Origin of the sequence: Clostridioides sp. ZZV14-6153, from assembly GCF_020657855.1 — a bacterium.
GTDB lineage: Bacteria > Bacillota > Clostridia > Peptostreptococcales > Peptostreptococcaceae > Clostridioides.
Genome location: NZ_JAGWCZ010000017.1, coordinates 1 through 57,671, shown reverse-complemented (window position 1 = coordinate 57,671; position 57,671 = coordinate 1). Strand labels below are relative to the sequence as shown.

Below are 57,671 nucleotides of genomic sequence, written 5' to 3'. Positions count from 1 at the left end.
CATTATTTACCAAAAGAATAAATTCGGATATTGTAATTAAATAATCTTCATATCTAAATGGTGGTATGTAATCATTTCTATATTCTTGTTTTATTGATATTAAATACCATTCAATAATAACTTTAATTTTATCAAAATAACTTTTTTTCAATTCAATATTACTTTTCATAGAGATCATAATTTATGCTCCTTTTTTTGGCAGCAAATTCTTGGAAAGAATCAGTATTTTTTATCCAATTTTGAGACCAAAATTTTAACTCATTTTGATGAGACACATTTTCAAAATTCACAGCATCCTTTGGTAATGTTTCAAATTTATACATTCTAAATAAATACTCTAAATAATAGTTTGAATATCCATAGTTTCCTTGTATCTTTCTAAGCATATCTTTAGCTATTAAAGTTGGCTTTTCATACATTGAATCATTAATATAAATAAAACTATAGTTAGATAAATTTTTAATTCCTAAATGAATAGATAAATGATCAAGATATTCAATAACTTTTTCTGACCCGCTGTGATCAGCAACAGTTAAAGTAAATCCTAATTTACCTGAAAAACTTAATAGATGAAATTGATAAGATATCCTATCTATAAATGTCTTCATTATCCCAGATACATCATTGGCATATACTGGCGATGCCAAAAGTATAATATCTGCTTTTTCCATATATTCACGAATTAAGACCATATCATCTAATTTATCTAATTCGCAAAAACCATCATTAAAACATTTTTGACATCCTATACAATACTTAAGATTTAATTCTCCTAGAAAAATACCTTTGTAACTATAAGCTTGATCTAGTTTTGTCAACTCATTAAGTATATTCTCTGTAATTGCTTTTGTTTGTGATCTATTATTATTAGAACCTATGATAGCTACAATATTTTTTTTAATAATACCCCCCCCTTAATTATATATCTACTTATTAAGCATAAGGTAACCAGTATAATTTTTTAATTAAAACTTATGATTTATCAATTCATTTCTTATATTAATAACAAATGCTTTATAAAATTTATTTAATTAACTACTTCTTTTTACCACATATACTAATTTTCGTCATATTGCAATTGCATGAATCACTTCCTCCACAATAAATATTTGTACAAACTTGTATTGATATTTGTACTGTAGTAATAACACATCCCCAAGTAGATGGAGGTACTGCTTTTGAATCAACTAAAGCATCATTTTTATTCTCTCTTAAATCAATATTAAAATCATCAAATTTTCCCATAACTAACCATCCTTTCAATTTTTTATGTAACCATTTTATTATAAAGCATTTGCTACTTACCAAGTTATTGTTTATATTTGCTCTGATTAATAATTGTTTTGACTGATAAATGAGCTAAGGATAATATTCTTTCTTCATAGTTTCTATCACCATGTAAACGATTACAGAACATGTGTGATATTGATAAAAATAAATTTTTATTATCTTCAGTATTGTTGCATGACTTCTCATTATTAGTTAATACTTTAAATTCAGTTAATTTATTTTTTCTAGATAAATAGTTTTCTAAAACAGTTTTATCTTTTACAAAGGCTTCAAAGTTGTCTTTTAAAACATTCTCTACAAAGCTAACATATTTGTTATTTGATTTATGAAATTCCTTCCTATATTCTAACTTATCAAAATCCATTAATATTTCATTTAATTCATCTAAATCTTTAGTTAAAGTTTTTAAAATGGAAATAACTCCAAATAAATATATCTCATCCAACACTTCTTTATTTTCGATATTATAAGAATTTAACAGTGATATGACAAACTCACTATCAGATTCAAATAATTCTTCAGCTTTACTTATAAGATTTAGACCTCCATATCTATTTGTTTCTCTTTCATAAACATCAAAAATCACTTTATTAACCATTCTACTATTTTCTATTTTTTCTAACCACTCACTAATTTTTCCTATATTTTTTATTGAACTTTCTTTACTCTCAAATTTAAATCTTATTCTCAAATGATATCCTGTATGGTCTAAATATCTAATGAAAAAAAATAAATGTTTATCTAGATTAAACCTTAACTCATTTTCTATAGAGTTTAATACATCTAAATTTCTATCTCCCACACCATAAACTTTTATATATACCCAACCATCTGAAAATAAATTAAAGCATCTATTTTCACTTATTATTTTTCTACCTTTGTTTATTTGTATAGCTTTTTTATAGTTTTCTATAATAAAAGTAAAAACAAATTCTGATATATATTTATTATTACATTCATCTACCACCATACTTCCATCAATTAAATTAGTTTCAACTTCAGAAAGCTCTACAAACCTAGATTTCTTTAATGAGGCTAATATCAAATTACTATACACATCTTTTTCCAAATTAATTAACAATCTATTATCAGCACTCTTTAAGTAAACATATTTATCAATGGAAAATTTATTAATATAATTTTTTAATTCTAAAATAAATTTTGAGCTATCATTAACTGTAAAATCGTCAGAATCTAATATCCAAGTTTTTGGAAAAGCCGTAACCTTTCCAATTTTTACTCTTGGGATATAAACACTACTTATATCATTAAACATAAATATTCTATGTATCAAGCATTTATTGTAATTACTAGAAATACGATACAAAATATATGCTACATCATTTATTACGCTAGGATTCAACATATTATCCAGTACAAATTTTATCTTTTTATTATTTTTATATTTAATATAAAATTGAGCGTTGTCATCTAAGCCTATTGATAAGTCTTCCACATTAATTTCTCCAACACTATCATTAGAAGGAAATCCAAAATTAATATAATTATTATAGTTTGTTGTTTTATTAAATATATTAGTAATTCTACCATTTGAGCTTATCTCTCTTATTTCTGATACTATATAGTCATCATCTATTAATTTATTTTTTTTGTCATAGATGTCTAAATACTCTTGGAAAAGCTTCTTATCTAATACCTCTTCAAATCTTTGGAATGTAGTTCCACCATCGTCACTTCCTACATTAGGTCCAACGAAATAATTATAGTTATTCATTTCATCTTTAGTTATAAAAACATTTAAATCAAAAGATATTGGCAGTTCAGTTTTAGGCTTAATTTCATCTTTTATATCTTTTTCCTCTATTATTATTTCGTCACTATGATTAATCTGAGATAAGGTTAACTTTTTCTCTAATAGTCGTTTGATCATATCCTCTCTTTCATATATTAATTTATTATGCTCATTCACATGTTTAAATCTTTTAATTGCATCAAAACCATTAGGATCAATAAAGTCAACAAATGGTACTTCTATATTCAGTCCATATTTTTCTATAAAATCATCTTCCACAGATTCATTATCATATTTTTTCTCAATAAATAAATTTTTAAAAATATTTGCAAATTCTTCTAAGTCTTTTTTTATATTAATATCAATTGAATTATTATTAAATTTTATACCAGTGTTTAACATTAAATATGTATTTGACTTATGGATACTCTCCATAATAGAAGAGATTTTCTTAATATTATTAACATCATAATTATAATTATTATAAAAAAATATTAAAGAATCTAACTCTTTTAATTTTGATAAGATTTCTTTGTTTTTTTCATCTAATTCTAGAAATTCAAGCTTTGATATTAGCTTTTTTAATGGTTCATGAGTTAATAAATTTATTCTTAAATCAGTTAATATAAACTCACTTTTTATTAACTTAAGTATAGTGTCATTAACAATATTTATATTAATTCCTTCATACATAGATACAATTGCTAAACATAATTTTTCGTAACTTTTAAACGTTTTTAATTCTTCTTTAATTAACTGTATCAAGTTTGAATATTTAATATTATTTTTATTTGAAGAAATTTTTTCATTACCTAAATTAGAACAAAAAGGATTTTTAAATCTATCTCCATATTTATAACATAAGGGATTAATTTTTAAGTTTAATTGCTTTAAAATTATTATATTATTTTCAAAAGAATTTATTATAAAATGAAGCCAAGAATTGTCAACATTAACTTTTTTAGTTACTAAATCCTTAGAAATATTTATTCCAATATCACTATTCCTAAATTGTGCTAGTCCTACTTTACTAAAACCACCAAATGGTGTTGGTCTTGATGATGATCTTATTATATATTTCAAAAGACTTTCTTTGTAGTTCTTTATTTTTTTTATTTTGCCTTCTTCTTTTTTTATAGTATACTTTTCAAAAGAGTCATATAAATTTCTACTTGATACAAGTAAATTTTCTTCAAAAAAATTATATAAATTGTATTCTTGAATTAAATTTTCAACATTTTCATTATAGTATCCATCTAATGCTGTATATATATTTATGGGTAAAGATGGTGTTCTTACCATAAAAATATCATGACATTTATATCTGTTCACATTCTCCATCAATAAACTCCCCTTCTAGTTGTATTTTATAAAGTTTTGAATATAATTTTCCTTGTTCAAATAAGTATTCATGTGTTCCTTTCTCTACAATACTTCCTTTCTCTATAACAATTACTTCGTCAACTTTTTTTACAATATTTATAAATCTATGGGTTATTATTATACCTATCTTATTTTCGAAAACCTTTGTATATAAGTTTGATAAGTTGTTTTCTGTAAATGGATCTAGGCTTGAATTAGGTTCATCTAAAAGGTATACATCTGCATTTTTGACAAAAGTTCTTGCTAAGGCAACTCTGTGCCACTGTCCCATTGAAATTTGTTTTCCAGAGTCAAACCAATATCCCAATTGTATATCATATTTATTAATTTCACCTTCTATAATTTTATTTAAATCAAACTTATTTATTATTTTTTCTAATTTCATATCATCATTAATTAAAGTAAGGTTACCATAATAAATATTTTCTCTAAGTGTTGCTTCAAACCTTAAAAAATCTTGAAATAAAAATCCTAACTTTTCTCTATATGAATCCATATCTATATTTTTGATATCAACTCCATTGATTAAAATATCTCCTTCATAATCAAAATAGTAACCCATTATTAATTTACCTAAAGTAGTTTTTCCACTACCATTTAAACCTACAATAGCAAAAGAAGTACCCTTTTTCATAACTAAATTTATATTTTTAAGTATATAATCTTGACTACTTTTATACTTAAAAAATACATTTCTAAATTCAATCTTTTCAATAGAATCTACCTTTATTAATGTCTTTTTTGTTTGAAGTTCAACTTCATTTGTCATATCTAAAAGTTCAAATAACATGTTGATATATAAACTGTTTTGCTTTAAAATTGAAAATAAATTCAAAATATTTTTAATATTATCTTTTATATTCATTATCAGTTTTGTATATGTAATAACATCACCTATTAATATAACTTGAACTATACCAAAATATATTATTATTCCAAATAATATGCCATCAATAAATTCTTCTAAAAAATCTAATAGTGATATTTTAGTCAGTCTTTCTTTCTCTAATGTTAAGTCTTGTTTATTAAATTTATTTATGTATATATTATATTTTTTTATAAAATATGAAAATAAATTGTTAATTTTTAATTCTTTGAAAGCATCTCCATTAGTAATTAAATAACTGTAATACCATGATTTTCTAGTCTCACTTGTCCTATTTCTAATGATGTTATATTTCTTGATATTGAGTTTATTTATAACGAAAAATTTTATTATAGGTATAATTATAATAAAAGGTATAATCCAAATATTAAAACCTATAAATTTTATAATGTATAAAATAGTGGTTATTAGTAAAGTCATTATTTGAATAATTGTGCTTATCATTAATATAATTTTATTATTGATATCTCCTTGTGCTCTATTAAATCTATCATACACATCACTATCCTCAAAATCTTTTAAAGAAAGATTAGATGCCTTCTCTAAAATTAAGTTATCTAAACATAAATTGAACTCTAATTCAAATTTGTTTTTATAATAACCTATAAATGTTTCTATTATTAAGAGTAAAAAGTTTACAAATAAATATAAAAATACAATAACAAATATTTTTTCAATATTTTTATTACTTATTTGCAAAGAATTTATAATTTCTTGCATTAAATTAAGAGATAACAATGGTAGAATTGATAGTATTATTGAAGAAATCAAGCTGATAAAAATAAATTTTTTATCAGTATCTAATATTAATTTTATTATTCGCTTCATTTTTAAGATTTTATTATTTTTAATAATTATCACTTCCATTTTAATTAATAATTGCAGTTACATAAAGTTGAATTATAATTGAGATAAATCATACATGTAGATTACTTTTTAAAAAGTATTAATGATTTTTTGACATTTGCAAATGTGATATGGGATTAATTTATGTTTATGAATAATATATATTTTATTAATTTTCTATTTATTATTAGTATATTAGGTGTTTTTCCTAATTTCAACACTTATTTTTATACATAATAGTACACAAACTTTACAATAAAATTTATAATAAAATTTATTATTTTATGTTATTAATATATATTTCAAAAAATTATTGCTATTAAATTTATAATTTTGTTATTTAAAATAGCAAAATTATAATATTTTTTTAATATAATTTATTTTATCATTTAACATAAATTAGTAAAATACTATAATTTTTATACCTTCTGATTAAATTGTACTAGTAAATAGATGTCTATCTACTAATTCCTTTCTTCTTCAAACACTTAATGTCTTAATCTATATTTTAATTTATTTTCAGTCTTGACAATAAAACTTGTCATGCTATAATAATATTAATACCAAGTAAACTTGGCATATATAAAAGGAGGTTTATTAAATGAATAAAGAGGAAATTTTAAAAAAGAGCCGCCAATCAAATAATGATGAAGGTATAAAATATATACAAAATAAAGGAAGATCTGTAGGATATTTTGTATTCTGTTGTATATACGTTTTTATCATTCTATTTAATGCTTATGTAGGACAAGAAAGTTATGCTGCATCTTCATTATTTTGGGCATTTTTAGCTGCTGAGACTATTTCAAAATATCCATTTACACATAAAAAATCTTATATTATTGTTGGAATTATAGGTACAATCGGTACTATTTTTTCATTAATTAATTTTGTACTATTATCATTGAGGTAGTCAAATGAAAAAAGAATTAGTATTAAAAAATAACTTAAAAGCAGCTAGAGAAGAAATAAATTTATCTCAGAGCCAATTAGCTGAATTAGTTGGTGTGTCAAGGAACACTATTAGTTCAATAGAAACAGGAAAGTTCAATCCAACAGCAAGACTAGCACTTATTTTGTGTATAGCTTTAGATAAAAAATTTGAAAAATTATTCTATTTTTAATTATAGTAAAGTTATATTATTACCAAAAATTCTATGTAATATGTGTAATTTAAATAAAAAGGTTATATAGTTGTATATATAAGGAATAATAAAAAATAGGCTGTGAAGAATGATTATGAGATATTTGAGAATAATATATTCCATAAAGAATTTGAAAAAATTGCTTAAGCTTGTTATATGGAACAAATGAAATCTTTCTCTAAATTATTTAAGAATAAAAACTTCTATAATCTATAATGTAAAACTTAGCCAAAGAATTGTATAAAGATTTAAAGAAGTAAAAAAGATTAAAGTAAAAAGCAACTATAGCATCTAATTACCTATACTCCATTTTTACACATATGCACTCTATCTTATATATGGTTAAACACTGTTTTCTCCGAACTGTAATATTATTAAATTTCAATCTGTTCATTTTGTATTTTGTAAATTAAGCGTTCACAGGATTATGGTAAAATAAACTATTTTTATTTTGCAAGTGTGATAAACTACCAAAAATAATAATCTGTATCTTTAATAGGGAGATTTCTTGACTATTCTTGAAAAAATATAACAAATGAGGAATTTTGTATGGAAAAATGTGAGATTGACTTTGTAGAATATAAATCATCAGATACTATTACGAAACAGTGTAAGCGTTCAGATATTCGAAAATACACTGATATTGGATACTATGTAGATATGCATAAAAATGGAAATTGGTTTTTAAAAAAGATGCAAAGGTTAGTTTTACAATAAAAAATTCCTCACATACTGAAACTCTTGACAAGAAATATGATATAGTAAGATTTTATTCTAGAGATCGAATTTTCAAAGCTTTAGTTTACAATTTTAAACAAGACATAAAGAGTGGGATAGTAAGCATTTATATGGATAAAAACGAAAATATGAAATAAAGTCTAATTAGTATTAACACTAAAATAGTAGTTATTTTATATATCTAAATATTTTTTTATACAGATTAAGAAAGTAGATACTGTATACTCTCTTAATCTGTGCCTATTTATTTTATAAGAAAATTGACTATCTTTCAAGTTCATTATTTTTTTGAATAATATTTTCGTCATTTTTAAATATAAATGTAAGATCTTTTGAATAATCACTGATTTTAAACGAAATTGTAAATTAATTTGTGCTTCTAAAGATAATTTTCGCTTTATAGCACAATTGTTTATTTACTATTAATGTTTCCCAATATATGAATTTTATTTTAATAAATTGTAAAATATATATATTTGGATATTCCTAAATATTTTTGGAAACCATATCTATTATGGCAAATTTTTAGAATATGATTTTTAAAAATTATATTCTATTATCAAAAAATATGGATAACTGATTGTATATACCATCCCAGTTATTTCTCCAAATTTTAATTGCTTAAGGATACTGCTTACCACCTTTTTCATCTATTTTATCTAAAGTTGACGAAGCTTCTTGTTCATTAACTGCCTTATATACAGATTTAAAATCACTTATTAATTATTTTGAATCTTTGTATGAAATATATTTAAAAGTGTTTCTTATCTGATGGATTATACATTTTTGTATTACAGAATTAGGATAACTTGCAACTATCGCCTCTTTAAAGCCATTTAATCCATCAAAACTGAAAATCAGTACATCTTTAACTTCTCTATTTTTTGAATCCGTTAAAACACTATACCAAAACTTTGATTTTTCGTTTTCACCTATCCATATTCCTAAAATATCTTTGAAACCATCCTTATTTACTCCTAAAATCACATATGCAGCTTTATTTTTTATTTTTCCATCATATCTTACTTTATAATGAATTGCATCCATAAATACAAAAGGATAAACTTGTTTAAGGGGTCTATTTTGCCATTCTTTAGTTCTTGAATTACAACATTTGTTGTATTATCAGTTGAAATTTCTATACCACATAAATCTAATATTTAGTCATGTATATCTCTTGTTGACATACCTCTTGCATAAAGTGATATTATTTTTCCTTCGATTCCTGAGGTATCTCTAATGTTTTTAGGAACGACTATTAGATTAAAGTCATTATCTCTGCCTCTTGGAACATCTAGTTGTAAATCTCCAAATTGTGACTTTATAGTTTTTTGCTATATCCATTTCTTCTGTTACTTGTATTCTTATTATGGTTGTCACCATTTTCATAACCTAGTTCTAATGCCATTTCTTGCTCTAACATCTCTTGTAATATATCTCTAGATTTTATAAATTCTCCATCTGGTATAATTTATTTGACTAATTGTTTTCTAAAGTATTCATAAAAAAGCTTCTTTATGACATTTGATTATATTTAAATCATTGCCATAAAGAAGCTTTTTATTAATCTTGAAGCACAAATTATTCTACATTACACCGATTTCAATAAGTAAAATCTATCCTAACTTTTCAACAACAGTCTTTAACATTTCTCTTATTGGAAGTTCATATGGACATCGACTCTCACAAAGCCCGCAGTCAATACATTCAGTAGGTTTAACATCCATAACTTCGTATTTTTCCTTAGCCCACTCTTCTAATCCATATCTAGTGTAATAACCTTCGCATAAGAAGCTTAAAGGTATATTTATTCCAACAGCACAAGGCATACAATATTCACATCTTCTACAGAATTTTTTACCTAGAGAATTTCTTATTTCTTCAATTGCTTTCTCATCATTCTCATCTAATACAAGATTTTCAAGCACAGCGACATTTTGTCTAACTTGCTCAACACTATCCATTCCTGGTATAACCACATCTATATAGTCCTTAGACAATATATATTTAATAGCCAATGTAGCATTATCTAAAGCTCCACCAGCTAAAGGTTTCATTACTATTATACCAATTCCTTTTTCATGAGCTTTTTTAAATACCTCGTCTGCTTGTCCTTCAACTATATTGTAAGGAAATTGTATAGTATCAAATTTGCCACTTTCTAAAGCTTTTTCTATAGTATTTAAGTTATGACTAGTTATACCAATATGTTTTATCTTACCTTGTTCTTTTGCTTCTAAAAGAGCATTATAAGCTGTTTTACCTTTAAAAAGATTGTCATACTCTTCTTCTTTAACATTGTGGAATTGATATAAATCTATAAAATCAGTTTTAAAGTTATTTAAACTTATTTCCACATCTCTCTTCATTGAATCATAATCTCTAGACATACTTTTAGTAGCTAGAAAAAATTTATTTCTTTTTCCTTCTATAGCAATTCCAATCGCTTCTTCACTTATTGTATATCCCCTCGCGCTATCAATAAAGTTTATGCCTTGTTTTTCTAGCTCATTTATAACTAAATTAGTATCTTCTTGTGTAATTCTTTGTATTGGAATTCCCCCAAAACCGACTCTTTTTATCTTCATACTAGTTTTGCCTAAATTTCTCATAACCTTCCCCACCTAACTTTTAATTAATTTTACACATTATCAATATGTTACTTTTAATTATACAACAAATTATGAGAATTTTTGCAATCTATTTATATACTATTCACAATATATACACATATTATCAAGTTCATTTATATAGTTTATAATATACTCTTTTATATTAAATCAAGATTTCATTTAATATGCTTCATAATATACCAATCTATATTTCACTAACTTCTAATCTAAATTTAATCTACATAGCATCAAAATATTATTTATATCAAATCAAAATACTATCTACATCACATTAAAATATTATTTACTAGATAAAATTTCTTTAATCATCTTAATCTCTATCTTATGACCTTCATCATCAAAAGGTGTTTCTAAGAAAAATGGCAAATCTTTAATGCTTGGATGTTCCATAAAATCAGTTAAAGCTTTTAGTCCTATCTTACCTTCACCTATTGCAGCATGTCTATCTTTTTTATCTCCAAATGGCATCATACTATCATTTAGATGTATAGTTTTTAATCTATCTATACCTATAACCTTGTCGAATTCCTCTAAAACTCCATCCAAATCATTAACTATATCATAACCAGCTGAAAAAATATGACATGTATCAAGACACACACCTATTCTTTCTTTATGTTCGATATTATCTATTATGCTCTTTAACTGCTCAAAACTAAATCCTATTTCAGTTCCCTTTCCTGACATTGTTTCAAGGAGTATCGTTATATTTTCATCTCCTTTAATAGCATTGTTTAGCCCTTTTACTATTCTATCTATACCAAAGTCTACTCCACCGCCTACATGACTTCCAGGGTGAAAACACATGTATTCTATACCTAGTGAGTCCATTCTTCTTATGTCTTCATCTATTACTCGTGTTGCGAATTCATAAACATCATCCTTCACTCCACCTAGATTCATAGTATATGGAGCATGTGCAAGTAATGGTGCAAAATTGTTTGCTTTTCTAATCTCTTGAAATTTAGTTATATCTTTTTCATCAAATGCTTTAGCATTTCCTCCTCTTGGGTTTCTACTAAAAAATTGAAATGTATTTGCACCAATATACACAGCTGTTTCAGCTGCCTTTGCAAATCCTTTTGCTATTGAAATATGTGTTCCTAATTTAATCATATTAATCTCCTTTTATTTATATATAATTTTAATTTTTAAACTTTTAATAAGTAAGTATTGATTTTAGTATAACTATAATTAATTTCGTATAGATTAATTATAAATTTTAATATTTATAGTTTAATTATACCCATTTTGATAAATTTCAAAGAGCATATTTATTCACTCTAATAGCATAAAAAAATAGAGACTAAAAATCATTATTTTACTCATGCTCAAAAGTATTTTTTGATTATTAAGTAAATTCTGATGTTCAATCTCTAATCTTATGTTTTATAATTAATACATAATTAATGATTCTAATTAGGACATTCTTCTTCAACTGTAGGAACTACAACCATAGCTATATCATACTTAGAACCTTCAACGCTGTCTTGTCTTTTATTTAAAATTTCATCTATCTTTGATTTCATAGTGTCATTAAGTTCAACTAATTCATCATGAGTAAGAGAAATATCATGATAATCAACTATATTTTCATTTTCTAAAACATCTTCCTCTGCTGCTTTATAAAAAACTTCACTCATATTTTCAAATCTTGATATGTACAATTCTTCTTTTTCTTCCCCATTGTCTAAAGAAAAATTAAGTATCCTGTTCCCTATAACCACATTTTTTGCACTTGGATAATAATATTTTTCCACAATCCCCGACTTTATTTTTTCCTCAACTAATTCTAAAATACCAACTTTGTATAACATTTTTATGTGGTAGTTTATTTTTGCATGAGGTTCTTCCAATAATTGAGATAATTGTTTTGCTGACAATGGCGATTTGTCAAATGCTTTTAGAATATCTATTCTACGTGGATGTGCAATAGCCTTTATGCACTCCAAATCTCGTAATACCAATACCTCTTTCATTGACCCCTCCTAAAAAATTTATTTAATTCATATTTCTTTACAATTTAATTATATATTAAATTATATGTTGTTGTCAAAAAAATCCTTTCTTAAAATTTTAAAAAATATTTAATCTGAGTTTATTTGACAACTCCTCTAAAACTTTAACTCCTGCGACGCTGTTACCTTTTTTGTCAAGTGCAGGTCCATAAACACCAATACCCATACGTCCTGGCACAGAAGCCACTATACCACCCCCAACCCCAGATTTTGCAGGAATTCCAACTTTAATAGCAAATTCCCCAGAAGCATCATACATTCCACAAGTCATCATAAAGGTTTTGACAATTCTAGATACCATTTCACTCATTAAATGCTCTCCATTTTCTATGTCTACTCCATAATTAGCAAGATTTATACCAATTCTCGCTAAATCTATAGAATCCACTTCAATTGAGCATTGTTTAAAATAAAGGTCTAAAACATCTTCTACATTACCTCTGATAAATCCATCACTTTTTAACAGATAAGCCATAGCTCTATTTCTATCTCCAGTCATTTTTTCAGACTTATAGACATCATAATTTATTCCTATATTATCATTTTTTGCCAACTTTCTAAAAAAACTAAGCATTCTTTCTTCTTTTTCTTCCAAACAGCTCCCATTTATAAGAGAAGTGGTAACTATTGCTCCTGCATTTATCATTGGGTTACAAGGCTTTTTAGTATCATTAGTCTCAAGTTTCATTATAGAATTAAATGGGTCTCCACTTGGCTCCATTCCAACATTTGAAAAAACGTCTTCCCAGTCATTGTCCATAAGTGCCATTGCAAGCACAATTGGTTTTGAAATGCTTTGTATAGTAAATTTCGTGCTACAATTTCCAGCACTATAAAGGTTATTTTCACTATCTATAATACAAATTCCTAAATCATTTCTACGAGCATTTTTTAATTCTGGTATGTAACTAGCAACTTGTCCATAATTTGTATATTTTTTATTAGAACTTATAATTTCTTTTAATAATGTCTCATCTAACGTATTCATATGCACCTCATCATCTTATGTTATATACTCTATTTTAGCACAAGTTTATACTATAATAAAACAGTGTTAAAAAAAATTATACTTTAAAACTATTTTTTGCAAACTTAACTTTATTTTTCAAGCATATTATAAAAAATATCATAATATTATAAAAGGAGTATTAAAGTTAAACAGTATTTATTATCTATACTAATTCTCACAAAACAAAGAATTTTTGATAACTAAATAGAATTTTCACTTTAATACTCCATCAATATTATTTAAAATACAAACCATAGATTATTCAGTATCTCTAAGAAAATATTTAGTTCAATATGAGTACAATAAAATAATCAATAATACATGCTAATCAACTATTTTACTTCCTCCAATAAATTCCCTAAGGATTGAAGTTCCTGGTATATCAGAAATATCATCTAGTTCAACAAAGTACTGTAAAAACTTTAATAATCTAGTCGCTTCAATATAAGCAGGATTATCTTCATCTATTTCTTCCAATAGAGGCTTAGCAAATCGCTTTAAAACCGCTAATTCATACACACAGGCGGAATTAAATATAGCATCTGCTTCATCTTGATAAGGGAATATGTTTTTCTTTTCTCCTCTTCTAACTGATGCCCATTGCAAAATAGTATTATCAGCACTATATCCTCTAAAATTATAATCTCTAACAATTCTTCTTATCATTCTCAAATCAGCAGTAGGAATTCTATTATGGTCATCTAAATTTATTTGAGTAAGGGCACTTATGTATATCTTAAATTTATCTTCATCTGGTATAGATGCTGTTAAAATAGGATTTAACCCATGTATACCTTCTAATATAATTGGTTGATTTGAGTCTATCTTTATCTTTTTGCCAGTATACTCCCTTGCTCCAGCTTTAAAGTTAAACCTTATATCCTCAATTTCTTCACCTGCTAAAAGTTTATTTAAATCTAAGTTGAATCTCTCTAAATCTATAGCATAAATTGACTCAAAATCATAGTTTCCATATTCATCTAAAGGAGTATGTTTTCTATCTATAAAATAATCATCTAAAGATATTGAAATCGGATTTAAGTTATTTACTCTAAGATGTATTGATAGTCTATGAGCAAAGCTTGTTTTTCCAGATGAGGATGGAGCTGCTATTAAAACTACTCTCTTATTGTTATCTTTTATCATATCTGCTATTTGAGATAGTTTCTTTTCATGTAATGCTTCAAATGTTCTTATTATATCTCCATATTCATTATTTTCTATTATTCTGTTAAGTGATACTACCTTATCAATTCCCATGAGTCTTGACCATTCTTCTGCTTCATAATATACATTTGATAGCTTAGGTTGAGGTATAAATTTCATAGGAAGAGTCTTATCTTCTTCACTAGGCCCTAAAATTATAATGCCTCCATTGTAAAGTATGATATCAAACGATTTTATATAACCAGTTGATGGCAACATATATCCATAAAAATGGTCTATATAGTTTCTACATTTATATACTTTAGCGCTATCATATTCCTTGTATTTCAAAAGCTCTGCTTTTTCATACATCTCATTATTTTCAAATATAGAAATAGCTTCATCCCTCGTAACTTCTATTTTTTCTATAATGTAGTCATTATTTATTATCTCTTGCATTTTATTTTTTATATTTTCAATATCAACTTCTTTAAGTTTTCTCTCTATATGAACTTCACAATATAGTCCACCAGATAGTGAATGTTCTATTGTAACTCTGCTGTCCCAAAATATCTCTCTGCAAGCCATCACAAACACAAATGACATGACTCTAAAGTAAACTCTTTCTCCATCTTCATTTGTAGTATCTAAAAACTCTATCTCACAATCCTTCTTCACTCTACAATTTAACTCTTTCAATTTGTTATCTACAACTGCAAGTGTTATATATCCTTTATGTTCATCGCAAAACTCTTTTGCTATATCTCCTAGTCTAATTCCCAAAGAATTTTCGTCTAATGAATACTCCTTATTTCTTCCGTCTATTTTTAAATTTATTTTCTTCACTTCAACATCTCCTTCCTTTTGATGAATATACATTTTAATCAACAAGGCATATCAACAAGATAAAGAGAGGTATTTAACCCTCTCCTACAATATGATTCAATTTACTTATAGTATCTTCAATGTCTTCATAATTTATTTCTAATACTAAATATTCTGCATCTAATTTTAAAACCTCTTTAACACTCTCTTCAGATAAAATACCTCTTCCTATACCAACATGTATATCATTGATACCATCATTATCACTTAAGTGTATCAATTTTATCTTATCTTTCAAGTTATTTAAATAATCATCCTCATCAATTAAACAGTGTCCAGTATCGTAACAAAAACAAATCTTAGAATTTTTAATCCTCTTAAATATATATTCAAAATCATAGGATATATTTCCAATATTTGAAAAATCGCCACCTTTTGAATAAGTATTCTCTATACAAATATATGAATCTGTATTTATCTTATTTAAAAAATCCACACTATTATCTAAATACTTGTCCCTATTCTTTTTAAGTCTATTTGTCATAATATAACCCAAATGAAGATTAAAGTACCTTATATCAAATCCTTTTAGCTCTAATTCTATCTTCTCAATAAAACTTATCCACGAAGCTCGTATATATTCTATATTTTCACAAGTGTTTAATTCCATAGGTAAGTGTATTCCTATAGACAACCCTAGTTTAGAAATTCTCTGCTTATATTTACATAACTCACTACATTCAGATATATTATCAATACCAATTTCCAAATGAGTTATTTCCTTTGTACTTTCACAAAGCTTTAAAGCATCTTCAATATTAAACAATAAAGATGCCACACCAACTGCCATACAAATCACCTACTCAAAAATACCTATTTGTGTAAAAGGAAACACTCTTACAATAACTTTTCCTTTAATATTCTGTTCATCCACTAATCCCACTTCTTTATACCTACTATCTAAACTTACTTCTCTATTATCTCCCATAGCAAATACTTTACCTTGAGGAATCACCATATCAATATCGCCTTCAGTATAATTATCATGTATATATGAAACTTCATTTAATAACTTACCATTTATATAAACCTTAGAATCTTTAATTTTTAAATGGTCACCTGGTACACCTATAACCCTTTTTACTAGCTCTTTTTTTCTTCCATTATCTTGTAACAAATCAGTCTTAAATATCATTATATCTCCACATTTTGGTTCTGATAATTTATATGTCATTCTATTTGCCACTAAGTAATCGTGTGGTTTAAGTGTTGGGTACATTGATTCTCCATTTACTAATGTTGGTTTTATAAAGCGAGTTATAATAAATGCCAAAAAAAGTGCAGTAATAATTATTTTTATCCACTCTACAATCTCTTCTTTAATAGTTTCATTCATTCACAAATTCTCCTTTATAGTTATATTATCTTTATTGATAATGCTACTTTTAAACACTATCTTTTAGATAAGTCTACTAAATAAGGTGTTGTCTATTTGTATATAAATTTTTTAGTAAATACTTTTATACAAATCATAATATAGACAACTATTGTGTATGGTCTGGTGATTTCAGTTAATCAGCGATTGCTCCAAATTTTATATTTATAATGTTTAGTCAATAGTCCCTATCTTAGAAAATGGATACAATCTGACTAGAACTTTTCCTAAAACGGTGTGCTCGTCGACCAATCCAACCTCATCGTATCTACTATCTAAACTTCTTTCTCTATTGTCTCCCATCGCAAATAATTTTCCTTCTGGAACTACAATATCAATATCTCCATCAGTACGATTATTATGTATATAGGAAGCCTCATCTAACAATTTATCATTTACATATACCTTGGAGTCTTTTATCTTTACATGGTCACCAGGAACCCCGATAACTCTTTTTACTAAATCTTTTTTCTTTCCATTTTCTTCTGTTAAGTCGGTTTTGAATACTATTATATCTTTGTATTTTGGCTCTCCTACTTTGTACGCAATTCTATTGACTATCAAATAATCGCGTTCTACAAGCGTAGGATACATTGATTCTCCTTTAACTATTGTTGGCACTATAAAACGCGTTATTGCAAATGCCAAAACAAGAGCTATGACAATCACTTTTATCCACTCTACAACTTCTTTTTTAACTGCTTCACCCACTAAAATCGTCTCCTCTGTGTTCAATATTAAGTCAATCTACAGCAAAACTAATCTACCATAAACTTACAATATAAATATTATACTTCTTTTTTCTAATAGTTTAAAATACTTTTCTAAGACCTTTAGGGTAATGATTCTTAATTACTCCAGCAGATTCTTTTCCCCAACCTAAAGGTATATCTTCAACCGAGACCAAAACCCACCCTCTACTTTCATTAGAATTTATAACATCCCCTTTTAAATATTTAAGAATTGATTCGCTTTGTACACTAAAGTTTTCAACGTTTTTTACATCTTCAACTTTTAAGTAATGAGATAATGCATGAGAAGGCTCAAATCTATTCTTCTTTAAAACCCCTAAATGCAAACCGTATCTCAATACTTTTAGTTTTTTTGTATCTGGATATATTTCAGGAAGTAGGTACAAGTTTTCCCCTCTTAAATAAAATTTATTTTTTTTATTGCTATAAAAATCAGTCTTTAAAAATTTCTTTTCAAACTCCCTATAATCCTTTATTTCTTTATCTAAATTTTTTATTTTTAATTCTTTTACATTACTTTCTTCTTCTTCTAATTTTTTTATCTTGGCTACAAAATGACCTTCTCCCTTTATTTTATGAGGCCATAGCCTTTCCATCTCAACAAGTTCTGCATGTGGATGTTCACTGATAAACTCATTTATAACATGTTCATTTTCCTCTTTTGAAAAAGTACATGTTGAGTAAATTAAAATACCATCTTTCTTTAACATTTTATATCCATCTCTTATAATCTCTTTTTGAATAGATTGGCATTCAAGTACTTTTGCATGACTCCAATCTAAGATGGCCACTTCATCTTTTCTAAACATTCCTTGACCAGAACAAGGTGCATCTATAATCACCTTATCAAAATACCCATTAAATGCCTTTCTTAAGCTATTAGAATCAGTATTTGTTATAATACAATTTCTTGCCCCAAATCGTTCTAAATTTTCTCCTAGAGCTTTAATTCTACTCGCATTAATCTCATTAGAAACCAATAAACCTGTGTTTTTTAATTTAGATAATATATATGTAGATTTGCCACCAGGTGCGGCACACATATCAAGTACCTTATCTCCTTCTTTAATATCTGCTTTTGGTATTACACTCATTGCAGAAGGCTCTTGCAAATAATATGCTCCAGACTCATGTAATGGATTTCTACCAGGTCTATTAATTTTATCATCATAATAAAAACCTTCATCTGCCCATGGTATCTGATATAAATCAAATAAATCTAAATTCAATAATTTTTCTTTGTCAATTTTTAATGTATTTATTCTAAGACCAGTAGTCTTTTCTTCATCATAACTTTTTATAAAATCATCATATTCATCTTGTAGTATTTCTCTAATATCTTCTAAAAATTCTTTTGGTAAATTTGCCAAATTTATAATCCCCCTTTTTATCTGCTTTGCTTGTTCGTCATTTATTTTCTTTTCTTTTTCTTTAAGTTTCCAAAAAACACTTTTTTAGAGTTATTCATATATTTTTCAAGTTTATCGAGATTTATCTTCCACAAAATTATTACATAAACTATAAATAATATAATAGCCCATCTATATTCTATCATCAATATAAAATCAAAAACTCCATGTAATAAAATCGGAATTAATACAGCCATAAATAAGTATTCACGTTTCTTACTTTCATTCCCCTCAAACTTATACTTAGAAATATAATATCCCATAGTAATAGCAAACATTACATGTGCTGGAATGGAGATAACTGCTCTATTAATACCAACCTGTAGTGCTAAATTTCTACTTTCAGAGAAAATATAAACTATATTTTCAATTGTTGCAAATCCTAAAGATAAAAATACAGAATAAATAATACCATCTAGTTTTTCAGTAAAATGCTTTTCTTTAATCAATGAAGGGATTAGTATTAAAGCTTTTACACCTTCTTCCACAAGACCTGCAACTATAAATGATACATATAATAATTCTGAATATCCTTCAAATACATTAAATTTCATTAATAGATTTTCTAAAAGAATAATTATAACACTTAAAAAAGCACCTATCATAAAAAATTTAATTAAATGGATTAACGGTTCTCTACAATATTTATCTTTAGATCTTATCCAAAACATACCTATTAATATAGGTACTACTGCCAATAAAAATAAATCCAGCTTCATAGGTAATTTTCCTTTCAAAGTTTTTAATTCATTTATGTTTTATAATTACTTCTTATTTTTAGTTTATTTGTGTTTTAAATATACACTTACTTTTAATTTATTTTTTTCTATATTTCTATTTTCTCTAAGCTTTTATTTTAAATTTTTCTACATTCAAATTTATATATCAAACTCTTTACCATTAAATAAGTTAAAAACACTCAAAAAAATTTAAATTTATATCTATATTATTTAACAAATCTCAAGCTATATTCATATCTTGAAATATAAGGGAACTAAATTCATTTAAAGAAAGGGTGATTTGATGCAAGATGGTTTCTTAACAGTAAGTATAATTGATGCTACTAACAATAGACCCATTCAAAATGCAACAGTAAACATATATTCAATGTCTAATGGTAGCCAAAGTTCATCAACTTTATACCAGAACCTAATAAGCAATGAATCTGGTCAAGTGACTGGATTAGTATTACCAGCACCAGATGTAGATTACTCTCTACAACCATCTGATGTTAGGCCTTATAGCCAGTATATAGTAGAAGCCATAGCAGATGGATATGAGACAGTTGTCATAGAAGGGACACAATTACTAGCTACAATTGAAGCTAGACAAGGAGTTCCCATGTTTCCTAGAACAAGAAGTAAGCGTTCCTTCTCAAGACAAAGTGAGTTGATTTTTGATATAGGAGAACATACTTTATATGGTACTTATCCTCCTAAAATTCCAGAAAGTAACTTAAAACCATTGCCACCACCTACTGGCTTCGTTGTATTAGATAACCCTGTAGTACCTGAATTTATAGTAGTTCATGATGGTCTGCCAGAAAATACATCAGCTGCAAATTATTGGATTCCATTTAAAGAGTACATTAAAAACATAGCTTCATCTGAAATATATTCAACTTGGCCTGAGCAGACAATTTATGCAAATGTAATAGCGATAATATCATTTACTTTAAATAGAGTCTTTACTGAATGGTATAGAAACAAAGGATATAATTTTACAATAACCTCATCAACAGCATATGATCATAAATTTATAAATAATAGAAACCTATTTGAACCAATTAATGTGGCTGTAGATGCTATATTTAATACATTTATAAAAAGACCTCCTACCGCAAGACAGCCATTATTAGCTCAATATTGTGATGGTCAAAAATCTCAATGTCCTGATCAAATGACTCAATGGGGTAGTAAAGACCTAGGTGACCAAGGATACGATTATGAGGCAATCCTAAGATATTTCTATGGAGATGAAATAGTATTTGAAAAAGCTCCTATCGTTAGTGGTGTACCAGTATCATTTCCTGGAACTACGCTACAAGTTGGTTCTTCTGGACAATATGTTAGAACTATACAAAATCAGTTAAATGCTATATCTAACTCTTATCCAGCTATTCCAAAGGTTAGAGAAGATGGTATATATGGAACAGATACAGAAAATGCCGTTAAAATATTCCAAGGAATTTTTGGTTTACCTCAAAGTGGAGTAGTAGATTTTAAAACATGGTATGAAATATCTAGGCTTTATGTAGCTACAACTAGAATAGCTTCTTTAAATCCTCTAATTTAGATTTTAACTTACTAACTTAACATAAAAAATGGCTGTTATAAACTAATATATGTTATAAGTTTTTTAACCTATAATCATAATAGTCCCAACAGCCATTTTTTGTAGTTATAACTTATTATTTTAGAACCTTAAAACTCTTAAATGGGGGATTTTAAGCTTCTTAAAAAATAGCAATCAATAATTTTAACTTAACAACTCTAACTTTATTAATAATATTAATTTACAGCTTTAGATTTATTGGCTAATGCTAAAATTAATCCTAGAGCTATAGATGCAAAAGCAGAGGCAATTACTCTATATTCAGCAGGGAATAAGAATACAATTGTATGACATGGTATCCAGAAAAATGGTATAGTTTTCAAAACACTAAAACCAAGATAGGCATTCCAGTCTACAACATTTACTACATCTTTAAGAGCTACCTTAACGCCCTTTCCAACTTCGTATTTTTTATCTATAAGACAATCCATAACCTTATGGAATAAAAATATAGTCGGTGACATTAATATATTCATAGTTGCACTTTTAAATAGAGCATTTGCAAAAGCTATTCCTTCAAATGGAAGCATACCATCTACTTGTGCTTGCCCTACACCTGCTGAGTAAATTGACATAGCATATGTTGTAACTACACCTATAATTCCCCAAACTACAGCCCTGTAAAAAATTCCTACTGGTATTTTCCAGTCTTTATGCAAAATTCTAGCACCAAGTAAGTCTCCCATTGTTGCTAACACAGCAAACTTGAAAAAACCTCCAATATATGGATGTGCACCTGTTGCTTCCATAAATACCGCTCTACTACTTGGTATCACTAAAATAGCAATAAGACAAATAAGAACTCCACTCCATATAAAATCGCCTTTTTTCATATTATAAATACTATTTAATAATCTAAATAGCTCTCCTTCCTTTCAAGTATTTATTTTATTGTTATCTCTATATAAATATATTTATTAAATATTGCTTATTTAGGTATTCATTTTCCATATTTAAATTAATAAAATTTCGTTTTTAAATAACTATCTCAGTAAATAGCTATTGCATTAAATAACTATTACATATAATTTTATTTTATAATTATTTTTTAACCCTTTATATATTATATTTTTAATTAATCTTTCCTAATCCCTTGTGTATTATATCTATAATTAATCTTTCCTAACCTTTTGTATATTATATATAATTATTTTTTCTAACTCTTTATATAATATAGTTTTTTATCTGTAATTTTTATTTTCTAAACATTCATTCCTTCTCTTAAAGCTTTTATATTAATTTCTATAAATTTAGGCTTAACCTGTTGTGACACTATCTTTTCCCAATCTATGTCATTTTCTAGCTGTAAAGCCTTAATCAATGCTCCTAAAAGTACTACATTCATAACCTTCTCATTTCCAAGACCTCTGGCAATATCAACTGCCTTTATCACTGTTACATCCACTTTTTCTTTAATATCGTCTATTATATTTTCAGGATAATCCACTCTTCCTGTTAAAATTGGTGCTGAAGGCATTTCATAATCATTTACTACTAATTTACCATCAGGTTTAAGGAAATCAAGATATCTTAAAGCCTCCATAGTCTCAAATGAAACTAATACATCAACATCTCCTTTTCCAAGTATAGGAGAATGTACTTTTTCTCCATATCTAACTTGTGTTGTTACGCTTCCACCCCTTTGAGCCATACCATGAACTTCCGACATCTTAACATCATATCCAGCATCTATAAGCCCTGCAGAAAGTATTTTACTTGCTAAAACAGTACCTTGACCTCCTACTCCTGATAACAATACATTTTTAACCTTTTTCATTATTTTTCACCAACCTTTTTTATAGCATTTACTGGACATACTTGTGCACATACTTTACAACCTACACATTGAGCTTGATTTATACTTGATTTCTTTTTAGATTTATCAAATCTCAAAGCAGGACATCCCGTTGTAAGACATTTCTTACATCCAATACACTTCTCATCATCTACGCTACAAATTGATGGTGTAAGGTCAAATCTTTTCTTATCATCTTCTGTAAATTTTTTTAATGCACATGGCCATCTAGTGATTATTACTGAAGGTTCATCAATTGACAAAGCCCAATTTAACGCTTCTTTAACTTCATTCAACATGTTAGGATTAACTATTTTTACGTTTTTACAACCCAAAGCTTTTACTATAGTCTCAATGTCCATCATTTCAGTAACATCACCTTGTAATGAAAATCCAGTTCCAGGATTTTCTTGATGACCAGTCATTCCAGTAATTCTATTATCAAGAATACATGTTACAGTATTACTTTTGTTGTAGATTATATCTATTAGACCATTTATTCCTGTATGGAAGAATGTTGAATCTCCTATTGTAGATATAGTTCTCATGTTAATATTATTTTTAGTAAATATCTTTTGTGCTCCATGAGCTACACCTGGCCCTCCTCCCATACATATACAAGTATCTTTAGCATTTAAAGGCTCTGCTCCTCCTAAACCATAACATCCTATATCTCCACTTATAAGTACATTTTTAACCTTTCCTAGTTCATAGAAAAATCCTCTGTGTGGACATCCTGCACATAATGTTGGAGGCCTACCAACTATTTTTTCTTGGCTATATTCTATTAGTTTTCTTTTTTCTCCTAAAATTGATTGCGCTATAATATCTGGATTTAACTCACCTATATTAGGTATCTTTTCTTTTCCAATACATGGTATGTTATTTTCTTTAAGATGTTCTTCTATATAAGGTTCTAATTCTTCAATTACATAAACAGTTTCTACTTGTTCTGCAAAATCTCTTATCTTCTTTGTTGGAAGAGGATATGTAAATCCTAATTTTAAATATGATACAGTATCTCCAAACACATCTTTAGCATACTCATAAGAAGCTCCTGAAGTTATCACGCCTATTTTCTTATCATTCCATTCTATAAAGTTTAAGTCAGTTTCATTAGAAAACTCTTCAAGCTTTTTTAATCTATCTTCAAGTTTAATTCTCAATGCTCTTGAAGTTGCCGGAATAGCATCAAACTTAGAAAGATTTCTTTCATATTTTTTTACAACTGTTTCTTCTTTTTCTCCTAACTCGACAAGTCCTTTACTATGACATATTCTCGTCACCATTCTAAATAAAACTGTTGTATCATATTTTTCACTTATCTCAACAGCAGCCTTTATCATATCCTTGCATTCTTGGCTGTTACTTGGTTCTATCATAGCTATCTTTGCAAATTTAGCATAATGTCTATTATCTTGTTCGTTTTGTGATGAGTGCATTCCAGGGTCATCTCCAGATACAATAATCATCGCACCATTTACTCCCATATATGCATATGTAAATATTGGGTCTGCAGCAACATTTACTCCAACATGCTTCATAGCTGCGATAGCCCTACCTCCTGCAATAGACGCTCCTATTGCTGACTCTACTGCTACTTTCTCATTTGGTGCCCACTCTGCAATTATGTCATCTTTATATAGTGCTATATTTTCCAATATTTCAGTACTTGGTGTTCCTGGATAAGCAGCTGCATAAGATATACCTGCTTCATAAGCACCACGTGCTACTGCCTCATTTCCTGTAAGCAATTGTTTCATGCCTTTCCCCTCCTTAGAAATAATACCTTTTTGATAACTTAGTGTATTTGTTAGTGATACATTTTAGAAGCTATCAACTATATATTTATTATCAATAAAGTTTAAATATTGATAGTAAATAATACTATGAATCCATAAATTTATAATATTGTTCTTATTTTATTTACTAAGCAATTGTCATGCCAATAACCTCAGTTTTTTAAAACCAGCTTTTAAAATACCCATTTGGATATTTTCTTTAAATTTTAATGAATCTAATAACTAGCATTTAACTTTCTTTAGAATTTTCATAATATTTTCAACATTATTTCAAACAAAAAAAAGTAATGTTAACATTTCTTAACATACATTAAAAAAAGTTAACATTACAAGCTGAATTAATACTTCTTACTTTGACTAAATTTACTTTTGTATCATTTAATTATTTAACGACCATAGAAACCTATCAATCCATTTCCATTATCTATTCTAATAGGTTTCATAATCTTTAAACCTTCATTTTTTATCTTTTCTAAATCTTTTTCCATACTCTTAATTGTATTTTCAAGGTCTTGTGAACTTAAATCTTTAACTTGTGTGGTGTCTTTAGCATATGCTTTTAACTCTTCAATACGCTTAGCATACTCTTCATAAGTGTAATACTCAACTCCATATTTTTCTAAGTCAGCAGGCTCAGTTATTCCTGATTTTATTAGAGAATCAAACTTCTCTAATGTAATATTAGATACATCACTACTTTCATCAGCAAATACTGCTCCTGTTCCTCCTAATACTATAGCAGATGCCATCATTGTACTTATAAGGGATTTTTTTATTTTCATAACTCATCTTCCTTTCTTAGAGATTTATTTGGGTAGTGTAGTTTCTAATGACTATTACAATAGTTATAAACCACACCTTTAGACTATCATAATAGTCGCTTTTATATCAAGTATTTCTATAAAGTTTTTTAGTAAAAATCCCTATTCTAAATAAAAAAAGTAATGTTAACATTTCTTAATACATATAAAAAATGTTAACATTACAAATTGGGTTTAATACTTTTACTTTGACTAGATTTACTTTTATATTATTTAATTTGTTTATTTTTTACTTCTCTATCTTCATGTAGACTTTAAGTCTTTTGTTATTGTTTATTTATTGCTTTTTTTATTCTTGTTTGCTATGTTTAATTACGCTTATTTAGTTTTTTAACTACTTTTGATACTTATCACTAAAAAACTTAATATTAATTATTCAGCTATATCAGCTCTAGATAAAGAAACTGCCAATTGAGTTCCATCTTCATTATCTATTACGATAGGTTTCATAATCTTTAAGCCTTCAGTTTTTATCTTTTCTAAATCTTTTTCCATAGTCTTAATTGTATCTTCAAGGTCTTTTGAACTTACATCTTTAACTGCTGAAGGGTCTTTAGCATATGCTTTTAACTCTTCAATATGCTTAGCATACTCTTCATAAGTATAATACTCAACTCCATGTTTTTCTAAGTCAGCAGGCTCAGTTACCCCTGATTCTACTAGAGATTTAAACTTGGATAACTCAATATTAGATACATCGTCATTTCCACTTGCAAATACTGCTCCTGTTCCTCCTAGTACCATAGCAGATACCATCATTGCACTTATAAGGGATTTTTTTATTTTCATAACTCATCTTCCTTTCTTAGAGATTTATTTGGGTAGTGTAGTTCATAGCGACTATTGCAATAGTTATTAACTACACTTTCAGACTATCACAATAGTCATTACTGTGTCAAGTATTTCTATAAAATTTTTTAATAAAAAATACTATCTCAAAATAAATTTAATTATTTTAAGATAGTATCCCTAATTCTCAATCCATCTTTATTTGTCATATACCTAGTTACTTTCAGAAGCTTTATATTGCACTTTATTATTTGTTAAAGTCTTCATACTTTTTGTTACAGATATATTCTTAGAAACATTATCAACTGGTACAACTGAATACTTTAACACATCAGAATATACTTCTTCGCCATCAACCTTTGAACTAATTTTCTGATTTTTATATGTTTCTGATGTACTTAAGTCAATACTTCCATTACTTTCATCTGATAACCCTATAGAAGTATTTGTGCTACTTATCTTAGATTCTATTTTTAATGGCTGACCTCCTATTGAAAAGTCATTTTCATTACTTTGCTCACTTTCCATTAGATTAAAAGATTCAACTTCATCAATTTCTTTATTCCCAGTTGCGAAAACAACACTAGTTCCACAAATTAACACAGCTGAAACCAAAAAAGTAATATAGGTTGATTTTTTAAACTTCATAACATTGACTATTCTTTCTTCTATCTTTGTCTTTCCAAATCCATTATAAAGTGTCATTGGAAATGTATTATGTTCCTCTGCCAAACTTATAAGTGCAGTTGCATAATCAGCTCTATATTCTTCACCAACTATACTCATTACCTTTTCATCACAACTAAATTCTATATCTTTATTTAATAAAAAAAGCATTACCCAAACTAAAGGATTAAACCAATGAATAGCAAGGGCTACAAGCATAAAAAACTTCAACATATTGTCAAACCTATTAATATGAACTAATTCATGAGTTAAAACAAAGTTTAAAGTTTGGTCATTACTATAGTCCATTTGTTTTGGCAAAATGATATTTGGTTTTAAAATACCAGTCGTAAGTGGTGTTTTAGTAAATTCAGATATACAAACAAAAAATTTTCTAAGACGCCTATTATCATATGCCCACTTTTTGATAAATTCATGATTTTTTATATGTATCGAAGTTTTAAAAAGATTAATCGTCCTGATATACTTAAAGCATAAAAACATAATAAAAATAATAGAAATTCCAAACGTTAAAATACTTGAGATTTCAAATGCTGTAAAATTCTCAAGATTAAATAAAGCCTTAGACTCTCCAAAATTATTCTTGCTTATAAAATTATTATTTTTCTTAATTGAATAATTTACAGCTGATGTATTTCCCAATTGGGCATCAAAATTTGACTCAATAATGCTATAAATACTAAAACTAGAGTTTAAACTTACTGGTACTAAAAGTTTAAACAGAACAACTAGCCATAATAATACAAATACCTTTTTAGGCAATTTTTTAAACAAACATGCTCTTATAAAAATAACAATTAAAATTAAAACTCCAGAAGTAACACTCATTTCTAATAATTTAGTGAACATTAATCTTACCTCACTTTAATTTCTCAACAATCTGTTTAAGTTTTGTAATCTCATCACTTGAGAGATTTTCTTTATTAATAAAAGCTGAAAGAAATTTTTCTGAAGACCCTCCAAACATTTTATTAATTAAGCTTTCTGTTTCATGCTTTTGAACTTCTTCTTTGCTTATTAAAGGTTTACAAACAAAGTTTGGTTCAATTCTTTCTATTGCACCTTTTGATACTAATTTTTTTATAACTGTATACGTAGTGTTTCTATTCCATCCGGTCTCTTCCTTTAAAATTTTTACTAATTCCCCTGCTTTACTTTCTCCTATCTCCCATAGAACTTCCATCACTTTAAGTTCTGAATCAAATAATTTTATTTCCATATAAAATCGCTCCTCAAATATGGTTATCACAATAGTCAATATTATAATTTAAAACTATCACAGTAGTCTATGTGATGTCAACCATTTATTTTTTTAATAACAAAAACTGTCCTTTAAAGAAATAGTTCTTGTAAAAGACAGTCTTGTCATTCTTATACTTTAATATCTAAATAAAGCTTTATTTTATTTAACTATAAAACTATCTTAATACATAGAATAAGATTTTTCCTTATCTAGCAATATATTTTCTACATCTGGATTATCTTTTAATAATTCTCTATAGAAATTACAATTAGTAACTCCTATATATGGAATTAACCATAACAAACCTATTCCTAAAGTGAATATAGTCAATATATACCATCCTATAAAGCTAAGATTTAATATAAATAGTTTAAGTACATTTCCCTTCATCATATCTAAACTAGCACCCATTGCTTTAAATACACCCAGATTATCTTTGTCTTCACATATTAAAAAAGCAGCTTGAGAAATGTATAATAGCAATATATAAACTGGCAACATCAACACAATTACTATAATAACTAGAGTTATAGCAGTAGAAATTACAGTTCCTACTCCAACGTTATTACTTGATAGATATTCAATTGCTCCACTAGTAAGTAAAACTCCAAATGATAAAAATGCTCCTATAATTGTAATTATAAAAGAATAAATATAAACAGCAATTGATTCTAATATATAAAGTCCAAAACTTCTTAAATAAATTCTTCCATTTACGAAGATATCTCCCATCTTGACTTTTTTATCTTTAGTAATCTTTAAAAACATGCATGTAAATCCTGCTGCAACTAAAAAACCTATTATAGCTACTATGATAGTAGTTAAAGGCTCAAAAGGTAATCCTATAAATGATATAACTAATATCAACGCAATATATATTGCCATATTAATTGCACATATTCCCCAGTTTCCAGATAACTGAGCTTTTGATACTCTTTTTAATTCTTTCCTTGATAACATAAAAACACCCCTTTCATTTTATATAAAAAATCTCCCTAAAAGCATATAAATAAACTTTTATCATATAATATAATATTAATATATCATATTTTCGACTATATAACATACAATTATTCACCATGTTTTATCAAGATATAACATAATTGTATTGAAAGTTTTATATAGTCAAAACTGCCAAGTATATCAAATAAATTTGAAAGGTAGTGTTCAATAAATAATAAAATAAACTATCTTCCAAACAGTTTATTATATGTTTAAAAGATAGTTTTAGTGTCTTTAAAATAAATTAAATTGTATATATTCCTTCACATAATTTTTGTATATTGCTAGGTGGTTGCCATTTACCATCTTTTTTAGTATATGTAATTGAAGTTGTAACATCCTTAGTTGGCTTTTTGTTGTAAAGGTCGATAATCATTTTTGCCATATCGTCTTGAACTTCTTTTTCTGCTTTGTTGTAATTATTTTTATCAGTTACATATGATTTTACTAAATCATTTGCCTCAGACATTACTTTACTAGTATCCAATGCTTTACTTACAACTTTTAGAGTTATCTTATCCTTACTAGAAGAATCTACTGTTACTGTCTTTTCAACACCTTGTATTAATTTAACAATTGTGCTGTATATCTTTTCAGCATTCTCTTTTCCATAAAGAGGTGTTAATTGATTAAGCATTGAAACTTTATCTACGTTGTTATAAGTTTGAATTCGTTTATATTCAGCTTCTGTCAAAGCTTCAGAAATACCTTTTTCATCGTATTTATACATTTCTAGTGCTGCTAAATTAGCTTCAAAATTCGATTTTACTTTTTCTTCTGCATTAGAACAGCCTATAGTTAGAACTAAAACTAAAGCCATAATAGCAGATAAGATTAATTTTTTTACCATTTTCATACAAATATCCTCCCTCAGTTAATTGAATAAAAAAATTTATTTATTGATATTATAGCATAATTTTGTCTAATTATAACTTTATTTTGAAAATTTTACCACTTCCAGTCTGTTCCAATCCCTCTATCTTTTGCTTTATCATATATTCTTTTTGCTGTTACGACATCTTGTACACCTATTCCGACACTTTTAAACACAATTATTTCATCATCATTTTCTCTTCCAGAAATAGTTCCGTTTATAACATTTCCTAAATCACCACTAAAATCAGCTTTACTTATTTTACCTTCTTCTAAAGGAATCAATATATCTCCTGATTCTGATAAAACTGCATCTGTTGATTCAAAAAATATCTTAGATGCTCTAATTAAACAAGTTGGGCACATCTCTTGCATATCTGGTAAGTATGAACCTACAGCACTTACTAATGCTCCCTTTTTCACTAAATTTCCATCAAATACTGGTTTTTTTGATGTAGTTGCTAAAACTATTACATCAGCATTATCTATGGCTTCATCAGATGACTCAACTGCAACTATTTTAGTGTTATATTTGCTTAGCTTTAAGTTCATCTCTTTTGCAAATTTTTCTCTACTTTCTTTATTTCTACTGAAAACTCTTACTTCATCTAAATTTCTAGCTTCTAACATAGCCTCAAGTTGTGACTCACCTTGTCCTCCTAAGCCTATTAAAGCCCCTATCTTAGAATCTTTTTTAGCCAAAACATCTATAGCTGCACCAGATGCTGCACCAGTACGAACTTGAGTTATATAAGTACCATCTAAAGCAGCACATACTTCTCCAGTTTCGCCATCTAATAATAATACTGTTGCTGGAATTACTGGTTTGCCTTTTTGAGCATTTTTAGGGAATACAGATACAATTTTTATTCCTGCACACCCTAAGTCCTCTACATATCCTGGCATAAATAACATACTAGCATCCTGACTTGGAACTGGTATATTAGTTCTCAAAGGAGTTACACTTTTCCCTTCGCAATAAATTTTAAAAGCTTCTTTATCAGCCTCAATTGCATCTCTCATAGTAAATACTTTTTTTATGTCATCTTTTTTTAAAAGTAGCATTTTACATACCCCCAATTTTAATAAGTTTCTATGCTAGATATTATAACATAACATTTTAATACAAATTCTATTTCATATTAAATAAATATATTTCATATTAAACAATCCTATTTCATATTAAACAAATCTACATACTCCGATTTTAACATGTAGCTTATTAGTTTTTTATTTATTGAAAATTCTGGTATTCCCGCTGCATATGGAGTTATATCGTATAAATCAAAATATATAACTAAGTTATCATCTTGCAAATAAAAATTTTGATTTTCTTTTATCCCCTTAAAATTATATATTCCTACATTTTCTTTATCTTTCTTTTCCAAATCAGTTATTTGTTGTTTAATTTCCTCATCTATAACTTCTTTATATTTAGCATTATCTTTAAATAAGTCCATTAATTCTAAAAACTTACCTGTTCTCATATCTACATTATAAGCTATATCTTGATAATATCCATGTGCTCCACCACTATAAGTATAATATCTTACCTTTATACTAAGAGTAGAATCAGTATTCTTTTTAAGTTCAAAGTCTACATTTGCAACAAATTTATTTTCTTCATCAGGATTATCTTTAAGGTATTGTTTTGCCTCTTTATACGATTTGTTATAAAATTCAAATATATCATTTTTTATTCTATCATTTGTAGACCTTTCAACAATCTTATTTGAATTTGTTATTATAGGCATATTTATAGTGCTTTCTATATATTCATCATTTTTAACTATTGTTTTACTTCCTATTGTACTTACTGATAAAGTTTGTTTACTATTTGTAATATCTTTTGGCAATGATTGATTGCTCATAACGCTTACAGCTTCTTTATCTTTATTTAGATTAAGTAAAGCATCTTTCCCTAAATTATTATATCTATAGTCATGTTTAATTGCTAAAACAGCTATTATAGTCAAGGATAAAACAAACACATATCTTAAAACTCTAGCTTTCGTATTTACTTTAAAAAATTTCATCTTATCATTTTCCTCCTAAATATAAATCTCTCTTATTATATTTGGAGTTTCTAGGGTTTTTTATCCATATATTTTAATAAAAGATTAATTTTTATTTATAAAAATTAATCTTTTGCTTTTCAAATATTAAGATGACTTATCAGACAACTTGAAATTTTATCAAGTGGTAATTGGATTACAACAGAACCTCTATCAAACGCTATCATTGGCATTCCGTATACAATGCAAGAATTTTTATCTTGCCCAATTGTAAATGAACCTTTTTCTCTCATTTTCAAAAGTCCAGTTGCTCCATCTGAACCCATTCCTGTAAGTATTATCCCTATTGAGTTTTTACCTGCTACTTGTGCTACTGAGTCAAACAAAACATCTACAGATGGACAATGTCCACTTATTCTTTTACCTTCTTCACAAGTTACATAATACCCATCTTTATCTAAATGTAATTTCATTTGATATCCACCAGGTGCAATAAGTACATTTCCTTGCTCTACTCTATCATTATTTTTAGCTTCTCTTACATTCATAATACACTGCTTATCAAGTCGTTGTGCATACATCTCAGTAAATATAGCTGGCATATGTTGAGCCACAACAACCCCTGGTGTAGATTTTGGTAAGTCTTTTATAATCTCAAGTATTGCTTCTGTACCACCTATAGATGCGCCTATAGCAATGACCATGTTATTAATATTTTCCACATTACCGCCCCCACAAAATCATATACCCAAAATATTCTTCTATTTTTTATAAACAGCAGGTTTTACATAGTTGTATTCTGTATTTCTTCTATTTACTATCTCTGCATGACCTACAAATAAAAAGCCATCTTTTTTAGTTACATCATAAAATTTACTTATAAGCTCTTCTTTTGTTTTTAAATCGAAATAAATCATAACATTTCTACAAAAAATCAAATCAAAAAATTGATGTGAGAAATCTTCAATTAAATTGAATGTTTTAAAAAATACACTTTTTCTAATCTTATCACAAACTTTAAATGTACCATCTTTATTATCTATGAAGTATTTCTTCTTCCATAATTTTGGAACATTATCAACATTTGCTTCTGTGTATATAGCTCTTTTAGCTTTTTCAAGTGAATTCATTGAAATATCTGTGGCTATAATTTTAATATTCCACAAATCTTTCTTACTTCCAAAATAATCATCTAAAATCATAGCTATTGAATATGCTTCTTCTCCGCTGGAGCAACCTGCACTCCATATATTTAAGTTTCTGAGTTTATTATTTTCTTCCCAAAAAGGAAGTACATTATTATACATATACTCAAAATGCTGATGTTCTCTCATAAAAAATGTATGATTTGTGCTCAACCTATTTATTAAGTTTATAGCTTCATTTCCTGTCTTATCCTTAAATAATAGGTTCATATATTGACTAAAAGAACTAAACTTTCTCTCTCGCATTGTATTATATAGTCGTCCTTCAATTAATACCCTTTTTTTGCTTAAATCAATTCCATACTCTTTTTTTATATAGTTTACAAGAATTTTAAATTCTTCATCAGTAAGTTTTATCATACAAAAACTTCCTCCTGCTAATTTGTCAAATCTAATTACATGCTGCCAATTAGAAACTTTCGAATATCTAAAATTAGTATAGAATTATCTCCAACTTTTACAATCTCTTTTATAACTTTATTTATATTTACGTTGTTAGAAATAGTTGTCTCTAGTAAGTTTAAGTTATCTATAAGAACAACATCAACAATTTTATCTACAATAATTCCAACTTGATACTCATCAATTTTTATAATTATTATACATGTTCTCTCATTATAATCAACTTCAGGAAGATTGTATCTAATATGCATATCAATAACTGGTATAATTCTTCCTCTCAAATTAATAACTCCATTTATATAATTTGGAAGACGTGGTACATATGTTATTGGTTGAAACCTTATAGTCTCAATTACATTTTCTAATTCTATTCCATAAATAACATCATTAACATAAAATGTTAATACTTGTTTTATAATCTCATCTGTAGACATACTTTAAATCCCCTAATATATTTCCATAATGTTATCTGCATCTATAATCAGACTTATACTTCCATCACCAAGTATTGTGCATCCTGAAAAACCATTGTTTTTCATATTAAACCTGTTAAAATAAACTGGAAATGGCTTTACTACAACCTGTTGAGTTCCTATTATTTCATCCACAAAAATACATACTGCTTTATGCTCATTTTCTATGATTATCATATTCCCATTTACTAATTCAGTTATATCTGTATGAATATCATATATTTTATGTAATCTTATAATAGGAATACATGCTCCATATATTGTAATTAATTCTGTTTTACTGCCATCTTTAATTACTTGGCTTAAATCTGCAAGTTTAAATGTACTTCTTATTGATGATATTGGCAAAGTAAACATCGAATTTCCAACTTTGAACTCCATACCTTCTACTATAGAAAGTGTCAGTGGTATTTTTATAGTAAATGTTGTTCCTTCATCTTTTGTACTTTTTACACCAATTGAACCGCCGACTTTTTCAATACTTTTACGAACAATATCCATCCCTACTCCTCTACCAGAAAATTCAGTTATAGATTCCTTTGTAGAAAATCCTGGAGTCATAATTAAAGAATTAATTTCATCATCAGTATATTCATTAATTTGATGTTTAAGAAGACCTTGTTCTTTAGCTTTTTCCAAAATCTTATCTTTCATGAGGCCTCTCCCATCATCTGAAATACTTATGACAGCTTCTCCACCTAAATTTTCAGCAGATAAAATTATAGTTCCTATTTCTTTTTTACCTTTAGATATACGTTCAGCAGCAGGCTCTATTGCATGGTCCATAGCATTCCTTATAATATGCATAAATGGTTCTGCTAAATTATCCATTACATTTTTATCTACTTCTGTTTCATTTCCTATAGTCATTAGTTCAACATTTTTTTCTAATTTTTTATTCATATCTCGTACAATTCTATGCATTTTTTGAAATACGCCTGCAATTTTAACCATACGCATTGACATTACTATATCCTGCAATTCATCTGTAAGCTTATGTAATTGTCTTGTTGCTTTATTGAAATTATCTATATCAACACCTTTAGAATCTACACTATTTACAACCATTGATTCCATAATTACAATTTCTCCAACTATATTTTGAAGCAAATCTAGTTTTTCTAAATTTACAGTCATAATATTTTGTTTACTTATTGGCAGATGCTCATTTTCTTCAATTAAACCATCTTGCTCTAAATCAATTTCCTCATTTAAAACACTTTCTTGTAATTCACTTTTTTCTTTTACAAAATTATTTTCATCTTTGGAATTTATCTCCAAATTAGTTTTTAACTTTTTCGCCAACATATTATCCTGTTTTTCACTTGTATATATATCATCTTTATCAACATTTGAATACTCTTTTACATATAGATTATCTTTTATTGTTTTATAAATTATGTTCTTATCATCTTTATCGATAAATTGTATATAAAATCCATATTTTTTAATATATTCTGCTGTATCCGTATTTTTTTCTACATCCTCAGGATAAAATGCTAAAAATTCACAGTAATCTTGCAATTCAAATGTAAGCATAAAGGCTCTTACATTTTCCATCATACAATCTTGTTCAAAAACTATTTTAACTATGTCTGAGCCTTCTTTATATGAAAAATTTAAATTAGTTATTTCTTTTTCGTATGTGTCTTCTAAGTTCAACTTATCTTGTAAATTTGTAGAACTTGATAGTTCTAGAGTACTTACATAATCTTCAATATCTTTTATAAAGCTAGAGCAATCAGAAGTTATACAATCTCCTGATTGTAGTTTCCCAACATCAGATTTTATAAAATCTAATGCTTGAAAAACTAAATCAAACAATAAATCATTATCTATAATCTCTATTTTTCTTTCACGTATAATATAAAATAGGTCTTCTACACTGTGTGCTAAAGCAGACATATTGTCTAGACCCATCATAGAAGCTGAGCCTTTTATTGTATGCATAATTCTAAAAGTTTCATTAATATTACTGTTGCTAAATACTCTTTCTTTTTCTGTCTGAATCATAATTTCATCTAATTGCTCGAGTAATAGACTTGTCTCAAAGATAAACATATCTAACATTGGTCTCATACTTGGTTCAATATAATTCATATTTATCACCTACAGTCGACAAATAAATTTCTATTTTTCATTATATATAATATTCTATAATCTAAATCCACGATGATTTTCTTATCTCACTTTCTTTTAGATGAAATTTTTCTACTAATTCTTTTAAAATTTGCGCCTGAGCAGACATTTCTTCTGAAGCTGCAGCACTTTCCTCTGCTGTTGCAGAGTTCATTTGAACTACTATTGAAATTTGCTCTATTCCAGATAAAATCTGTGTAATTGCTATCTCTTGACTATGTACAGATGAAGAAATTCCATTAATATAATTAGTAGTTTTTTCTACATCATTTACAACTAAGTCTAATGCTTTTGCAGTTTCTTCTGCAATTTTGACACCATTTTCCACTGTTTTAATAGCTTCTTCTATAAGAATTGCTGTGTTTTGAGCTGCTTTAGCACTTTTTCCAGCCAAAGACCTAACTTCATCTGCAACAACTGCAAATCCTCTACCATATTGACCTGCTCTTGCTGCTTCAACAGCTGCGTTTAATGCAAGAATATTAGTTTGAAAAGCTATCTCATCTATAGTTTTGATTATCTTTGATATTTCATTTGATTTTTCACTTATTTCCCCCATTGATGTCATCATATCATCCATACATCTACTTCCAAAACCAACTTGTAGTGCTGATTGGTCAGATACTTCACATGCAAGACTAGCACTATCTGCACATTGCTTAATTCCATCAGATATTTCATTAATTGTAGAGGCTAATTCTTCTACTGAACTAGCTTGTTCAGTAGCACCCTGTGAAAGAGCTTGTGCGCCTGCTGATACTTGTTCTGATGCACTTGCAACTTGCTCAGCTGATAGATTTATTTCATAGAAATCATCATTAAAAGAATTTATTATACTTTCTAATGATGTTTTGATTGATTTAAAATCTCCTATAAATTCTTGTTCTATGTCTATTCTTAAATCCCCTTTTGCGATACTAGTCAATGTACTATCTATAAGGTCTATATAATTTAACAACATATCTTGCATCTTTTTAACAGAACTTACTAACATTCCTATTTCAGATTTACTTTCTTCAACATCTATGCTTGTTCTTAAATCACCAGATGCAATTCTTGAAAAGTGTTTTTCTACTTTATTAATAGGAATTACTATCTTTAGTTTTATTACTGTATATTCTATCATTGTTAATATGATTAATAGTGAGAGTATAAATATCGTTCTTAGTATCAAACTTTGTAATTCTTTTTTGACTTCCACAATTTCAGCATTTGAACGAGTAACTACATCCTCTTGAAATTCATCTATTAAAGAATCCATTTTTTCTTGAGATTCTACATATTCCCTACTAAAAATTATGCTTTGAGCTAAGCTCTTGTCATTACTTTCAACTGCATTTATAGCACTTTGTTCTTTTGGTACCAAAGAATCAGATATCTCTTTAGCTTCCAAAATTTTATTTGACTCAGTCTTTGTAAGACCAATTTTTTCAAGTTTATTTAAAGCAGATTCTCTTGTTTTTCCATATAGCTCTTTTTCATAGACATCCTTATTCTTTTTTTCACCTGTAAAAACGTATCTTCTTAACATGTCACAAACTTCTCCAGTTGTGTCTTTTATATACTGACTTTGATTTCTCAAATTGTTCATGTCATTGATACTTTTTTCCACTTTCTCAAATGCTCTATAAGATGAAATTGAAGAAAAAATTCCTGCCATAACGGCTAGTACTATAACAATTAGCAATACTATTGCCAATTTGGAAAGCTTTACTTCTCTTTTCATATCTATACTCCTTTATAAAGTAAGTTTATCAAGATATCAATCTATATCTTCTGTAGTCCATTCATTGTACTTACTACACTGCAATCTTTTCCTAGATTTTTACCCTCATACATTGCCTTATCTGCTAGGGATATATTTTCTTCTAATGATATAGTTGAGTTTACCTCTACTACTCCTAATGTAATAGTACATTTTATTTCATTTCCTTTATAGTTAAATTCAAATTCCTTTATTTCTTTGCGAATTCTCTCTGAAAGCATTTTTGCTCCTTCTATTGAAGTATTAGTGAGCATTATCAAAAATTCTTCTCCACCCCATCTTGATACAGTATCAATTTGTCTACAATTCTTTTTAATTATACTTGAGATTACTGTTAGCACAAAATCTCCTGCTTCATGACCATAAGTATCATTAATAACTTTAAAATCGTCAATATCTCCAAGAATAAGAGACACTGTTTCATGACTATATCTATTAATTTTTCTTTGTTCCATAAGCTGATTAATTATATGACGTCTATTATAAAGACCTGTAAGATAATCTCTTACAACTAATCTATTTAATTTTTCAAGAGAAGATTCCAGCTCATCATTTATTTTTCTTAATTTATCTTTAGATTTTTTAACTTCAATGTGAGCCATAACACGAGCTTTTAGTTCTGTCATACTAAAAGGTTTTACCATATAGTCTATCGCTCCTACTCCAAAACCCTTTACTATATCTGTGTCTGTATTTTTTGAAGTTATAAAAACTATAGGTATGTCTTCTGTACGAATATTAGATTTCATTTCTCTACATAATTCAAATCCAGAGTTGTCTGGTAAAATTATATCAAGCAGAATAATATCTGGTGTAAACTCTTTAATACACTCTTTTGCTTCTATTGCATTAAAGGCTTTTATGACTTTAAAATTATCTTTTGTAAGTGTTTTATCTATTAAATCGCACATTAGAACACTATCATCAACGACTAAAATTGTTCCTTGTTGCTTATTTTCCATATCCAAACCTCTCTTAAACATAATATATTCAAATTCTTATAATTTAAAATTCTTATACTTAATAATTATACCACTATAGTTCCAAATGTTCCCATTATAATATAATTACAATGCCACTATAATTATATATATGTGTTACATGATAGTGCAATTGTATTTACAAAGCAATTCATCTATTAAAAGTTCTTCTTCATCTGTCAAAAGCTTCTCCAAATCTAACAAGGCAATTATTTGATTGTCTATCTCTCCAATACCGCTTACAAAATAATCTGAATATTCAAGAGTAACCCTTGGTGGAGGTGATATTTGATTTTCTTCTAAACCTATTATCTCCTCAACTTTATCAACTACAAATCCAACTACTAAACTTTCCAGCTCAACTATTACTATATATACATAATCAGTAGTATTTAAATTATTTTTCCTCAGTCTTAAATGCATATCTATTATTGGGATAATTTTTCCCCTTAAATTTATTATTCCTTTTGAATGGGTTGGGAGTTCTGGAATAAATATGATTTCCTGATTCCCAACAATCTCTATGACTTTTTCAAGTTCAATCCCAAAGTTCTGTTCATCTACTTTAAATTTTAGGTACTTAATCCCCTCATCGACTAACTCATAACCTAAATATGGGTCATCTGGAAATCTCATTTAATACCTCCCCCTTAAACATATTCTACATAAAAATATAGCTATATTTTCTTTTTTCCTTTATTTATTGAGTCTACAATTAAATCCCCTGTCTCAGTATAAAAGCGTATTGTTCTTCCATAATTCATTCCTGTATCTTCTGCTATTATAGGAATGTTTAAGCTTAAAAGAGTTTTTTTTACTGCTTCAACATTCCTATAGCCTATGCTTGCAATTGATGAATTACTATTTCCTAAAAACATCTGGGCTCCTCCAGCTATTTTTGCTTTTATATATGTCCTATTTGCACCTATATGCTCCATAGACTTAATAAGTTCATTTATTCCTGTGTCAGCAAATTTACATTTATTTTCAATATGAATAGCATCTTTACTATATGGCAACATAACATGTAACATTCCACCAATTCCCGCTATTTTATCTATCAAGCATACTCCTACACAAGAGCCAAGTGCATAAGTAACCAAAACATTTGGTTTATACACTATTTTCATATCTGCAATATTTACTATTATCTCTCTACTCATACTGCTAATCCCAATCTTACTAATATTTCTTTAAGCGAGTCCATTTCTGGAATCATCAATATGTGGCTAATAAAATAATTATCGCTATTTTTAAATTTATTTTCTATAAATAAAATTTTGTCCCCAACATCAGAAAATCTTATCATAGGTACATTTAACACAGCTCCAACCATATCAATACACATATCTGGAACTGAAATACTTATGTTCATATTTAGCATAGATGCAATAGCATTTACATAAGAACTTGCCATAATATTTCCTATTTCTTTGATTGCAGAAATTTCAATACCTGTAATTTCGTCTAAGAAAGCTTCATCTTTATTAAAAAGAGAGTTAAGCATAAGTTGAGTGATTGATTCATCCAGCAAAAACATAAACATCCCATTAATATCGCCCTTCATATCAAGTAAAATGCATACAACCTTGTTTTCTGGACCTCCAAGTAAATTTGTAGCTTCACTATATTCAAGTATCTTGACCATAGGTATTAATACTTCTATCTTACTATTTATCATGGATGCAAGTGCAGTAATTGCATTCCCAGAGCCTATATTACCAATTTCTCTAAGAGCATCTATATGGACATCATCAAGTTGTGAATAATTTATAATATAAACCCCTCCCTCTATTGTTACATTTATGTATTTTTACTATATAAAGGTGTATTTACAGCCTTTATTTTAAGGCATTATTTACAACTTTAATCAATGTTTCTGTTTTAAATGGCTTTACTATAAAATCTAATGCTCCAAGCTTTACAGCTTCCACAATCATATTTTCTTGCCCTATTGCAGAACACATCACCACTTTAGCATTTGAATCCAACATTTTTATTTCCTTTAATACCTCTAGACCATCTTTTTTAGGCATTGTAATATCAAGTAGTGTCAAATCAGGCATTTCATCTTTAAACATATTATAAGCTTCTTCTCCATCACTTGCTTCTACTAAATTATCGTAACCACTTTTACTCAGAGCTTCTTTAATCATCATTCTCATAAAAATAGCATCATCTACTATTAAAATTTTATTTTCCATAAAACTAACTCCTCCATACTTGTAACAATAAATGCTATTATTTTTCAGTCATTGTCTATACTTACTGACTTACTTTCCCTACATAATAAATACATTTCATCTATAAATAAAAGTACATATTCATGCTATATTATATTCAACTTTATTAATACAGTTTATCAATTAAAAAACTTATATCTCTATTGTAATATATGTTTGGCATTTTGACGAGTTATTAAAAACATAATCATATAAAAACGTAAAAAGTTGTCAAAAAACCAATTATATAGAAATATAATAAATTGAAAATATTTGTATAATATACATGTATTATCGGCTGAATTATAATTAAATTTATAGCCTATTATAATTAATAAATTCTTACATATTGCTAAAGGTAGATTTAAATTATGAACAAAATATTGATTAGAGATGATGATAGAGAACTTTGTGAACTACTCAAAAATTATGTAATTAAAGAAAATATAATATTATCACTTTTAAAGATAAAATAAAAATTGGGAGTGTATAATACACTCCCTCATGATTATCAACTTATTTATCCCTATAATAAGTTTTATCTATTAAAATTTATCAATGAATTTATCTTATTCCAATGTAAATATGAACTTCTTGCTTATTCATATCATATGTATTATTTTGATATTCTTCAAAATCACTTATATAAGTTCTATCAAAATCCATTTTCCAAAACTCAAACCAGAATTCTCCTACTGACTTTTGTATATCTCCTGTTATAGTGAATTTTGCATATTTACCACCTGGTATAACTTTACTTATAACAAACTCTCCACAAATATCTTTTTCATTAAATTCACTTAGATTGTTATCCTTATCATCTTCACTATTTACTTCACAACATGCTACAAAGTTATATGGATTTGTAAAATCACCTTGATAGTCTGTATATAAACCTATTGTTTTATCATTTTTTTTACCTTTTATAGCATTATAGATACCTTTCCCCATAAAGTTTTTCCATAATTCACCTATGTCTTTTACTGCTTGCCCATTGTTATTTGTAGTTTCTTTTGATACACCTACTACTATTTTTTCACTTATATGTACTATTTCATAATCCATACTTTATACCTCACTTTAGCTTTATTGATTGCTTTTGATTATATGTTTATTTGATTTAATTATAATTTATAAAATACGACATCTATATGTCATATATTTTAATATAATTAAATTTAGTAATAGTAACTTATAAGGAATACATATTAAACATCTCTTTCAATCTATTTATAACATTATCTCTAATGAATTTAGGTTCAAGTACTTCAACACTATCTCCAAAAGATAAGATATATCCATAAATCCACTCTCCAATTGGGAATTCTGCAATTACATCATACGTATTATCTTCATTTTTAGTTATTAAATCATTGTTAAAATCATCAAAAACTCTATATAGCATCTTTTCTTTAAATCTTAGCCTTAGAGTTACAATATGTTCTTTAATTATTTTAGAGTCATCTAAACATGCCTCTTCAATCATCTTTCTTGAAAATAAGTCTTCTTTTACTACTAAGTTTTTCATTCTACTGATTCTAAATATTCTAAAATCGTCCTTTAATTTGCAAAACCCATACAAATACCAAGTCTTACTTTTATACATTAGCTTCATAGGTTCGACAGTTCTATTTGTCTGACTTGAAAAACTATTTACATAATCAAAATTTATAGTGTTGCGTCTTAAAATAGCATTTTTTATTTTTGTAAATTTATCATCCTCATTAAAATTACTTCCCCATTCAGTAAAATCTATTTCAATCCAGTTTGCAAAATTACTTTCTCCAAATATTGAACCAATTTTATCTACTACTGAATTTATTTCTGGATACTTTGTTGCTTGCAATGTTTGAAGTGCTATTATTAGACTCTCCTTATCTTCCTTTGACAATATAGTTTTGTCTATAGAATATTCTTCTATTAAAGATATTCCTCCTCCTTTGCCTTTAGTCATATATACTGGTACCCCTGACATAGACAGAGTTTCTATATCTCTATATATAGTTCTTGTAGAAACTTCAAACCTCTCAGCCAACGCTTTAGCAGTAACTAATTTTTTATTTAATAGTATTACTATTATTTCTGTTAATCTATTTATTTTCACCTATTATCACCCACTAAAATTATTATATATTATATTAAATTGCTTTTTTCTCGTATACTTTATAATTTATTAATTTTACTATTATATTATATATTTTAAAGCTTTTTATATTTTATTCCTACAATATTTAAGCAAATTTTTAATAAATAAATTTATATGCTACTATTTTGAAGTTATGTAATATTTTAGATATTTTTTCGTTGACAATGTTAAATTTTTGATTTATCCTTAATTAAGGACATGTTATTGACATTTCTGAAACTTATTTGAAAAACAATTTTACTATATAATTCTATGTAATTTAGTTTTATTATATAATTCTATGTAACTTAGGAAAACGTATTATATTTAAGAAAGCGTATTTTCTATTTCAAATTCAAATAAGTACAATATTTATTTTTTAGGGAGGCAATCATGGAAATTAATAAAAAACACTTTATTCAAGTCTTTTTAACTTGCTTAATCTTAGTAGTAATATGTGAATTTATAGGACAAAGAACCTTAGCTATTGGTTCAGCTTCTATAATACTATTTCCAATGCTTTATGCAGTTATAATCGGACTTATAATAACACCTGACTTATTGGGAAAAAAAATTAAAGCACTTAAAAAAGTTATTGGAGAAAAAGAAATCAATATTGCTGGTGAAGTTGTTGGAATTGCACTAGTAATGCTTGGTATAAAATATGGGACTACTGTTGGTCCAAACATCGATAAGATAATTCAAGCTGGACCTGCATTTCTTGCTCAAGAATTTGGTCACATACTTGCACCAATAGTTGCATTACCTCTTGCATTAATGTTTGGTATGAAAAGAGAAGCTATTGGAGCTACTGCAAGTATAAGCCGTGAACCTTCTTTAGGAGTTATATCTGAAAAATATGGAATAAATTCTCCAGAAGGTAGTGGCGTACTTGGTACATATTTAATGGGTACAGTTCTTGGTACTATATATTTTAGTGTGTTAGGCTCAGTGTCAATTTATAGTGGCCTTCATCCATATGCTTTAGGAATGGCTTGTGGTGTCGGTAGTGGAAGTATGATGACCGCAGCTGCTGGTTCACTTTCTACCATGGTACCTCCAGAAATGGCAGATACAATACTTGCCTATGCAGCAACAAGTAATATGATGTCTAGTATAACAGGAATTATATTCTTGGTCTTTGTATCTTTACCATTTACTAACTTTATGTACAAAATTTTAGAACCTAAATTTTCAAGAAGTAAAAAGGCTGAAGAAACAAAAACTACAAAAGGAGAGTGCTAATAAATGTTTGCTAATTTAGATTTAAAGAAAAGTTCATATCAATTATTGGTTATGTCTATTATTGGAGTTATAATTCTTATAGGGCAAAGAATTAGTGTTGGTACATCTATAGTAACAGCTTTTCCTGGAATGGTAATGTTAATATTAGCTGCTATGGCTGCTATGATTATAAAGGATTTATTTCCTAAATCAATATTTCCTGCTTTTGGATTTGCAACTATAATAGGTCTTTTACTTAGTATGCCATATAGTCCAACATCTGAAGTATTCTTAACTAGCACTAATAATATTAATTTTATGGCTATAACTACTCCTCTACTAGCTTTTGCAGGAATTTCTGTTGGAAACAAAATAGAAGCTTTAAAGGAAATGTCATGGAAAATAGTTATAATATCACTTGTTGTTTTTACAACTATATTCTTTGCATGTGCAAGTATAGCTCATATAGTTTTAAGTATTCAAGGTAAAATATAGGAGGAACTTATTATGAATAAAGAACAATTAAAATCTCTAGTAATAAAGACTATCGATGAAAACAAAGAAAAAATATTAGAAATAGGTCATGGAATCTACAAGAATCCAGAATATGGATATAAAGAGTATAAAACTACAGAAGCTGTTTCAAACTTTTTTGAACAAGAACTAAACTTATCTGTCGAAAAAAATATAGCTGTTACAGGATGTAAGGCAGATACAAATTCTGGTAAAGAAGGTCCTCATATATCTATACTTGGAGAATTAGATGGTATATCATGCAAAGAACATAAAGATTCTAATGAAATAGGTGCATCTCATACTTGTGGACATAATATACAAATAGCTGGAATGTTAGGTGCTGCTGTTGGTTTAGTAAAAAGTGGAGTTTTAGAACATTTAGATGGTAAAATATCTTTTATGGCTACTCCTGCTGAAGAATTTATTGAATTAGAATACAGAGAACAATTGAAAAAAGAAGGAAAAATAACTTACTTTGGTGGAAAACAAGAACTAATAAAAAGAGGTTATTTTGATGATATAGATATATCTATGATGTTTCACTCTTCAGATTTAGGAGAGGATAAGGCTTTAGTTGGCCCTGAAAGTAATGGCTTTGTCGGCAAAAAGGTTAAATTTATAGGAAAAGAATCTCATGCTGGTTCTGCTCCACATGATGGAATAAATGCTTTAAATGCAGCAATGCTTGCTATAAATAATGTAAATGCACTTAGAGAGACTTTTAAAGAATCTGAAAGAGTTAGATTTCATCCTATCATCACAAAAGGTGGAGATATAGTAAATGTTGTTCCTGCTGATGTTCATATGGAATCATATGTAAGAGCCAGAACTATAAATGGCATGATAGATGCTAATAAAAGAATAAATAAAGCATTAATGGCTGGTGGAATGGCGGTTGGAGCTGATGTTGAGATAACTGAAATTCCTGGGTATCTACCAATATTAAGATACAAAAACCTTGATAACCTATTTAAAAATAACCTTGAAGATTTAGGTTTAAAAGGAAAGATTATCGATGGTGGAGATTTCACTGGTTCATTTGATTTTGGAGATGTATCTCATATAATGCCTACCCTTCACCCTATGATTGGTGGTGTAAAAGGTGCTCTTCATACGAGAGATTTTGAAATAGTTGATGAAGACTTAGCTTACATAGTTCCTGCTAAGGCTATGGCACTTACAGTTGTAGACCTTCTTTTTGATAATGCTAAGGAGACTAAAGATATACTGGATGCCTTTACTCCAGTTATGACTAAAGAAGAATACTTAACATTCTTAGAAAAACACGACAAAACTTTATAGGTCTGTTAAAGATTGATTTATATAATATAAAAGGTGGTATATGTCATAGAGGCTCTACCATCTTTTCTTGTATTTCATTTTTTTATAGCATATAATTATTGTCTTGTTTTTTTGCAAATAGGTACTAATTGCAAAATTTATAAAGTTATGTTGAAGTATAATTGTAAGTGTGGTATGTTTTTTTAATAAAATAGAAACTTGTTTCCCCCACTAAAACAGGAATTTGAAAAGAGATGTTTTCTTATATCTGATGATAATCGTAAAGAAATTGAAGCAGAGCTATGTGGAAAAATCATAGATACACCAGGACATACCTCTGATTCAATTTCACTTCTACTCGATATAGATAGAAATCCTGATAAAATATTAAATCAGTTTATTCGATAACACCCTTTTCCTGCTTCCTTTGCTGCATAAAGAGCTTCATCTGCCTTACTATATAAATCTTCAAAATTAGTAATATTTTTATCACAGATTGAACATCCTAAACTAATATGAAATACATAATTATTCTGTGATAAATCTTCCATATTATTTAACGCATCAAATAATTTCTCAAAGTGCATTCTACACTTCTCCTCATTATTTAAATCCTTAGCGTAGATGGCAAATTCATCACCACCTAATCTTAAAACTACACTATCATAAAAAATATTCTTTATATTATCAGCTACAGCTTGTAAATAACGGTCACCTACAATATGACCATAAGAATCATTGATATATTTAAAATCATCTATATCGATAAGAATAAAGGCTCCATACTTTTTTTCGTCCATAAGCTGTTCAATCATTTCAACACCAGCACCTCGATTATATATACCTGTCAATAAATCAATTTCTGATTTAGTTCTATATTTAATGTAGTTTTCTACACTTTCGATACGGTCATTTAGAATAAAAAAGTTGACACCTACAGATAAAAAATAAAAAATAACTAAATCAACTAAATCCGCCATAAACATATTTATATCCTTTGCTATAAAGCAACAAATACCATAGATTATAGCAGTTCCTGTTATGTAGAGAATAATTCTCCACGGTTTATCCAATATGAATAAAGGAAGTACACATATAAAGACCATAATCGTGATTGATGGTTCTGTTTTATCTAGAAAAGTTCCCATCAAAATACCCATTATCATAGCTGGAGTTAATGCCAAATAAAAGATAAGTGTTATATACTGAGAATGTTTTTTTAAGTAAAATTTAGAAATAATATAAAGAATAAAAAAGTATCCAAGTATAATAAAAAACTCTATATTAAAAGTAACAACTTCTGATAAAATTAATCCAAATACAAACACCATAGCTGAAATAGTGAGTCCTAATAATGATAAACCACAGAAACTTCGATAATTTCTCAATCTAATTTCAGATTTATACAAATTCATCTTCTTTGCTTTAAAATTCTTTAATATTGTTTCTAACATCATACCCCCCTTGTACATTACACACTCTCATTCACGAATTATTTAATGCTTCTACAGTTCAACTACTGTTGATACACTTATAAATAAACTCTCACATTATTTATTAATTTAAAAAGTGATTTAACTATCATATAGTACTATTACTCATATTTTTTTATTTCGATATTAAAAACAATCCAATAATTTCCAATTATATAAATTGATTATATTTCCAATATATTTTTTATAAAAATATAATAATATTACTATCTAGTTTACAAAAACATATAAATAGCTTAATATTTTTAATTTTATTTTAATATCTCTTTACTTATTATCGAATATATTATAGCATTCTCATATACAAAAGTCATTAAAAAAGAGCTCCTACATAGGTTATATTCATCATAATATAAACTTGTGTATTTTACTATTTCTCTACCATTCTTTAATCTTTTATATTTTTCATATATTCTTATGACAATTTATCCTCTTACATATTATTTTTTAATTCTAACCCAAATACTCCACTTTAGCTGTTATAAAGTTTTGTATTTTATTAATTTATTCTTTTACTAACTTAATATTCCACTAGATTTTTATAAAACTTTGTTTTAAAATTAATTTTAAAGCGTATATATAATGTAGATAACTTAGACATAATTCGGTATCAATCTACTTAAAGCATATTTAATTAACACCACTCATCCAGAAAATTCAGAAAATTACATTGACATAGGAAAAAGTTTATTTTATACTTTTTTTAGGACACATTGTGGACACGTCTTAAATTGACAGTCATAATTTACATCATAAATTTGACCACAATACTCATTTTCAATATTATATTTTAAAAACATAGGGAGGATATTATGAATGATAACGTAGTTAAAAAGAAGAACTTTTTTGACAGAACATTGAACAGAATAGAAATTGTTGGTAACAAACTACCAGACCCAGTTACAATATTTTTAGGATTATGTGTACTTTTACTTATACTATCTAGCATAATCGGTTCTATGGGTATATCAGTAGTTCATCCTGGTACTGGTGAGACTATAACTGCTGTAAATTTATTAACTGTAGAACAACTTCAGATTTTATTAGGAAATATTGTTAGTAATTTTCAAGGCTTTGCACCTTTAGGTCTAGTTTTAGTTACTATGATAGGTGCTGGTGTTTGTGATAAAACTGGACTTATGACAGCAACAATAAAGGCATCAGTAAGCAAAATTCCTGAAACAAAAGTAACTCTTGTCGTAATGACTATAGGTATGCTTGCAAATATTGCATCAGATGCTGGTACAATACTATTCCCACCATTGGCTGCACTTGTATATCTTGGTGTTGGAAGACATCCACTTATAGGTTTATTTTCTGGATATGCCGCAGTCTGTCTAGGATTTGCAGCAAACATCATGATAAGTGTTAACGATATACTTGCTGCAAGCTTTACAGTACCAGCAGCTCAGATGATTGATTCTGGATTTGAAGCTAATGCAACAATGAACTTATTTTTTATGATAGCATCAACTTTTGTATTAATATTATTGGCAACTTGGGTAACAGAAAAAATTGTAGCTCCTAGATTTGGTAAATACGAGGGAAATGCAGAGTTAGATGTTGATGGTAGTCTTAGCGATGTAGAAAAAAAAGGACTTAAAAAAGCTGGTATAAGTATATTAATATATGCAGCAATTATAATAGCACTTAGTGTAATTGGTCAAAAACCATTCTTAGCAGACCCAGAAACAGGAGATTTATTATCAAATAATGCTCCTCTTATGAAAGGTATGGTACCTATAATAGCTTTAGCCTTTTTTATACCTGGTGTTGTATATGGAAAAACTATAGGTAAAATAAAAAAGGATAAAGATGTTGTCTCTATAATGGCTGGTGCAATGAGTGATATGGGCGGATATATAATACTAGCATTTGCTGCTTCACAGTTTTTGCAATTATTTACAAACAGTAATTTAGGTTTAATACTAGCTGTAAAAGGTGGAGAGTTTTTGAAATCAGCAGGAATAAATGGTCCTTTATTATTGATAGGATTTATTATATTATCGTGCTTTATAAATTTATTTATAGGAAGTGCATCTGCAAAGTGGGCTATACTTGCACCAATATTCGTACCAATGTTTATGATGGTTGGATACAATCCAGCACTTACACAAATGGCTTATCGTATAGGTGACTGTATAACAAATCCACTTAGCCCATTATTCCCATACTTCCCTATTATACTAGCATTTACAAGAAAGTATGATAAGGATGCGGGTATGGGGACTGTAATAGCTAATATGTTACCATACTCTATATCATTCTTGATAGTATGGACTATACTATTGATACTATTTATGGTGTTTAATATTCCATTAGGACCTGGAATATTCCCTTCTTATAGTATGTAATTTATTTAATTTTTTTCTAAAAGGAGAAATGATTTATGTTAAGTAAAAATAGACTTATAAATAATTTTATGGATATGGTTAGAATTGACAGTCCATCTAATCAAGAATTGGAAATGTCCAAGTGGATAGTAAACTATCTAAAAGAAAGAAATATAGACGCTATTATAGATGATGCTGGTGAAAAATATGGTGGTAATACGGGAAATGTCATCGCATATATAAAAGGCGAAGAAGGAAGTAGACCTCTTTGTTTATGTGCTCATATGGACCAAGTTCAACCTTGTTTAGGTGTAAATCCAATACTAGATGGTAACATAGTTAGAAGTGATGGGACTACCACACTTGGTGCAGATGACAAAGCTGGTATAGCCGCTATCCTTGAAGCTCTAGAACATGTTATTACAGAAAAAATACCACATAGAGATATATATCTATGTTTTACAATTTGTGAAGAAGCTGGTATGCATGGTGTTAAAAACTTTAACCCTGATAACTTACCTTGCAAGGATATGGTGATTTTAGATTCTGGTGGGGCTATTGGTTCTATAGCATATAAGGCTCCTGCACAGGAATCTATAAAAATCTCTTTTTATGGTAAAAAAGCACATGCTGGTATAGAACCTGAAAAAGGTATAAATGCTATATTGGTTGCCTCTCATGCAATAAGCAATATGCATATAGGTAGAATAGATTCTCTGACAACTTCAAACATAGGTAAAATAGAAGGTGGTGGAGCTACAAATATAGTAACTGATAAGGTTACATTGACTGCTGAAATCAGGTCTCATATCCCTGAAACTTTAGAATATGAACTTAATCATATGGAAAAATGTTGTTTAGATGCTGCATCTAAATTTAATACTACTTACACTTTTGAACATAATATGTCTTATCCAAGTTTTGAACTTAGTAGAGACAGTCATGTTTTTAAATTAAGTGAGGAAGCAATAAGACAAGTTGGTGTTGTTCCAAATCCAATGGTAATTGGTGGTGGTAGTGATGCAAATATACTAGCTAATCTTGGATATAACTGTGCTATATTAAGTTTAGGGATGTATGATGTACACACAGTTAATGAATATGTAAATATAGATGAATTATATGATACTGCTAAAATAGTTTATCATATGATTAAATTATAATTATTATATATTCTTCTAAATTAGCATATCATATGTCTAGATTATAGATATTAGATTTTACTTTTAAATCAGTCTATCATATGATTAAGTTAAATAATAAATTATAAAAAATTAATGATAAATTAGAGTGCTATCACTCATATAAATACTTTTATACAATATTACTCTTTAAATCTCATAATTAAAAACCTATGTATTTTCAACTCTATAAGTACTATCTTAAAAAGTTGATTTACATAGGTTTTAGTGTTTTATATGACACTTAATACAATCTTATATAATATTTTAAAACAATATCTCAGTAATATTCTTTGGTCTTCCTCCACCAATACTAGTTTCTTTAGCACATATTCTACCTAGATTTGCACTTACTATTTTATTCAGTATACGCCTTGCACTTCTTTCACTTACATTTAGATATTCTGCCAATTCTTTTGAATCGTAAATCTTACTTTTTCTATTTTCACTTATAGCTATGATTTTTGCTACTGATTCGCAACTCATCCCAGTTTTTTTAGATATTTCTATTATTTTTTCATCAGCCAATACTAGGGAGTAATTTAATTCATTTTCTGAGGCTAAAGGACCTCTTATATTTTCATCTTCATCTACTAAATATATACCAATCTCTTTTGAATCTATTGAATGTCTTAATGCTTTATGTGCATTATTTTCAGCTTGATATGCAGTTACTCCAGTACCAATCCCTATACTAAGAGAAAATCCCATGTCTTTTATATCTCTTTTTAGCTTAAATAATTTATCATAATTGTACTCATTATCAGCTACACCTTTATGAACAAATACTACATAATCATTTCTTCCAAACGAAAATAAAGAACCTTGAATACTTCTTGCATAGTTTACTACAAGCTTATCCATATCTGATTTTTTTATCATATCAGAATAATAGTTTTCTATCTTCTCTTTATAATCTATTAAACTCAATATTTCTACTGCAATTTGAGAAAATCTAGCCTCGCTTAGAGCATATTCACTCTTCACTTTTTCATAACTTTCTTTGATTAATTGTATAGTTGCTTGTAGGCGAAATACAGGATAACCTCTTTGCTTTAACTCATTGTACACTGCTCCAAAACCGGTTATCATTATCTCAGTCTTATTTTCTTCAAACAATTGTATATGCCACTTTGCAAGTTCAGATTCTCCTACTTCTACAGAAAATGGCCTACAAAATATACTTGTAGCTTCAATATCAAACTCTTTAAGTGCATCTTCTACAACATATCTATCAACTACATCTATACTAAATTTATCTAGCTTTATATTTGCACTCTTTATTGCCCAAAATGCTTTCATTATACTTGTCCCACTTCTTGGAACAAATGAATGTGGTTTACTTATTTCATATCTAGATTTTATAAACTCATAGACTCCACACCCTGTAAATATAATGGCATCACATTCATCTTCACATTTCGAAATAACTTCTACTGTATCTACTACTTTTTCTCTTACATATATTTTAGTTTCTAAATTGCTGTCTATCTGTTTTAAGTCTTCCTTTATCTTAAAGCCAGAGTCTGAAGGACCTATAATACCCACTATCATAAACTTCGCTCCTAATCCATCAATATTGTACTTGCTAAAAAAATTATAATGTCATTGCTTTTTATTTTTTATTTAATTTATTATCTCACATTCTATATTTACGGTAAAGAACCTCTATACAAGCGTTTAGGATAAAAATGTCTGAAAAATAAATTTTAAATACTATAAAGCCTATATATATTCAATCTTGAATTATTAATTGATTGAATATATACAGACTATCTTACATTTAATTTAGACAACCTATCACAGAATATATTATATTTAAATGAAGCATATTATTTTAAGTAGTTATTAGTTTACTATCTTGATGATTATAAAGTAAACTTTCAAAATCCCTACTTGGAATAGGCTTACAATAGTAATATCCTTGAATTACCACGCAATTTAAACTGGCCAAAAACTCTGCTTGCTCTTTTGTTTCTACACCTTCTGCAACTACATCCATTTTTAAGTCCTTAGCCATTGCTATAGTATGCTTTAAAACAATTTTTTCTCTTTCTGTAATTTCTTTTTCATTAAAAAATCCACAATCTATCTTTAATGTGTCAATATTTATATTTTTTAACATATTTAATGAAGAATATGCTGAACCAAAATCATCCATATTTAAAATAATACCATCTGTTCTAAGCTCTGCTATTATCTTGGCAAATAACTTTATATTTTTAATAAATAAGCTTTCTGTAAGTTCTAATTCAAAAAATGATTTTGGTATATTATATCTATTTATTAGACCTAAAACAATATATCTAAATTGAGGATTATACAAGTGTAATCTTGATACATTTACGGAAATAGGTACTGGCTTCTGACCTAAGTTTATCCATTTTCTTATCAAAGCACATACTTGCTCCCATATATACATATCTAGTTTAATGATAAATCCATTCTTCTCAAATAATGATATAAATTTATTTGGAGGTATTATACCTTTTTCTGGATGTATCCATCTAACTAAAGCCTCTGCTCCTATAATTTTATTTATTTCAAGATTATATTTAGGTTGTAAGTATACATGAAACTGTCCATTTTCCAATGCATATTCCATTTCTCTTTCCATCTGTTTTTCTTCAATTGCATCATTTCTCATAGCTTCATCATAAAACATATGATGATTTATGCTCTGCTTCTTTACATTTTTATGTGCATATCCTGCCATTTCACAGGCATTTGTAACTGATATATTATTATCCAGAATCCTATAAATTCCAAAGCATGGTATTAACATATACTCAAATTGCTTTGTACTTAAATTTTTTGTAATTTTATAAATTAATTTATCTACATCTTTATCCTGATAGCACTCATAAAAAATGCAAAACACATCTGCATACATACGACAACAGATTCCCTTAGAAGTAATATTTTTTTTAATCAGTTCTGCAATATATATTAATGCTCTATCTCCCTCTTGAATACCATAAATATCATTAATTACCTTGAACTTATCTATATCCATCATTATAGCAACATAATGTTTATCAGGATGTTTTTTAAGTAATAAGTTTGCTTGTTGACAAAAGTCTTCGTAATTATATAGCCCTGTCAATATATCTCTTTGTCTTTTACGTATTTGCATAATATGGTCTATATTTTTAATAGAAAGCAAAATATGTGTCTGATTTTCACCAAATTTATTTTTACTGATAACATTTATGATACACATGGATGTCCAATAGTACCTTTTATCCTCTCCTAAACATCTACATTCAAAACTCAACTTTAAGTCCTCTTGCTTGTTATTTTTTGAATCATCAAGAAACTTTGAATAAAGATTAGAGTAAAATATAGCTCTATCATCAGGATGAACTATATAATTTCTAATGTATAAAAATGTTTTTTGTATATTCTCTTTTACAGAAATTTTAAAAATATTGTTTTCTGATTGATGGATTGGAGTAATTAAATTTTTCTCTAAGCAAATATCTAAGATAATATCATATGTATTATAAACTAGTTTTTCATAAGTTTTAGAATATCCATCACTTGTTATACTGTCAAAAGGTTCTTCCGTCTCTAAACTTTCATATGTAGATAAAATTCTTTTTTCTGAACCAGTTAAATTGTTTATCCCCTCTACTTTATTGCTCTTTAGTTTATTTTTTTCATAATATCTTTGCTTATCTTGATACATTCTCTCATCAGCAATTTTAGCCAAGCTATGTATATTTATACTATCTTCACTCCAAATACTTCCTATTGCTACACTATATACCCTAGTATCTTTAAACTCTTCACTTAACCAAGTAACCTTTTCTTCAAATAGTTGTTTTGAAATTTCCTCACATAATACAACAAACTCATCTCCACCAATACGATAAATATTATAGGAATGAAAGTATTTTTTTATAATTACACAGGTTGACACAATAGCAGAGTCGCCACTAGCATGTCCGAAGTTATCATTAATATCTTTTAATCCATTTATATCTATAAACACAACACCTATAGATTTAGCTTTATTGCTGTAAAAATTATCTATGCATTTAATATATTTATTTCTATTGTAAACCCCAGTCAAAAAGTCATAATAACTCATATGATTCAATTTATTTTCTACCTCTCTCTTTTTCATTTCAGTCAATAAAAAATAAGATAGAGAAGTCAAAAGAGATGTATCTTTAACAGCTCTCTTTGGATTATCAACTCCAATAAATCCAATAATTTTGTCATCTTGCTTTAATGAAGATGCTATTAAACTTTCAATATTTTGAGGTTTTAAAATTTCATACTCAATTGGTTGTGTTTCTTTTATATTTTCTATATTATCTAATATTATAAAACCTTTTTCATAAAATAATGAAAACCAATTTTTTAATGCTTCAATATCAATATCTTCAAGGAATTGTTTTTGTCCCTCAACGCCTTGATTGCACCATTCATATGTATTATTTATCTTTTTACCATCTGTGGACACTTCAAAAATATATGCTCTATCAGCCTTATGAAATTTCCCAATACTGCTTAATACAAGATTTATAGCATTTGAAAAATTAGTTTCTGTTATAAGATGTTTAATACACCCAACTAGTAATTCTTTTATTTCCAATTTTTCCTCTATCGACTTACTTATATTTTCCTTATCAGTAATATCAAGAGCTATTTCCAGTCGTGCAGTTTTACCTTCCCACTTAATTAATTTATCTTTTAATATAAAATGTCTATCTATTTCAGTGTTTGTATTTTCCCATATGTAATATTCATCATCTTTCAAAAAAGAGTTAGTACAAAATTCACAAGGAGAATCTCTCCCTTGTAATGCTTCATAACATTTTCTATGAGAAATATCATCAAGTCCTAGCACCCTTTTCCCATTTTTATTAATATATAAAAGTTCATATGTATCCAAGGAGGAAACATATATAATTTCATCTAATTCATCTACTAAATTTCTCACACTCATTTATGTATAACTCCTTTTATCCAATTTTTTAAATTCTTGAAACTATGTCAAGTTTTGCTATACCTTTGATGATGCTATTGTACTTTTTTATAAAAAAAAAGAATACAATAGCATCATCTTTTTTGACAAATAGAGCTCATCATTATATCACTCACCTAAGCTCTCTAAAACTTAAATTATCATAAATATCTTTTGCTGTACATACTATTTTTTTAATCTTCATATAATTCTTATTATTTGTCCCTTAACTTAGTCCTAAGCAAGTTTTATATTATAAGAATCATATTTTATGCTCATATCTTCATCCAATATATAATTGAACTACTCCACCTTAACTACCTTCGATAACGTTTGAAGGTGGAGATTCCTATTCGATAGTACTTTTGTACTAAGCATTCATAGGCTCTAAGGACTGTTCCATCCCCACTAATCTTAATCCTTCTTTTAGTATATTTACACTAGCATTTATATCTCTGTCATGCTGTGTATTGCACTTTTGACAAACCCACTTTCTAAGGGATAAGTTCTTTACATCTTTATTTCTATGAGCACATACACTACATAACTGACTTGATGGATATGTGTTTCCTATTACAGAAATTACTCTCCCATACCAAGTAGCCTTATACTCAAGTAACCTTCTAAATTCATACCAACTAACTTCATTTATTGCACCTGCTAATTTATGATTCTTAATCATATTACTCACTTTCAAATCTTCTAAACAAATTATTTGGTTTTCT

The 57,671-nt window shown here is 27.5% G+C and carries 53 protein-coding genes (1 of these 53 running past the window's edge); 9 read left to right on the top strand and 44 right to left on the bottom strand.

Annotation, left to right across the window (positions count from 1 at the left end):
* The 5 genes from KGF46_RS16855 to KGF46_RS16835 form a co-directional block, all read right to left on the bottom strand.
* Window positions 1-178 carry the beginning of a lanthionine synthetase LanC family protein gene (locus KGF46_RS16855; protein WP_227854899.1) on the bottom strand. Its footprint begins 1,124 nt before the window's first position, so 178 of the gene's 1,302 nt are visible here — the first part of the coding sequence; its start codon is at window positions 176-178; its stop codon lies off the left edge, out of view.
* Window positions 159-881 carry a flavodoxin family protein gene (locus KGF46_RS16850; RefSeq protein ID WP_227862194.1) on the bottom strand — a complete coding sequence of 241 codons (723 nt, stop codon included), beginning with the start codon at window positions 879-881 and terminating at the stop codon, window positions 159-161. The genes KGF46_RS16855 and KGF46_RS16850 overlap by 20 nt, the downstream gene beginning before the upstream one ends.
* Window positions 882-1,035: 154 nt before the next feature.
* Window positions 1,036-1,245, bottom strand: a complete 210-nt coding sequence (locus KGF46_RS16845) for a hypothetical protein (RefSeq protein ID WP_227830321.1) — start codon at window positions 1,243-1,245, stop codon at window positions 1,036-1,038.
* Between the two features lie 64 nt (window positions 1,246-1,309).
* The gene (locus KGF46_RS16840) at window positions 1,310-4,384 is read right to left on the bottom strand and encodes a lantibiotic dehydratase (protein ID WP_227842750.1); all 3,075 of its coding nucleotides are present in this window, start codon (window positions 4,382-4,384) and stop codon (window positions 1,310-1,312) included.
* Entirely contained in the window at window positions 4,362-6,140 is a 1,779-nt protein-coding gene (locus KGF46_RS16835; protein ID WP_227862191.1) for an ABC transporter ATP-binding protein, read from the bottom strand. The genes KGF46_RS16840 and KGF46_RS16835 overlap by 23 nt, the downstream gene beginning before the upstream one ends.
* A 619-nt stretch (window positions 6,141-6,759) precedes the next feature.
* Between KGF46_RS16835 and KGF46_RS16830 the strand changes: the two genes are divergently transcribed.
* The 3 genes from KGF46_RS16830 to KGF46_RS16820 all read left to right on the top strand — a co-directional run bounded on the left by KGF46_RS16830 (window position 6,760) and on the right by KGF46_RS16820 (window position 8,020).
* On the top strand, window positions 6,760-7,071 hold the full coding sequence (locus KGF46_RS16830; RefSeq protein ID WP_227829965.1) for a DUF6442 family protein: 312 nt from the start codon (window positions 6,760-6,762) through the stop codon (window positions 7,069-7,071).
* Between the two features lie 4 nt (window positions 7,072-7,075).
* Entirely contained in the window at window positions 7,076-7,282 is a 207-nt protein-coding gene (locus tag KGF46_RS16825; RefSeq protein WP_227829966.1) for a helix-turn-helix transcriptional regulator, read from the top strand.
* A gap of 570 nt (window positions 7,283-7,852) precedes the next feature.
* A complete protein-coding gene (locus tag KGF46_RS16820) occupies window positions 7,853-8,020 on the top strand; it encodes a hypothetical protein (RefSeq protein WP_227829967.1) in 168 nt (55 codons plus the stop codon).
* 744 nt (window positions 8,021-8,764) lie between these two features.
* On the opposite strand, the gene KGF46_RS20155 is transcribed toward KGF46_RS16820, so the two are convergent.
* From KGF46_RS20155 to KGF46_RS16765, 12 genes are all read right to left on the bottom strand, one after another.
* Window positions 8,765-9,088, bottom strand: coding sequence for a transposase (locus KGF46_RS20155; protein WP_255287876.1), 324 nt, complete (start codon window positions 9,086-9,088; stop codon window positions 8,765-8,767).
* A gap of 113 nt (window positions 9,089-9,201) precedes the next feature.
* Window positions 9,202-9,366: a transposase gene (locus KGF46_RS20150; protein WP_304521572.1), complete on the bottom strand. Its 165-nt coding sequence runs from the start codon at window positions 9,364-9,366 to the stop codon at window positions 9,202-9,204.
* A gap of 291 nt (window positions 9,367-9,657) precedes the next feature.
* Window positions 9,658-10,653: an aldo/keto reductase gene (locus KGF46_RS16810; RefSeq protein WP_227862190.1), complete on the bottom strand. Its 996-nt coding sequence runs from the start codon at window positions 10,651-10,653 to the stop codon at window positions 9,658-9,660.
* A 300-nt stretch (window positions 10,654-10,953) separates the two neighbouring features.
* The gene (locus KGF46_RS16805) at window positions 10,954-11,790 is read right to left on the bottom strand and encodes a deoxyribonuclease IV (RefSeq protein WP_227862189.1); all 837 of its coding nucleotides are present in this window, start codon (window positions 11,788-11,790) and stop codon (window positions 10,954-10,956) included.
* 299 nt (window positions 11,791-12,089) lie between these two features.
* A complete protein-coding gene (locus tag KGF46_RS16800; protein WP_227433610.1) occupies window positions 12,090-12,653 on the bottom strand; it encodes an ArsR/SmtB family transcription factor in 564 nt (187 codons plus the stop codon).
* 97 nt (window positions 12,654-12,750) lie between these two features.
* Window positions 12,751-13,680 carry a glutaminase A gene (glsA, locus tag KGF46_RS16795; protein ID WP_227862188.1) on the bottom strand — a complete coding sequence of 310 codons (930 nt, stop codon included), beginning with the start codon at window positions 13,678-13,680 and terminating at the stop codon, window positions 12,751-12,753.
* A gap of 345 nt (window positions 13,681-14,025) precedes the next feature.
* On the bottom strand, window positions 14,026-15,693 hold the full coding sequence (locus tag KGF46_RS16790; RefSeq protein ID WP_227857017.1) for a nucleoside kinase: 1,668 nt from the start codon (window positions 15,691-15,693) through the stop codon (window positions 14,026-14,028).
* Between the two features lie 73 nt (window positions 15,694-15,766).
* On the bottom strand, window positions 15,767-16,522 hold the full coding sequence (locus tag KGF46_RS16785; RefSeq protein ID WP_227829972.1) for a sugar phosphate isomerase/epimerase family protein: 756 nt from the start codon (window positions 16,520-16,522) through the stop codon (window positions 15,767-15,769).
* A 9-nt stretch (window positions 16,523-16,531) separates the two neighbouring features.
* Window positions 16,532-17,068 carry a signal peptidase I gene (lepB, locus tag KGF46_RS16780; protein WP_227829973.1) on the bottom strand — a complete coding sequence of 179 codons (537 nt, stop codon included), beginning with the start codon at window positions 17,066-17,068 and terminating at the stop codon, window positions 16,532-16,534.
* Window positions 17,069-17,281: 213 nt separating this feature from the next.
* The gene (gene lepB, locus KGF46_RS16775) at window positions 17,282-17,818 is read right to left on the bottom strand and encodes a signal peptidase I (RefSeq protein WP_227829974.1); all 537 of its coding nucleotides are present in this window, start codon (window positions 17,816-17,818) and stop codon (window positions 17,282-17,284) included.
* A 100-nt stretch (window positions 17,819-17,918) separates the two neighbouring features.
* A complete protein-coding gene (locus tag KGF46_RS16770; protein ID WP_227829975.1) occupies window positions 17,919-19,229 on the bottom strand; it encodes an RsmF rRNA methyltransferase first C-terminal domain-containing protein in 1,311 nt (436 codons plus the stop codon).
* 41 nt (window positions 19,230-19,270) lie between these two features.
* Window positions 19,271-19,987 carry a PrsW family intramembrane metalloprotease gene (locus tag KGF46_RS16765; RefSeq protein WP_227829976.1) on the bottom strand — a complete coding sequence of 239 codons (717 nt, stop codon included), beginning with the start codon at window positions 19,985-19,987 and terminating at the stop codon, window positions 19,271-19,273.
* A gap of 304 nt (window positions 19,988-20,291) precedes the next feature.
* On the opposite strand from KGF46_RS16765, the gene sleC reads away from it, so the two are divergent.
* Complete coding sequence (sleC, locus tag KGF46_RS16760; protein ID WP_227829977.1) at window positions 20,292-21,563, top strand: spore cortex-lytic germination protein SleC; 1,272 nt, start codon at window positions 20,292-20,294, stop codon at window positions 21,561-21,563.
* A 215-nt stretch (window positions 21,564-21,778) separates the two neighbouring features.
* Here the strand turns inward: sleC and KGF46_RS16755 are convergent, their stop codons facing one another.
* From KGF46_RS16755 to KGF46_RS16645, 23 genes are all read right to left on the bottom strand, one after another.
* Entirely contained in the window at window positions 21,779-22,435 is a 657-nt protein-coding gene (locus KGF46_RS16755; protein WP_227829978.1) for a hypothetical protein, read from the bottom strand.
* Between the two features lie 368 nt (window positions 22,436-22,803).
* A complete protein-coding gene (locus KGF46_RS16750) occupies window positions 22,804-23,379 on the bottom strand; it encodes an indolepyruvate oxidoreductase subunit beta (RefSeq protein ID WP_227829979.1) in 576 nt (191 codons plus the stop codon).
* Entirely contained in the window at window positions 23,379-25,160 is a 1,782-nt protein-coding gene (iorA, locus tag KGF46_RS16745; RefSeq protein ID WP_227842756.1) for an indolepyruvate ferredoxin oxidoreductase subunit alpha, read from the bottom strand. The genes KGF46_RS16750 and iorA overlap by 1 nt, the downstream gene beginning before the upstream one ends.
* Before the next feature lie 425 nt (window positions 25,161-25,585).
* Window positions 25,586-25,981 carry a hypothetical protein gene (locus KGF46_RS16740; RefSeq protein ID WP_227862187.1) on the bottom strand — a complete coding sequence of 132 codons (396 nt, stop codon included), beginning with the start codon at window positions 25,979-25,981 and terminating at the stop codon, window positions 25,586-25,588.
* Between the two features lie 411 nt (window positions 25,982-26,392).
* Window positions 26,393-26,809 carry a hypothetical protein gene (locus KGF46_RS16735; protein WP_227829982.1) on the bottom strand — a complete coding sequence of 139 codons (417 nt, stop codon included), beginning with the start codon at window positions 26,807-26,809 and terminating at the stop codon, window positions 26,393-26,395.
* 213 nt (window positions 26,810-27,022) lie between these two features.
* Entirely contained in the window at window positions 27,023-28,345 is a 1,323-nt protein-coding gene (locus KGF46_RS16730) for a M56 family metallopeptidase (RefSeq protein ID WP_227829983.1), read from the bottom strand.
* A gap of 10 nt (window positions 28,346-28,355) precedes the next feature.
* On the bottom strand, window positions 28,356-28,715 hold the full coding sequence (locus tag KGF46_RS16725; RefSeq protein ID WP_227829984.1) for a BlaI/MecI/CopY family transcriptional regulator: 360 nt from the start codon (window positions 28,713-28,715) through the stop codon (window positions 28,356-28,358).
* A gap of 204 nt (window positions 28,716-28,919) precedes the next feature.
* The gene (locus KGF46_RS16720) at window positions 28,920-29,699 is read right to left on the bottom strand and encodes a DUF975 family protein (RefSeq protein ID WP_227842757.1); all 780 of its coding nucleotides are present in this window, start codon (window positions 29,697-29,699) and stop codon (window positions 28,920-28,922) included.
* A 286-nt stretch (window positions 29,700-29,985) separates the two neighbouring features.
* Window positions 29,986-30,597: a hypothetical protein gene (locus KGF46_RS16715; protein ID WP_227829986.1), complete on the bottom strand. Its 612-nt coding sequence runs from the start codon at window positions 30,595-30,597 to the stop codon at window positions 29,986-29,988.
* Between the two features lie 92 nt (window positions 30,598-30,689).
* On the bottom strand, window positions 30,690-31,679 hold the full coding sequence (locus KGF46_RS16710) for an ornithine cyclodeaminase family protein (RefSeq protein WP_227842758.1): 990 nt from the start codon (window positions 31,677-31,679) through the stop codon (window positions 30,690-30,692).
* A 107-nt stretch (window positions 31,680-31,786) separates the two neighbouring features.
* Entirely contained in the window at window positions 31,787-32,650 is an 864-nt protein-coding gene (locus KGF46_RS16705; protein ID WP_227842759.1) for a DUF3298 and DUF4163 domain-containing protein, read from the bottom strand.
* 119 nt (window positions 32,651-32,769) lie between these two features.
* The gene (locus KGF46_RS16700; protein WP_227829989.1) at window positions 32,770-33,351 is read right to left on the bottom strand and encodes a CheB methylesterase domain-containing protein; all 582 of its coding nucleotides are present in this window, start codon (window positions 33,349-33,351) and stop codon (window positions 32,770-32,772) included.
* 39 nt (window positions 33,352-33,390) lie between these two features.
* Window positions 33,391-34,194 carry a CheR family methyltransferase gene (locus tag KGF46_RS16695; RefSeq protein ID WP_227829990.1) on the bottom strand — a complete coding sequence of 268 codons (804 nt, stop codon included), beginning with the start codon at window positions 34,192-34,194 and terminating at the stop codon, window positions 33,391-33,393.
* 35 nt (window positions 34,195-34,229) lie between these two features.
* Window positions 34,230-34,670 (bottom strand): chemotaxis protein CheW, encoded by a 441-nt coding sequence (locus KGF46_RS16690; protein ID WP_227829991.1) that lies wholly within the window; start codon window positions 34,668-34,670, stop codon window positions 34,230-34,232.
* Between the two features lie 12 nt (window positions 34,671-34,682).
* A complete protein-coding gene (locus KGF46_RS16685; RefSeq protein WP_227862186.1) occupies window positions 34,683-36,809 on the bottom strand; it encodes a chemotaxis protein CheA in 2,127 nt (708 codons plus the stop codon).
* A 61-nt stretch (window positions 36,810-36,870) separates the two neighbouring features.
* Window positions 36,871-38,574: a methyl-accepting chemotaxis protein gene (locus tag KGF46_RS16680; RefSeq protein ID WP_227829993.1), complete on the bottom strand. Its 1,704-nt coding sequence runs from the start codon at window positions 38,572-38,574 to the stop codon at window positions 36,871-36,873.
* Between the two features lie 41 nt (window positions 38,575-38,615).
* Window positions 38,616-39,575 (bottom strand): diguanylate cyclase, encoded by a 960-nt coding sequence (locus tag KGF46_RS16675; RefSeq protein ID WP_227829994.1) that lies wholly within the window; start codon window positions 39,573-39,575, stop codon window positions 38,616-38,618.
* 135 nt (window positions 39,576-39,710) lie between these two features.
* Window positions 39,711-40,229 carry a chemotaxis protein CheW gene (locus KGF46_RS16670; RefSeq protein ID WP_227829995.1) on the bottom strand — a complete coding sequence of 173 codons (519 nt, stop codon included), beginning with the start codon at window positions 40,227-40,229 and terminating at the stop codon, window positions 39,711-39,713.
* Window positions 40,230-40,270: 41 nt separating this feature from the next.
* Window positions 40,271-40,756: a chemotaxis protein CheD gene (locus KGF46_RS16665; protein WP_227842761.1), complete on the bottom strand. Its 486-nt coding sequence runs from the start codon at window positions 40,754-40,756 to the stop codon at window positions 40,271-40,273.
* Window positions 40,753-41,337 carry a chemotaxis protein CheC gene (locus tag KGF46_RS20415; RefSeq protein WP_227862193.1) on the bottom strand — a complete coding sequence of 195 codons (585 nt, stop codon included), beginning with the start codon at window positions 41,335-41,337 and terminating at the stop codon, window positions 40,753-40,755. Before KGF46_RS20415 ends, KGF46_RS16665 begins: the two co-directional genes overlap by 4 nt.
* Window positions 41,338-41,434: 97 nt before the next feature.
* Window positions 41,435-41,797: a response regulator gene (locus KGF46_RS16655; protein WP_227829997.1), complete on the bottom strand. Its 363-nt coding sequence runs from the start codon at window positions 41,795-41,797 to the stop codon at window positions 41,435-41,437.
* Window positions 41,798-42,379: 582 nt separating this feature from the next.
* Window positions 42,380-42,880 (bottom strand): GyrI-like domain-containing protein, encoded by a 501-nt coding sequence (locus KGF46_RS16650; protein WP_227829998.1) that lies wholly within the window; start codon window positions 42,878-42,880, stop codon window positions 42,380-42,382.
* A gap of 127 nt (window positions 42,881-43,007) precedes the next feature.
* Complete coding sequence (locus KGF46_RS16645; RefSeq protein ID WP_227829999.1) at window positions 43,008-43,919, bottom strand: helix-turn-helix transcriptional regulator; 912 nt, start codon at window positions 43,917-43,919, stop codon at window positions 43,008-43,010.
* Window positions 43,920-44,333: 414 nt separating this feature from the next.
* On the opposite strand from KGF46_RS16645, the gene KGF46_RS16640 reads away from it, so the two are divergent.
* The 3 genes from KGF46_RS16640 to KGF46_RS16630 are packed head-to-tail and all read left to right on the top strand — an operon-like array spanning window position 44,334 to window position 46,982.
* On the top strand, window positions 44,334-45,185 hold the full coding sequence (locus tag KGF46_RS16640) for a DUF3100 domain-containing protein (RefSeq protein ID WP_227830000.1): 852 nt from the start codon (window positions 44,334-44,336) through the stop codon (window positions 45,183-45,185).
* Between the two features lie 3 nt (window positions 45,186-45,188).
* Window positions 45,189-45,659: a hypothetical protein gene (locus tag KGF46_RS16635; protein WP_227830001.1), complete on the top strand. Its 471-nt coding sequence runs from the start codon at window positions 45,189-45,191 to the stop codon at window positions 45,657-45,659.
* A 12-nt stretch (window positions 45,660-45,671) separates the two neighbouring features.
* Window positions 45,672-46,982, top strand: a complete 1,311-nt coding sequence (locus tag KGF46_RS16630) for a M20 family metallopeptidase (RefSeq protein WP_227830002.1) — start codon at window positions 45,672-45,674, stop codon at window positions 46,980-46,982.
* A gap of 371 nt (window positions 46,983-47,353) precedes the next feature.
* Here the strand turns inward: KGF46_RS16630 and KGF46_RS16625 are convergent, their stop codons facing one another.
* Window positions 47,354-48,415, bottom strand: coding sequence for a GGDEF domain-containing protein (locus KGF46_RS16625; protein ID WP_227830004.1), 1,062 nt, complete (start codon window positions 48,413-48,415; stop codon window positions 47,354-47,356).
* Window positions 48,416-49,266: 851 nt separating this feature from the next.
* On the opposite strand from KGF46_RS16625, the gene KGF46_RS16620 reads away from it, so the two are divergent.
* Both KGF46_RS16620 and KGF46_RS16615 read left to right on the top strand, forming a co-directional pair.
* Complete coding sequence (locus KGF46_RS16620) at window positions 49,267-50,808, top strand: AbgT family transporter (RefSeq protein ID WP_227839684.1); 1,542 nt, start codon at window positions 49,267-49,269, stop codon at window positions 50,806-50,808.
* A gap of 35 nt (window positions 50,809-50,843) precedes the next feature.
* A complete protein-coding gene (locus KGF46_RS16615; RefSeq protein ID WP_227842765.1) occupies window positions 50,844-51,950 on the top strand; it encodes a M20/M25/M40 family metallo-hydrolase in 1,107 nt (368 codons plus the stop codon).
* 285 nt (window positions 51,951-52,235) lie between these two features.
* On the opposite strand, the gene KGF46_RS16610 is transcribed toward KGF46_RS16615, so the two are convergent.
* From KGF46_RS16610 to KGF46_RS16600, 3 genes are all read right to left on the bottom strand, one after another.
* Window positions 52,236-53,522 carry a transcriptional regulator gene (locus tag KGF46_RS16610; protein WP_227830007.1) on the bottom strand — a complete coding sequence of 429 codons (1,287 nt, stop codon included), beginning with the start codon at window positions 53,520-53,522 and terminating at the stop codon, window positions 52,236-52,238.
* Between the two features lie 283 nt (window positions 53,523-53,805).
* The gene (locus tag KGF46_RS16605) at window positions 53,806-56,928 is read right to left on the bottom strand and encodes a bifunctional diguanylate cyclase/phosphodiesterase (protein WP_227862185.1); all 3,123 of its coding nucleotides are present in this window, start codon (window positions 56,926-56,928) and stop codon (window positions 53,806-53,808) included.
* Window positions 56,929-57,316: 388 nt separating this feature from the next.
* Window positions 57,317-57,671, bottom strand: a 355-nt coding sequence (locus KGF46_RS16600; protein WP_227850750.1) for an RNA-guided endonuclease TnpB family protein, incomplete at its 5' end; no start/stop codon positions are given.

Bases quoted from the DNA above. Each gene is read 5' to 3' on its own strand.
- KGF46_RS16765 (WP_227829976.1), bottom strand. From the start codon at position 19,987: ATGAAGCTGGATTTATTTTTATTGGCAGTAGTACCTATATTAATAGGT.
- KGF46_RS16820 (WP_227829967.1), top strand. From the start codon at position 7,853: ATGGAAAAATGTGAGATTGACTTTGTAGAATATAAATCATCAGATACT.
- KGF46_RS16800 (WP_227433610.1), bottom strand. From the start codon at position 12,653: ATGAAAGAGGTATTGGTATTACGAGATTTGGAGTGCATAAAGGCTATT.
- KGF46_RS16830 (WP_227829965.1), top strand. From the start codon at position 6,760: ATGAATAAAGAGGAAATTTTAAAAAAGAGCCGCCAATCAAATAATGAT.
- KGF46_RS16785 (WP_227829972.1), bottom strand. From the start codon at position 16,522: ATGGCAGTTGGTGTGGCATCTTTATTGTTTAATATTGAAGATGCTTTA.
- KGF46_RS16755 (WP_227829978.1), bottom strand. From the start codon at position 22,435: ATGAAAAAAGGCGATTTTATATGGAGTGGAGTTCTTATTTGTCTTATT.
- sleC (WP_227829977.1), top strand. From the start codon at position 20,292: ATGCAAGATGGTTTCTTAACAGTAAGTATAATTGATGCTACTAACAAT.
- KGF46_RS16615 (WP_227842765.1), top strand. From the start codon at position 50,844: ATGTTAAGTAAAAATAGACTTATAAATAATTTTATGGATATGGTTAGA.
- KGF46_RS16730 (WP_227829983.1), bottom strand. From the start codon at position 28,345: ATGTTCACTAAATTATTAGAAATGAGTGTTACTTCTGGAGTTTTAATT.
- KGF46_RS16845 (WP_227830321.1), bottom strand. From the start codon at position 1,245: ATGGGAAAATTTGATGATTTTAATATTGATTTAAGAGAGAATAAAAAT.
- KGF46_RS16740 (WP_227862187.1), bottom strand. From the start codon at position 25,981: ATGAAAATAAAAAAATCCCTTATAAGTACAATGATGGCATCTGCTATA.
- KGF46_RS16805 (WP_227862189.1), bottom strand. From the start codon at position 11,790: ATGATTAAATTAGGAACACATATTTCAATAGCAAAAGGATTTGCAAAG.
- iorA (WP_227842756.1), bottom strand. From the start codon at position 25,160: ATGAAACAATTGCTTACAGGAAATGAGGCAGTAGCACGTGGTGCTTAT.
- KGF46_RS16675 (WP_227829994.1), bottom strand. From the start codon at position 39,575: ATGGAAAATAAGCAACAAGGAACAATTTTAGTCGTTGATGATAGTGTT.
- KGF46_RS20155 (WP_255287876.1), bottom strand. From the start codon at position 9,088: ATGGATGCAATTCATTATAAAGTAAGATATGATGGAAAAATAAAAAAT.
- KGF46_RS16640 (WP_227830000.1), top strand. From the start codon at position 44,334: ATGGAAATTAATAAAAAACACTTTATTCAAGTCTTTTTAACTTGCTTA.
- KGF46_RS16725 (WP_227829984.1), bottom strand. From the start codon at position 28,715: ATGGAAATAAAATTATTTGATTCAGAACTTAAAGTGATGGAAGTTCTA.
- KGF46_RS16610 (WP_227830007.1), bottom strand. From the start codon at position 53,522: ATGATAGTGGGTATTATAGGTCCTTCAGACTCTGGCTTTAAGATAAAG.
- lepB (WP_227829973.1), bottom strand. From the start codon at position 17,068: ATGAATGAAACTATTAAAGAAGAGATTGTAGAGTGGATAAAAATAATT.
- KGF46_RS16655 (WP_227829997.1), bottom strand. From the start codon at position 41,797: ATGGAAAATAAAATTTTAATAGTAGATGATGCTATTTTTATGAGAATG.
- KGF46_RS16620 (WP_227839684.1), top strand. From the start codon at position 49,267: ATGAATGATAACGTAGTTAAAAAGAAGAACTTTTTTGACAGAACATTG.
- KGF46_RS16635 (WP_227830001.1), top strand. From the start codon at position 45,189: ATGTTTGCTAATTTAGATTTAAAGAAAAGTTCATATCAATTATTGGTT.
- KGF46_RS16605 (WP_227862185.1), bottom strand. From the start codon at position 56,928: ATGAGTGTGAGAAATTTAGTAGATGAATTAGATGAAATTATATATGTT.
- KGF46_RS16650 (WP_227829998.1), bottom strand. From the start codon at position 42,880: ATGGATTATGAAATAGTACATATAAGTGAAAAAATAGTAGTAGGTGTA.
- KGF46_RS16710 (WP_227842758.1), bottom strand. From the start codon at position 31,679: ATGCTACTTTTAAAAAAAGATGACATAAAAAAAGTATTTACTATGAGA.
- KGF46_RS16685 (WP_227862186.1), bottom strand. From the start codon at position 36,809: ATGAATTATATTGAACCAAGTATGAGACCAATGTTAGATATGTTTATC.
- glsA (WP_227862188.1), bottom strand. From the start codon at position 13,680: ATGAATACGTTAGATGAGACATTATTAAAAGAAATTATAAGTTCTAAT.
- KGF46_RS16695 (WP_227829990.1), bottom strand. From the start codon at position 34,194: ATGATAAAACTTACTGATGAAGAATTTAAAATTCTTGTAAACTATATA.
- KGF46_RS16840 (WP_227842750.1), bottom strand. From the start codon at position 4,384: ATGGAGAATGTGAACAGATATAAATGTCATGATATTTTTATGGTAAGA.
- KGF46_RS16625 (WP_227830004.1), bottom strand. From the start codon at position 48,415: ATGTTAGAAACAATATTAAAGAATTTTAAAGCAAAGAAGATGAATTTG.
- KGF46_RS16715 (WP_227829986.1), bottom strand. From the start codon at position 30,597: ATGAAAATGGTAAAAAAATTAATCTTATCTGCTATTATGGCTTTAGTT.
- KGF46_RS16670 (WP_227829995.1), bottom strand. From the start codon at position 40,229: ATGAGATTTCCAGATGACCCATATTTAGGTTATGAGTTAGTCGATGAG.
- KGF46_RS16630 (WP_227830002.1), top strand. From the start codon at position 45,672: ATGAATAAAGAACAATTAAAATCTCTAGTAATAAAGACTATCGATGAA.
- KGF46_RS16690 (WP_227829991.1), bottom strand. From the start codon at position 34,670: ATGTCTACAGATGAGATTATAAAACAAGTATTAACATTTTATGTTAAT.
- KGF46_RS16720 (WP_227842757.1), bottom strand. From the start codon at position 29,699: ATGTTATCAAGGAAAGAATTAAAAAGAGTATCAAAAGCTCAGTTATCT.
- KGF46_RS16665 (WP_227842761.1), bottom strand. From the start codon at position 40,756: ATGAGTAGAGAGATAATAGTAAATATTGCAGATATGAAAATAGTGTAT.
- KGF46_RS16680 (WP_227829993.1), bottom strand. From the start codon at position 38,574: ATGAAAAGAGAAGTAAAGCTTTCCAAATTGGCAATAGTATTGCTAATT.
- KGF46_RS16735 (WP_227829982.1), bottom strand. From the start codon at position 26,809: ATGAAAATAAAAAAATCCCTTATAAGTGCAATGATGGTATCTGCTATG.
- KGF46_RS16825 (WP_227829966.1), top strand. From the start codon at position 7,076: ATGAAAAAAGAATTAGTATTAAAAAATAACTTAAAAGCAGCTAGAGAA.
- KGF46_RS16750 (WP_227829979.1), bottom strand. From the start codon at position 23,379: ATGAAAAAGGTTAAAAATGTATTGTTATCAGGAGTAGGAGGTCAAGGT.
- KGF46_RS16705 (WP_227842759.1), bottom strand. From the start codon at position 32,650: ATGAAATTTTTTAAAGTAAATACGAAAGCTAGAGTTTTAAGATATGTG.
- KGF46_RS16810 (WP_227862190.1), bottom strand. From the start codon at position 10,653: ATGAGAAATTTAGGCAAAACTAGTATGAAGATAAAAAGAGTCGGTTTT.
- KGF46_RS16835 (WP_227862191.1), bottom strand. From the start codon at position 6,140: ATGAAGCGAATAATAAAATTAATATTAGATACTGATAAAAAATTTATT.